The organism is Mesorhizobium sp. B3-1-8, from assembly GCF_006439495.1.
Taxonomy (GTDB): Bacteria; Pseudomonadota; Alphaproteobacteria; order Rhizobiales; family Rhizobiaceae; genus Mesorhizobium.
The window spans coordinates 111,778-166,594 of the sequence record NZ_VFTK01000005.1 but is presented as its reverse complement, the minus strand read 5'-3'; the positions used below and the strand labels follow the sequence as shown (position 1 = coordinate 166,594).

At 64.4% G+C, this 54,817-nt stretch carries 57 protein-coding genes (1 of these 57 cut by a window edge); 26 read left to right on the top strand and 31 right to left on the bottom strand.

What is annotated here, in order from left to right:
* Positions 1-1,184, bottom strand: the 5' portion of a protein-coding gene (uvrC, locus tag FJ424_RS06820; protein ID WP_140651849.1) for an excinuclease ABC subunit UvrC. 901 nt of this gene lie to the left of the window's left edge; 1,184 of the gene's 2,085 nt are visible here — the first part of the coding sequence; the start codon lies at positions 1,182-1,184; its stop codon lies beyond the left edge, outside the window.
* Positions 1,181-1,945, bottom strand: a complete 765-nt coding sequence (locus tag FJ424_RS06815; protein WP_140651848.1) for an SDR family oxidoreductase — start codon at positions 1,943-1,945, stop codon at positions 1,181-1,183. The genes uvrC and FJ424_RS06815 overlap by 4 nt, the downstream gene beginning before the upstream one ends.
* Before the next feature lie 413 nt (positions 1,946-2,358).
* Here FJ424_RS06815 and FJ424_RS06810 point away from each other — a divergent pair, with 413 nt between their 5' ends.
* Complete coding sequence (locus FJ424_RS06810) at positions 2,359-3,006, top strand: outer membrane protein (RefSeq protein ID WP_140644522.1); 648 nt, start codon at positions 2,359-2,361, stop codon at positions 3,004-3,006.
* A 93-nt stretch (positions 3,007-3,099) separates the two neighbouring features.
* Here FJ424_RS06810 and FJ424_RS06805 read toward each other — a convergent pair whose 3' ends face one another.
* From FJ424_RS06805 to FJ424_RS06785, 4 genes are all read right to left on the bottom strand, one after another.
* Entirely contained in the window at positions 3,100-3,468 is a 369-nt protein-coding gene (locus FJ424_RS06805; protein ID WP_140651847.1) for a TfoX/Sxy family protein, read from the bottom strand.
* Between the two features lie 130 nt (positions 3,469-3,598).
* The gene (locus tag FJ424_RS06800; RefSeq protein WP_140651846.1) at positions 3,599-4,195 is read right to left on the bottom strand and encodes a glutathione S-transferase; all 597 of its coding nucleotides are present in this window, start codon (positions 4,193-4,195) and stop codon (positions 3,599-3,601) included.
* Between the two features lie 270 nt (positions 4,196-4,465).
* Positions 4,466-4,828, bottom strand: a complete 363-nt coding sequence (locus FJ424_RS33475) for a hypothetical protein (protein WP_181181592.1) — start codon at positions 4,826-4,828, stop codon at positions 4,466-4,468.
* Positions 4,829-5,239: 411 nt separating this feature from the next.
* Complete coding sequence (locus tag FJ424_RS06785; RefSeq protein WP_140651845.1) at positions 5,240-5,770, bottom strand: DinB family protein; 531 nt, start codon at positions 5,768-5,770, stop codon at positions 5,240-5,242.
* Positions 5,771-5,872: 102 nt separating this feature from the next.
* On the opposite strand from FJ424_RS06785, the gene FJ424_RS06780 reads away from it, so the two are divergent.
* The 3 genes from FJ424_RS06780 to FJ424_RS06770 all read left to right on the top strand — a co-directional run bounded on the left by FJ424_RS06780 (position 5,873) and on the right by FJ424_RS06770 (position 8,260).
* The gene (locus tag FJ424_RS06780) at positions 5,873-6,463 is read left to right on the top strand and encodes a TetR/AcrR family transcriptional regulator (protein ID WP_140651947.1); all 591 of its coding nucleotides are present in this window, start codon (positions 5,873-5,875) and stop codon (positions 6,461-6,463) included.
* A gap of 145 nt (positions 6,464-6,608) precedes the next feature.
* Positions 6,609-7,013 (top strand): YciI family protein, encoded by a 405-nt coding sequence (locus tag FJ424_RS06775; RefSeq protein WP_140651844.1) that lies wholly within the window; start codon positions 6,609-6,611, stop codon positions 7,011-7,013.
* Positions 7,010-8,260 (top strand): RNA polymerase sigma factor, encoded by a 1,251-nt coding sequence (locus FJ424_RS06770; protein WP_140651843.1) that lies wholly within the window; start codon positions 7,010-7,012, stop codon positions 8,258-8,260. Before FJ424_RS06775 ends, FJ424_RS06770 begins: the two co-directional genes overlap by 4 nt.
* A 59-nt stretch (positions 8,261-8,319) precedes the next feature.
* Here FJ424_RS06770 and FJ424_RS06765 read toward each other — a convergent pair whose 3' ends face one another.
* The 3 genes from FJ424_RS06765 to FJ424_RS06755 form a co-directional block, all read right to left on the bottom strand.
* Positions 8,320-8,772 carry a hypothetical protein gene (locus tag FJ424_RS06765; RefSeq protein ID WP_140651842.1) on the bottom strand — a complete coding sequence of 151 codons (453 nt, stop codon included), beginning with the start codon at positions 8,770-8,772 and terminating at the stop codon, positions 8,320-8,322.
* A gap of 165 nt (positions 8,773-8,937) precedes the next feature.
* Positions 8,938-9,300: a DoxX family protein gene (locus FJ424_RS06760; RefSeq protein ID WP_140651841.1), complete on the bottom strand. Its 363-nt coding sequence runs from the start codon at positions 9,298-9,300 to the stop codon at positions 8,938-8,940.
* Between the two features lie 34 nt (positions 9,301-9,334).
* On the bottom strand, positions 9,335-9,757 hold the full coding sequence (locus FJ424_RS06755) for a VOC family protein (RefSeq protein ID WP_140651840.1): 423 nt from the start codon (positions 9,755-9,757) through the stop codon (positions 9,335-9,337).
* A gap of 182 nt (positions 9,758-9,939) precedes the next feature.
* On the opposite strand from FJ424_RS06755, the gene FJ424_RS06750 reads away from it, so the two are divergent.
* Positions 9,940-10,695, top strand: a complete 756-nt coding sequence (locus FJ424_RS06750) for a helix-turn-helix domain-containing protein (protein ID WP_140651839.1) — start codon at positions 9,940-9,942, stop codon at positions 10,693-10,695.
* Here the strand turns inward: FJ424_RS06750 and FJ424_RS06745 are convergent.
* From FJ424_RS06745 to FJ424_RS06735, 3 genes are read right to left on the bottom strand one after another with little or no spacing between them, the layout of a single operon-like run.
* Positions 10,679-11,557 (bottom strand): 23S rRNA (adenine(2030)-N(6))-methyltransferase RlmJ, encoded by an 879-nt coding sequence (locus FJ424_RS06745; protein WP_140651838.1) that lies wholly within the window; start codon positions 11,555-11,557, stop codon positions 10,679-10,681. The genes FJ424_RS06750 and FJ424_RS06745 overlap by 17 nt on opposite strands.
* A 58-nt stretch (positions 11,558-11,615) precedes the next feature.
* Entirely contained in the window at positions 11,616-12,245 is a 630-nt protein-coding gene (locus FJ424_RS06740; RefSeq protein WP_140651837.1) for a hypothetical protein, read from the bottom strand.
* Between the two features lie 32 nt (positions 12,246-12,277).
* The gene (locus FJ424_RS06735) at positions 12,278-12,898 is read right to left on the bottom strand and encodes a TetR/AcrR family transcriptional regulator (RefSeq protein ID WP_246677164.1); all 621 of its coding nucleotides are present in this window, start codon (positions 12,896-12,898) and stop codon (positions 12,278-12,280) included.
* A gap of 135 nt (positions 12,899-13,033) precedes the next feature.
* On the opposite strand from FJ424_RS06735, the gene FJ424_RS06730 reads away from it, so the two are divergent.
* From FJ424_RS06730 to FJ424_RS06715, 4 genes are all read left to right on the top strand, one after another.
* Positions 13,034-13,507, top strand: a complete 474-nt coding sequence (locus tag FJ424_RS06730; RefSeq protein ID WP_140651835.1) for a carboxymuconolactone decarboxylase family protein — start codon at positions 13,034-13,036, stop codon at positions 13,505-13,507.
* A 254-nt stretch (positions 13,508-13,761) separates the two neighbouring features.
* On the top strand, positions 13,762-14,679 hold the full coding sequence (locus FJ424_RS06725; protein WP_140651834.1) for a lysylphosphatidylglycerol synthase domain-containing protein: 918 nt from the start codon (positions 13,762-13,764) through the stop codon (positions 14,677-14,679).
* Between the two features lie 5 nt (positions 14,680-14,684).
* The gene (locus tag FJ424_RS06720) at positions 14,685-15,764 is read left to right on the top strand and encodes a glycosyltransferase family 2 protein (RefSeq protein WP_140651833.1); all 1,080 of its coding nucleotides are present in this window, start codon (positions 14,685-14,687) and stop codon (positions 15,762-15,764) included.
* Between the two features lie 88 nt (positions 15,765-15,852).
* The gene (locus tag FJ424_RS06715; RefSeq protein ID WP_140651832.1) at positions 15,853-17,010 is read left to right on the top strand and encodes an ATP-grasp domain-containing protein; all 1,158 of its coding nucleotides are present in this window, start codon (positions 15,853-15,855) and stop codon (positions 17,008-17,010) included.
* A gap of 220 nt (positions 17,011-17,230) precedes the next feature.
* On the opposite strand, the gene FJ424_RS06705 is transcribed toward FJ424_RS06715, so the two are convergent.
* The 6 genes from FJ424_RS06705 to FJ424_RS06680 are packed head-to-tail and all read right to left on the bottom strand — an operon-like array spanning position 17,231 to position 23,415.
* Positions 17,231-18,226, bottom strand: a complete 996-nt coding sequence (locus FJ424_RS06705; protein WP_140651831.1) for a Rieske 2Fe-2S domain-containing protein — start codon at positions 18,224-18,226, stop codon at positions 17,231-17,233.
* A complete protein-coding gene (locus FJ424_RS06700; RefSeq protein WP_246677163.1) occupies positions 18,223-19,368 on the bottom strand; it encodes a GNAT family N-acetyltransferase in 1,146 nt (381 codons plus the stop codon). The genes FJ424_RS06705 and FJ424_RS06700 overlap by 4 nt, the downstream gene beginning before the upstream one ends.
* Entirely contained in the window at positions 19,365-20,621 is a 1,257-nt protein-coding gene (locus FJ424_RS06695; protein WP_140651829.1) for a F390 synthetase-related protein, read from the bottom strand. The genes FJ424_RS06700 and FJ424_RS06695 overlap by 4 nt, the downstream gene beginning before the upstream one ends.
* Positions 20,618-21,442 carry an MBL fold metallo-hydrolase gene (locus tag FJ424_RS06690; RefSeq protein ID WP_140651828.1) on the bottom strand — a complete coding sequence of 275 codons (825 nt, stop codon included), beginning with the start codon at positions 21,440-21,442 and terminating at the stop codon, positions 20,618-20,620. Before FJ424_RS06690 ends, FJ424_RS06695 begins: the two co-directional genes overlap by 4 nt.
* A complete protein-coding gene (locus FJ424_RS06685; RefSeq protein WP_140651827.1) occupies positions 21,439-22,422 on the bottom strand; it encodes an NAD(P)-dependent oxidoreductase in 984 nt (327 codons plus the stop codon). Before FJ424_RS06685 ends, FJ424_RS06690 begins: the two co-directional genes overlap by 4 nt.
* 3 nt (positions 22,423-22,425) lie before the next feature.
* Positions 22,426-23,415, bottom strand: a complete 990-nt coding sequence (locus FJ424_RS06680) for a 3-oxoacyl-[acyl-carrier-protein] synthase III C-terminal domain-containing protein (protein WP_140651825.1) — start codon at positions 23,413-23,415, stop codon at positions 22,426-22,428.
* Between the two features lie 138 nt (positions 23,416-23,553).
* Here FJ424_RS06680 and FJ424_RS06675 point away from each other — a divergent pair, with 138 nt between their 5' ends.
* Positions 23,554-24,120 (top strand): T6SS immunity protein Tdi1 domain-containing protein, encoded by a 567-nt coding sequence (locus FJ424_RS06675; protein WP_140651823.1) that lies wholly within the window; start codon positions 23,554-23,556, stop codon positions 24,118-24,120.
* A gap of 6 nt (positions 24,121-24,126) precedes the next feature.
* Here FJ424_RS06675 and FJ424_RS06670 read toward each other — a convergent pair whose 3' ends face one another.
* A complete protein-coding gene (locus FJ424_RS06670) occupies positions 24,127-24,576 on the bottom strand; it encodes a DNA polymerase III subunit chi (RefSeq protein WP_140651822.1) in 450 nt (149 codons plus the stop codon).
* Between the two features lie 3 nt (positions 24,577-24,579).
* Positions 24,580-26,100 carry a leucyl aminopeptidase gene (locus FJ424_RS06665; protein ID WP_140651820.1) on the bottom strand — a complete coding sequence of 507 codons (1,521 nt, stop codon included), beginning with the start codon at positions 26,098-26,100 and terminating at the stop codon, positions 24,580-24,582.
* A 378-nt stretch (positions 26,101-26,478) separates the two neighbouring features.
* Here FJ424_RS06665 and lptF point away from each other — a divergent pair, with 378 nt between their 5' ends.
* The 8 genes from lptF to FJ424_RS06625 all read left to right on the top strand — a co-directional run bounded on the left by lptF (position 26,479) and on the right by FJ424_RS06625 (position 34,973).
* Entirely contained in the window at positions 26,479-27,675 is a 1,197-nt protein-coding gene (gene lptF, locus FJ424_RS06660; protein WP_140651818.1) for an LPS export ABC transporter permease LptF, read from the top strand.
* A gap of 2 nt (positions 27,676-27,677) precedes the next feature.
* Entirely contained in the window at positions 27,678-28,760 is a 1,083-nt protein-coding gene (gene lptG / locus FJ424_RS06655) for an LPS export ABC transporter permease LptG (protein WP_140644493.1), read from the top strand.
* Complete coding sequence (locus FJ424_RS06650; RefSeq protein ID WP_181181980.1) at positions 28,760-31,171, top strand: LPS-assembly protein LptD; 2,412 nt, start codon at positions 28,760-28,762, stop codon at positions 31,169-31,171. The genes lptG and FJ424_RS06650 overlap by 1 nt, the downstream gene beginning before the upstream one ends.
* Before the next feature lie 214 nt (positions 31,172-31,385).
* Entirely contained in the window at positions 31,386-32,309 is a 924-nt protein-coding gene (locus FJ424_RS06645; RefSeq protein WP_140651816.1) for a peptidylprolyl isomerase, read from the top strand.
* A 36-nt stretch (positions 32,310-32,345) separates the two neighbouring features.
* Positions 32,346-33,377: a 4-hydroxythreonine-4-phosphate dehydrogenase PdxA gene (gene pdxA / locus FJ424_RS06640; protein WP_140651814.1), complete on the top strand. Its 1,032-nt coding sequence runs from the start codon at positions 32,346-32,348 to the stop codon at positions 33,375-33,377.
* Positions 33,378-33,384: 7 nt separating this feature from the next.
* Positions 33,385-34,230 (top strand): 16S rRNA (adenine(1518)-N(6)/adenine(1519)-N(6))-dimethyltransferase RsmA, encoded by an 846-nt coding sequence (gene rsmA, locus FJ424_RS06635; RefSeq protein WP_140651813.1) that lies wholly within the window; start codon positions 33,385-33,387, stop codon positions 34,228-34,230.
* Positions 34,231-34,374: 144 nt separating this feature from the next.
* Positions 34,375-34,683 (top strand): type II toxin-antitoxin system RelB/DinJ family antitoxin, encoded by a 309-nt coding sequence (locus tag FJ424_RS06630; RefSeq protein WP_140651811.1) that lies wholly within the window; start codon positions 34,375-34,377, stop codon positions 34,681-34,683.
* Positions 34,680-34,973 carry a type II toxin-antitoxin system RelE/ParE family toxin gene (locus tag FJ424_RS06625; RefSeq protein ID WP_140651809.1) on the top strand — a complete coding sequence of 98 codons (294 nt, stop codon included), beginning with the start codon at positions 34,680-34,682 and terminating at the stop codon, positions 34,971-34,973. Before FJ424_RS06630 ends, FJ424_RS06625 begins: the two co-directional genes overlap by 4 nt.
* Positions 34,974-35,001: 28 nt before the next feature.
* Here the strand turns inward: FJ424_RS06625 and gmk are convergent, their stop codons facing one another.
* The 8 genes from gmk to fabD form a co-directional block, all read right to left on the bottom strand.
* A complete protein-coding gene (gene gmk, locus FJ424_RS06620) occupies positions 35,002-35,676 on the bottom strand; it encodes a guanylate kinase (RefSeq protein ID WP_140651807.1) in 675 nt (224 codons plus the stop codon).
* Positions 35,677-35,681: 5 nt separating this feature from the next.
* Positions 35,682-36,572 (bottom strand): YicC/YloC family endoribonuclease, encoded by an 891-nt coding sequence (locus FJ424_RS06615; RefSeq protein WP_140651805.1) that lies wholly within the window; start codon positions 36,570-36,572, stop codon positions 35,682-35,684.
* A gap of 247 nt (positions 36,573-36,819) precedes the next feature.
* Positions 36,820-38,094: an endolytic transglycosylase MltG gene (gene mltG, locus FJ424_RS06610; RefSeq protein WP_140651803.1), complete on the bottom strand. Its 1,275-nt coding sequence runs from the start codon at positions 38,092-38,094 to the stop codon at positions 36,820-36,822.
* Positions 38,095-38,262: 168 nt separating this feature from the next.
* Entirely contained in the window at positions 38,263-39,525 is a 1,263-nt protein-coding gene (gene fabF / locus FJ424_RS06605; RefSeq protein WP_140651801.1) for a beta-ketoacyl-ACP synthase II, read from the bottom strand.
* 34 nt (positions 39,526-39,559) lie between these two features.
* Positions 39,560-39,796 (bottom strand): acyl carrier protein, encoded by a 237-nt coding sequence (locus FJ424_RS06600; protein WP_006203723.1) that lies wholly within the window; start codon positions 39,794-39,796, stop codon positions 39,560-39,562.
* Positions 39,797-39,994: 198 nt separating this feature from the next.
* Positions 39,995-40,732 carry a 3-oxoacyl-[acyl-carrier-protein] reductase gene (gene fabG, locus FJ424_RS06595; RefSeq protein WP_140540844.1) on the bottom strand — a complete coding sequence of 246 codons (738 nt, stop codon included), beginning with the start codon at positions 40,730-40,732 and terminating at the stop codon, positions 39,995-39,997.
* A gap of 10 nt (positions 40,733-40,742) precedes the next feature.
* Positions 40,743-40,931 carry a hypothetical protein gene (locus FJ424_RS06590; protein ID WP_140644484.1) on the bottom strand — a complete coding sequence of 63 codons (189 nt, stop codon included), beginning with the start codon at positions 40,929-40,931 and terminating at the stop codon, positions 40,743-40,745.
* Between the two features lie 30 nt (positions 40,932-40,961).
* Positions 40,962-41,903, bottom strand: a complete 942-nt coding sequence (gene fabD, locus FJ424_RS06585; protein ID WP_140651799.1) for an ACP S-malonyltransferase — start codon at positions 41,901-41,903, stop codon at positions 40,962-40,964.
* A gap of 277 nt (positions 41,904-42,180) precedes the next feature.
* Between fabD and FJ424_RS06580 the strand changes: the two genes are divergently transcribed.
* Positions 42,181-44,109, top strand: a complete 1,929-nt coding sequence (locus FJ424_RS06580; RefSeq protein ID WP_140651797.1) for an LTA synthase family protein — start codon at positions 42,181-42,183, stop codon at positions 44,107-44,109.
* A 101-nt stretch (positions 44,110-44,210) separates the two neighbouring features.
* On the opposite strand, the gene FJ424_RS06575 is transcribed toward FJ424_RS06580, so the two are convergent.
* Entirely contained in the window at positions 44,211-45,383 is a 1,173-nt protein-coding gene (locus tag FJ424_RS06575; protein WP_140651796.1) for an NAD(P)/FAD-dependent oxidoreductase, read from the bottom strand.
* A complete protein-coding gene (locus FJ424_RS06570) occupies positions 45,380-46,084 on the bottom strand; it encodes a class I SAM-dependent methyltransferase (RefSeq protein WP_140651794.1) in 705 nt (234 codons plus the stop codon). The genes FJ424_RS06575 and FJ424_RS06570 overlap by 4 nt, the downstream gene beginning before the upstream one ends.
* Positions 46,085-46,427: 343 nt before the next feature.
* Here FJ424_RS06570 and FJ424_RS06565 point away from each other — a divergent pair, with 343 nt between their 5' ends.
* From FJ424_RS06565 to FJ424_RS06545, 5 genes are read left to right on the top strand one after another with little or no spacing between them, the layout of a single operon-like run.
* Positions 46,428-47,444 (top strand): type III polyketide synthase, encoded by a 1,017-nt coding sequence (locus FJ424_RS06565; protein ID WP_246677162.1) that lies wholly within the window; start codon positions 46,428-46,430, stop codon positions 47,442-47,444.
* On the top strand, positions 47,444-48,661 hold the full coding sequence (locus tag FJ424_RS06560) for a sulfotransferase (protein WP_140651791.1): 1,218 nt from the start codon (positions 47,444-47,446) through the stop codon (positions 48,659-48,661). The genes FJ424_RS06565 and FJ424_RS06560 overlap by 1 nt, the downstream gene beginning before the upstream one ends.
* Positions 48,662-48,667: 6 nt before the next feature.
* Positions 48,668-49,285, top strand: a complete 618-nt coding sequence (locus FJ424_RS06555) for an ABC transporter substrate-binding protein (protein ID WP_140651789.1) — start codon at positions 48,668-48,670, stop codon at positions 49,283-49,285.
* A gap of 16 nt (positions 49,286-49,301) precedes the next feature.
* Positions 49,302-50,015, top strand: a complete 714-nt coding sequence (locus FJ424_RS06550) for an ABC transporter ATP-binding protein (RefSeq protein WP_140651787.1) — start codon at positions 49,302-49,304, stop codon at positions 50,013-50,015.
* 3 nt (positions 50,016-50,018) lie between these two features.
* Positions 50,019-51,140, top strand: coding sequence for an ABC transporter permease (locus FJ424_RS06545; RefSeq protein ID WP_140651785.1), 1,122 nt, complete (start codon positions 50,019-50,021; stop codon positions 51,138-51,140).
* A gap of 153 nt (positions 51,141-51,293) precedes the next feature.
* Here the strand turns inward: FJ424_RS06545 and FJ424_RS06540 are convergent, their stop codons facing one another.
* On the bottom strand, positions 51,294-52,922 hold the full coding sequence (locus FJ424_RS06540; RefSeq protein ID WP_140651783.1) for a pilus assembly protein: 1,629 nt from the start codon (positions 52,920-52,922) through the stop codon (positions 51,294-51,296).
* Positions 52,923-53,948: 1,026 nt separating this feature from the next.
* On the opposite strand from FJ424_RS06540, the gene rpsF reads away from it, so the two are divergent.
* Positions 53,949-54,446: a 30S ribosomal protein S6 gene (gene rpsF, locus FJ424_RS06535; protein WP_140644474.1), complete on the top strand. Its 498-nt coding sequence runs from the start codon at positions 53,949-53,951 to the stop codon at positions 54,444-54,446.
* Positions 54,446-54,694 (top strand): 30S ribosomal protein S18, encoded by a 249-nt coding sequence (gene rpsR, locus FJ424_RS06530; protein ID WP_006203718.1) that lies wholly within the window; start codon positions 54,446-54,448, stop codon positions 54,692-54,694. The genes rpsF and rpsR overlap by 1 nt, the downstream gene beginning before the upstream one ends.
* Positions 54,695-54,817: the final 123 nt, after the last annotated feature.

Here is a 54,817-nt window from a genome sequence, read left to right as displayed (position 1 = left end):
ACATGGGTGGAGAGCGCCTCGGCGAGCAGTTCCTGTTCCTGCGCGGTCTGCGACAGAAGCAGCGCGCGCGCCGGCAGTTTGTCGTCATAGAACTGCGCCAGGAACGAGCCCAGCACCTCCGCCGGCTCCAGCGCCGGATCGGCCTTGGGGAAATAGGCGCGGTTGCCCCAGTTCTGGCCGGTGCGGAAAAAGAACACCTGGATGCAGGTCTGGCCGCCTTCCTGGTGGATGGCGAAGACGTCGGCCTCTTCCACCGTCTGCGGGTTGATGCCCTGATGCGCCTGCACATGCGAGAGCGCCGCAAGACGGTCGCGGTAGATGGCGGCGCGCTCGAAATCGAGCTCCTCCGAGGCCTGCTGCATGGCGGCCGAGATTTCGGTCTTCACCTTCTGGCTGCGGCCGGAAAGGAAATCCTTCGCTTCTTCGACCAGCTCGGCATAGCCCTGATGCGAGATCTCGCCGGTGCAGGGACCGGCGCAGCGCTTGATCTGGTAGAGCAGGCAGGGCCGCGTGCGGTTCTCGTAGAAGGAGTTGGTGCAGCTTCGAAGCAGGAAGGCGCGCTGCAGCGAATTGATGGTGCGCCCGACCGCGCCGGCCGAGGCGAAAGGGCCGAAATAGTCGCCCTTGCGCGAGCGCGCGCCGCGATGCTTGTAGATGCCGGGCGAGACATGGTCGCCGGTCAAGAGGATGTAAGGAAACGACTTGTCGTCCCGCATCAGCACGTTGAAGCGGGGCCTAAGCCGCTTGATGAGGTTGGCCTCCAGCAGCAGCGCCTCGATCTCGGTGCGGGTGACGACGAACTCCATCGTCGCCGTCTCGCGCACCATGCGGCCGATGCGGGCGGTGTGGAACCGCCCCTGAGCATAGTTGGTGACGCGCTTCTTCAGGCTGCGCGCCTTGCCAACATAGAGCACGTCGCCGGCGGCGTTCATCATGCGGTAGACCCCGGGCTGGTTGGGCAGCCGCTTGACGAAGGTCTGGATCACCTCGGCGCCGACCATGCCGTCGGCGTCGCCGGCATGAGGCGTCCAGTCTATGGCCGTGAAGGCGACGTCAGGCCCGGTCGGGATCGACTCCGGCTCGACGATCTCCTCCGCCGCCTCGTCCTCGATGTCGAGATCGACATCGGGCGGCAGGTCGTCGGCGGCGCCGTTTCTTTTATGTCTTTGGGCTGCGGGACTCATTCCACCATGCCTGTCACATCGGGCGTCTGCCACGCAAGATGCTGGCCGCCGTCGAGCGCGATCATCTGGCCCGTCACCGAGCGCGCCTGCCAGAGATAGCGGATCGTGGCGCCGAATTCGGGCAATTGCGGGCCGCGCTTCAGGATCAGGCCATCGACCTGCTTGCCGAAATCATCGTCGTCCTGTCGCTTGTTCTTCAGTGTCGGGCCCGGGCCTATGGCGTTGACGCGGATGCGCGGTCCGAGCGCCTGCGCCAGCATCTCGGTCTGCGTCCACAGCGCCGATTTCGACAGCGCATAGGAGAAATAGCGTGGCGTCGGCCGCCAGACGCGCTGGTCGATGATGTTGACGATCAGCCCCTCTTCGCCTTCAGGCAGGGCGCGGGCAAAGGTCCGCGCCAGAAGCGCCGGCGCCTTCACATGGATGGCGAAGTGGCGATCCCAGGCCTGCCAGTCGAAATCCTCGACACGATCGTCGACGAACAGGGAAGCGTTGTTGACCAGCAGCGTGACAGGTCCGAGCGCCGCTTGCGCGCGACCGACAAGGCCGGCCACGGCTTCCATGTCAGTGAGGTCGGCGGCTACCATGGCGGCGCGGCCGCCTTCGCCCGCGATCTTCTCCGCCAGCGCCTCGGCCTCGTCGCTTGACCGGTTGGCGTGGATGGCGACAGCAAAGCCATTGGCGGCAAGGTCCTCGACGATCGCCTTGCCGATCCGTCTTGCTCCACCCGTCACCAGCGCGACAGCCGTGGCTTGTCTCATCTTGTCAATCCTCAATCGGCTTCACGATTCCGGGAAGCCGGCACAATATGACGGGCCAAGCGTTAAATGCCATTTCCACCTGGGGCAAGAATGTGGCGAAGCCGCCCGGACGCGCGTCCGCCCCGCCGGATTCGGGGCACCGTTCCCGGCAATATATGTCGCCGGAGCCCTTGAACCAAGCGGTGTGCAGCGCAACATATTTAGCCTGCTGACATTCGCTGTTGCGAAGATGCAACGTCAACTTTCGGCCTCATTCGCGCCGGGATATGACCCAAGTTCAGGTTCGCTTCAGCCGCATTTCAGCACGACATTTGGAACCGTTGAGCGCCAAGCCCGTTTATCCCCCCGGACGGGCCGGGGCGTTTCATGAACAAACAAGCCTAAGTGTCTTGTGGCTTAAGGAGAGTATAACAATGAAGACCAATCTCAAATTCGCGCCGCTCGCTGCTGCGCTCGGGCTGTTCGCCCTTGGTGGTACCGCCTTCGCGGCCGACGTCGTTTCCGAGGAGCCGCCGGCTCCCGCCCCGGTTGCCGAGCTTCCGGTTGCTTCATGGGCCGGCCCTTATGCCGGTATCAATCTCGGCTACGGCTTCGGCGGCCATGTGAAGGCCCCGGGCGTCGACGCCAAGACCAAGGGCTTCATCGGCGGCGTTTTCGGCGGCTACAACTGGCAGCAGGATAACTTCGTCTACGGTGCTGAAGCCGACCTCGGCTACAACGGCACCAAGGGTTCGGACAACGGCCTTTCGGCCAAGACCGGCATCGAAGGTTCGCTGCGCGCTCGCCTCGGCTATGCCGTGACCCCGGAAATCCTGCTCTACGGCACGGGTGGTCTCGCTGCCAAGAACCAGAAGATCGACGACAGCGTCACCGGCGTGAACGACAGCAAGGCCATGCTCGGCTGGACCGCCGGCGCCGGTACCGACATCAAGATCACGGACAACGTGTTCGGCCGCGTCGAGTATCGCTACACCGACTACGGCAGCAAGAACTTCGGCGACACGGGCAAGGTCAAGTCTTCGGACAACCGCGTCACGTTCGGCGTCGGTATGAAGTTCTAAGTCGTAAAAGCCACGACACGGAAAAGCCGGGCCTTGCGCCCGGTTTTTTTGTGTCCGCGGAAGACGGAAGGGCTGCGAGCTCCCCAGTCGTCCTCATTTCGACCGCTTCGGCGGTTTCGCCTTCGCCGGCAGCGTCTCGACGAAAGCCAATGCGCGGCCGAGCCAACCGGCAAGATCGGCGTCGGTTGCCGTCCCTTCGGACGCGACACGGATATAGCCTTCCATCGAGCGTCCACCCATCTCCATCGTGCTTGCATGAGGAAGTGCCGCGGCAGCCGCATGCGCGCCCTTGCCGACGCGTACCAGAAGCCCGCGCTTCGAGGTGCCGATCAGCATGTTGCCGTTGATCATGAAACAGGTGCCGCCGAACATCTTCTGCTCGGTGAAGGCGCGTCGACCGAGGGCGGCGCGCAGGCGTGCGACCATCGGGTCCGGCGCGGCGCTGGTTGAGGGCTTTGCCATCTTCACCACTCCGACTTGGGTGATGCCAGGCAAGCATGGAAGGGAATGGGGTTCAAGTGGGGGCGGCGTTATGGAGAAGTGCAGCGGCGAAGCTGCTGATCTCCCCCGCAAAGGGGGAGATTGGCAGTTCTCACCCCGGCACGCTTGCCTTCAGCTCCGGGAACTTCTCGTCAAACCTCGCGGCCCAACGCACGAGCCGGCTGTGGCCTTTCTCCCATTGGCCGGAAAAGCGCAACGCGAGATAGCCGAGGGCGGCGCGCAGCGCCATGTGGCCGGCGGTGATCTTCTTCGGCAGCTTCGGCGGATTGGCGTTGATGAAGTCGAGCGCGGTGGCGATCTTGGTCCACTGGCGGTCGAGCCAGGGCTGGTAGACCATCGCCTCCGGCCGCGTGCGGCGCTCGTAGACCATTGACAGGGCGCAGTCGCAGATGCCGTCGGCCAGCGCCTCGAGAACTTCCGCCTCGAGCCGCTTGTCCGGATTGCGCGGGAAGAGTGCGTTCTTCGACAACCGGTTGAGATGCTGGGTGATGGCGCGGCTGTCATGGATGGAGCGGCCGTCCTCCAGCACCAGCGCCGGGATCTTGCCGAGCGGATTGGCCGAGATCAGATCGGCGGGCTTGTCCTCCGTCTTGACCGGCACGAGGTCGATCGCGATGCCGGCATAGGCGGCCGCCATGCGGACCTTCGAACTGTAGGGCGACGTGGAAGCGTAGAGCAGTTTCGGCATGATCGGATTCCCAGTTGTTTACGGCACTGTTGACCGATCGGGATCCGAAGGGCAACGGCCAGCCGGGCAATCCGGATTGGCCAATGCATCTTGCCGGCGCAGGCACCCCAAAGAAAAAGCTCCCGGACGTTTTGCCTGGCGGCAAAATTTCCGAGAGCTTTAGGAGGAGCGCCCGCTCCGACTCCGCTCGCTCTGACACCGAATTGGCGAGAGGGGTGCCAAGGTGGCACCCGCCCTCACCTGTTGCGGTTCGCGAGCGAAGCTACGCGATTACTTCTTGGCGGCCGGCTTCTTCGCCGGAGCTGCCTTCTTGACAGCGGCCGGTGCCTTGGCGGCGGCGGCCTTCATCGGAGCCTTGGCGGCGGGCTTGGCCGCGGCCTTGGCTGCCGGCTTCTTGGCGGCAGGCTTGGCCGCCGGCTTGGCCGCGGCCTTGGCGGCGGGCTTGGCCGCTGCCTTCGCCACCGGCTTCTTGGCGGCGGGCTTAGCCACAGCCTTCGCCGCTGCCTTGGCCGGAGCCTTGGCGGCGGGCTTGGCCGCTGCCTTCTTCACTGCTGCAGGTTTCGCGGCAGCCTTAGCTGCCGGCTTCTTTGCCGGCGCTTTCGCCGCCGGCGCCTTGGTTGTCGTCTTTGCCATGCGATGCCCCTTGCGTTTTGCCGATGGTCGTGAGTGACCCGGCGTGTCTATGCATATCTGACTCGCGACTGTCTAGCCAGCGAAGCAACACAATGATTTTCAGTTATTGAATTTTGGTTACACGAAACGCTCGAAGATGCATCTCATTGAAAAATTGTGAGCGAATCTGTCACTTTCGAAGTGACGGCCCGGCCCACAGATTTTCGTGCGGCTTCTATCGCCCGATCCTCCACCGACCGGCGGCATAACCTTGCATCACAATGTGAGCAGAGTGCTCATAATGGACAAGAGGCCGTCGGAGGTCGACTTCATCTTGTCCAGCAGAAACATCTACAGATGAACCGGCCATGCGCGACGGCCAAAGCTTGAGCGCTTTAAAGTGAGCTTAAGGCTCATATTCAGGCGCCACAATCAAGCGCCCGCCGGTTGGCGTCCGTGCTGCAGGCGGCGCGCCGGCTCGACCCGGTGCAGATGGACGGCGTAGGTGTCCCAGGGCGGCGAGTGCGCGATCCTGGCTAGCATGCGGCCGATCTCGCCGCGATGGTAGCTGCCGTGCAAGACGATATGGGTCAGCATCTCCTGCCTCGTCATGCAGCCCCTGTCGCCGTCGGTGAAGGTGAAGGCGACCGGGTCGGCAAGCTCTTGCTCCGCAACGGTTTCAAGATAGTCGAGATACCAGCCGTCGATCTCGGCCAAGGCGACGCGCAACGCGCGCGGTTCGGGCGTGTCCGGCGTATTGTCGCTCGCATAGCCATGGGCGACGCCCCTCAGATGCGCGGCAAAAATCCGCGACACGACATGGATATGGTTCATCAGGTGGATCGCGGCGCGCCGCTCCTCGGGGTCGCGGGACGGATCCATCCCCGCAAGCTTTCCCGCGAGCTCATCATTCGCCCAGGCCTGATAGACAAGCAGGCTCTTCAGCAAGGTCTTGGGGCTCATGTTCCGGCCCATTTGCGTTGGTGAAATGAATGTGAGTATCCTGTTTATATTCTCGGGAGACGGGCCAGCATGTCTACTCGCATTGCAAAGCCGGCCGCGCGCATGCGCAAGCAGCCGCGCCAGGCGCGTTCGATCGCCACCGTCGAGGCGATCATCGAAGCCGGTGCTCGCGTTCTTAGCGAGCTCGGCTGGGCGGGCTTTTCCACCAACAAGGTGGCAGAGGCCGCAGGCGTCAGCATCGGCTCGCTCTATCAATATTTCCCCGACAAGCTCGCTCTGGTCGAAGCGATCCGGCGCCGTCACTTCGATCATGTGCTGTCGGTGATTCGCGAAGCGGCGGCCGACGAGAAGCCGCTGAGGCAATTCGCGCGCGAGCTGGTGCGCGGCATGATCGGCGCGCACTCGATCCATCCGACGTTGCACCAGGTGCTGCTCGACGAGGCGCCCGGCGACCGCGGCTCGCGTGCCGCGCATGCCTCGTTCCAGACGCGCTATCTCGAACATTACGCGGCGGCCGTCGCGCAGTACCGCAAGCGCCGCAAGGATACCGAGACGATGGCGCGCGTGCTCTCGTCAGCGATCGAAGGCGTGATCCACAACGCGGCGCGCCGCAACATGCTCGACGCGCCGGAATTGCAGAAGCAGCTCGTCGAGCTGATCGAGGCTTACGTATCGGGCGGCAGGGCAACCTGAGGCAGCGACGGCTGAGAGGCTGGCGCCGGCCGCGTGCCCGCGCCTCCTCGGTTACCGGCATCGCAATTAAATTCATATCGCCTGTCGATTCCGACGATCGCCGTTCGTCGTATCATCGCAACCTGCAAACCGAAGGAACACAAAGATGCGTTTCATGATGCTGATGATCCCCGGCGGCTACGCGACCGCGGCTCCCGACGTCAGGCCCGAAGCCGAGGCCGTGGCGACGATGATGAAATACAATGAAGAGCTGAAGCGGGCCGGCGTGCTGCTTGCGCTCGATGGGCTGCATCCGCCGTCCTCGGGCGCGCGGGTTTCCTTCAAGGGCGGCAAGCCAGCCGTCACCGACGGCCCGTTCGCCGAGGTCAAGGAAGTGCTCGGCGGCTATTGGATGATCGACGTGCGCTCGCCCGAGGAAGCCATCGAATGGGCACGCCGCTGCCCCGCGGGGGAAAACGACGTCATCGAGGTCCGGCGCGTTTTCGAGATGAACGATTTTCCCGAGGACGTCCAGAAGGTCGTCGACGGGTTCGACGAGCTCAAGGATTGACCGCGACTGCAACGATCGAAGCGGTCTGGCGGATCGAGCAGCCGAAACTCGCCGCCAGGCTCACCCGCACCCTGCGCGATGTCGGGCTGGCCGAGGAGGTGGTGCAGGATGCCTTTGTCGAGGCGCTGGAGCGCTGGCCCGGCGACGGCATTCCGCACAACCCGGCCGCCTGGCTGACCAGGGTCGCCATGAACCGCGCGCTCGACCGGCTGCGCCGCACCGTGCTGATCGACGGCAAGCATCGGCAGCTGGCCGTCGATCTCGCCGAGCTGGAGTGCGCCATGCCCGACATCGAGGCGGCGCTCGACGAGGATATCGACGACGATCTGTTGCGACTGATCTTCACCTCTTGCCATCCGGTGCTGCCGGCAGAGCAGCGCGCGGCGCTTGCGCTGCGGATGCTGGGCGGACTGTCGACGCCGGAGATCGCGCGCGCCTTCCTGGTGCCCGAGGCCACCGTCGCCCAGCGGATCGTGCGCGCCAAGCGGACCTTGCGCGACGCCGTCATCGCCTTCGAGACGCCGCGCGGGCAAGAGCGGCGCGAGCGCCTGACTGCTGTGCTGGAGGTGATCTACCTGATCTTCAACGAAGGCTATGTCACGTCCTCCGGACCGGACTGGCTGCGAGCCGATCTCGGCAACGAGGCACTGCGCCTCGGCCGCCTGCTGGCGACGCTGATGCCGGAGCAACCGGAGGCGATCGGACTGCTGTCGCTGATGGAACTCGGCGCCTCGCGCTTCGGCGCCCGCACAGACGGAGCCGGCAATCCGATCCTGCTGCTCGACCAGAACCGCGGCCGCTGGGACTGGTCGCTGATCCGGCGCGGCCTCGACCGATTGAAACGCGCGATGGCGCTCACGCCGACGCCCGGTCCCTATCAGCTGCAGGCGATGATCGCCGCCTGCCATGCCCGCGCGGTGAGCGCGGCCGACACCGACTGGATCGCCATTGCCGCCTATTACCAGGCGCTCGCGCTGGCGGCGCCCTCGCCCATCGTCGAGGTCAATCGGGCGGTCGCCGCCAGCATGGCGTTCGGACCGGCGCAAGGGCTGGCCATCGCCGATGCGCTGCGGGACGAACTGCGGCTGAAAGAGTCGTACCTCTTGCCCACGGTGCGCGGCGACCTTCTGGCGAGGCTCGGACGGATGGAGGAGGCCCGCGCCGAATTCCGCCGCGCCGCCGAGCTAACAGCAAATGAGCGGGAGCGCGCGCTGCTGCTGGCGCGGGCTGGTGATGGAGACGGTTGAGAGAAAAAGGATAGGCCGGCGGGACAGCGCCCCTCCGGCCTGCCTATCAGCCGGAAAATTTACCTAAGCACGCGGCAGCGGCCGTTATAAACCAGCCAGCGGTCGAAGCCCGAGACGCAGAATTCGACATTGTCGCCGATCGAGGCAAAGCCCTGGCCTTCCTCGATCAGGTAGAAGATCGAGCGGTCGCGGCCGTCCGACAGGTTGACGGTGGCGCGGCAATAGTGGCGGCCGATCGGCCATTCGTCGCTCGCCCGCTCGTAGCGATGCTGGCGGATGTTGCGGAAATCTGTGATCGCGACGTCCGGCAGATGCGGCACGTGATGCACTTGGTAGGAGAAGCGGTCGGTGATCTTGCTCAGCACCCAGCTTTCGCCGCAGACGCTGCCATCGTCGCCGCTGTAGACGGAAAGGTCTGCGGCCTGCGCCGCCTGGGTGAAGCCCAGCGGAGCGACAAAGGGAGTGGACAGCGCAACCAGCGCGGCAAGGGCGGAATGGGCGAAGCGAGTCATGACAGCCTCTCAAGGTCGGTTCCGCGCACTGTGCGGATTCGCTTGGCGGCGGTCAAGCGGTCGCGAAAACAATGGTTTCCACAAAACTTCGTTCCAGACTTCACCAGCTAATTGGGTTGCATGGAGATTCAGGTCATACCGGCATCGCCTGAACCTCCATACAGCCTAAAACGTGCCGGCAAGCAGCAGCCCGCCGATGACCGCGATGTTGATCAGGAACGCATTGCGCAGCACCTCGCGCTCCGGCTCCTCGCTGGCCCAGAAACGCAGCAGCATCGCGTTCGTCGCCAGCGTGAAGATGACCAGCGCGCCGGCGGCGAAGGGCCGGGCCATGCCAACGGCAAGCAGGAAACCCGCAACGATCTCGACCGCCGAACCGGCGGCCAGCATCAAGGCCGGAGCCGGAAATTTCTGCGCGGCCATATAGCCGCGCATCGCCCCGAATTTCAGGAAATGTTCGATGCCGGCGAAGACGAACACGCCACCGATGAGGAGAGCGCCAAGCGCTTGAACGGTTTGACCAGGCATGGCGGCCTCCTCTCGATGATCTGCTTCGCTCCGCTCAGTCCTCGGGGAGGAAGGCCGGGTTGTAGACGACCTCCCACAGGTGATCGTCGGGATCCTGGAAATAACCGGCATAGCCGCCCCAGAAGGTTTCTTGCGCCGGCTTGACCACGCGCGCCCCGGCCTTGACGGCCTCGGCCATCACGGCGTCGACCTCGGCCTCGCTGCCGACATTGTGGCCGATGGTGAGCTCGGTCGGGCTGCGGCCGCTCTGCGGCACCGTGGCATCCCAGGCGATGTTGGCGCGTTCGTAGATGGCGAATTTCAGGCCGCCGGCGAGCTCGAAGAAGGCGACGGCGCCATGCTCGAATTCCCGGCCGATGATGCCTTCGGTCGGCAGGCCGAGGCCGTCGCGATAGAATTTGAGCGACGCTTCCAGATCGTCGACGCCGAGCGTCAATACGGTGATGCGAGCTTTCATTTCTCTCACTCCTTTCTATATTCGAAACCAACATCCGAAATCGGATGTGGTCGGCAAACGCGCCGATGGGCGCCATCAGGCTGCGTCTGTTCTGCCATGGATGGAGTGGCCGGCCTTGAAGATTTCGGCCAAAATTGACCGTCGCACCGATCCGGCATCCGATGGTTGAGATCGGAGAAGAAATGGAACCGGTCCTGGCGCAGACAACCGGCTTCTTCCGGGAACGGCCCGCTGGCAAAGGCCTGACCGATGCCTTCTGTGCGATCTGGGTCCACCGCATGGACGAGCGCGCCGCTCCGCCCATCGTCATCACGCCTGACGCGACGATCGACCTGCAATGGATCGACGGCCGCTTCCGCGTTGCCGGGCCGGACAGGGAGCCACAGATCGAGATGCCTGCCGCCGGCGCGGTGATTGTCGGCTTCCGCTTCCGGCCGGGCGCGGCCGCCGGCTGGCTCGGCGTGCCGGCCAGCGAAATCGTCGGCGGGCGGCTGGACCTCCAGGAGTTATGGGGCACGCGTGCCCGCGAACTGTCGGATCGCATCAAGGCTGCGACCGATCTGCCGGCCATGCTGCGGCAGTTGGAAGAGACGGTCGGCATGCACACCGAGGGCCGCGATGCGCTGGACCCGCGGATGGGCCGGGCCTTTGGTGTCCTCGACGAGGGCCTGTCGCCGGAGACGCCGCTGGTTCCCTTCCTGCAACGCCATTTGCATATGAGCGAACGGACGCTGCGACGCCGCTTCGAGGACGCCTTCGGCTATGGCCCGAAGACGCTCGACCGCATCCTGCGCTTCCACCGGTTCCGGCGCCTGCAACGGCAGCAGGGCGAAGCCTCGACCGCGCTGCTCGCTATCGAGGCCGGCTATGCCGACCAGGCGCATCTGATCCGCGAAAGCCGGCGGCTGACCGGTGTGACGCCTACGGCGCTGGCTTAGGCGCGCGGTCGCCCTGCTCGCCCGCCAGCCAATCAAGCGTCCATCGCGACGGCTGCCGGAGAGCAAGCGCCTTGTGAAGGGCGGGCAACAGCACCTTCAATTCGCCTTCCAGCGTGTAGGGCGGATTGACCACCACCATCCCGCTGCCGTCGAGGCTGGGCTCGTCTGAGGCAGGCCGGATATCGAAGGCAATGTCGAGCAGTTTTGGAATGCCGGTCTCCCTCAGCGCCGCGCGGAAAGCGGTCACCGCCCTGCGATCCTTGATCGGGTACCAGAGCGCGTAGATGCCGCCCGGCCAGCGCCGATGCGCCTTCAGCAGGCCATCGACGAGCCTGGAGAACTCGCCCTCCTCCTCGAAGGGCGGATCGATGAGGACGAGGCCGCGCTTCTCCTTCGGCGGCAGTTGCGCGCCCAGCGCCAGCCAGCCGTCGAGCTCGATCACCCTCGCCTGGAAATCGCCGACGAGGACGGATTTCAGCCGTGCGGCATCCTCGGGGTGAAGTTCGACCGCCGTCAACCGGTCCTGGTTGCGCAGGAGATGTCGCACGATCAGCGGCGAGCCGGGATAATGCTTGAGGCCGGCGTCGGGATTTTGCGCGCGCACCGCCTCCAGATAGGGCTGAAGCAGCGCCGCCGCCCGCGGCTCGAGCGTCGCCTCGGCCAGCCGGCCGATGCCGCCCTGCCATTCGCCGGTCTTGCCTGCCTCCACCGAGGCAAGGTTGTAGCGGCCAATGCCGGCATGGGTGTCGATGACGCGAAACGCCTTATCCTTCTGCTTGAGGTATTCGACGAGGCGCGCGAGCACGGCATGCTTGACGACATCGGCGAAATTGCCGGCGTGGTAGGCGTGGCGATAATTCATGCGCGCCTACCTCTAGAGAGCATGATGTCGACCGAAAACCGCTTCACACTTTTCGGCATCATGCTCGTGGCGAACCGTTGCGGCCCCAGCGTGGCGGTGGCGGCTGCGAATTGGGATTCTGCGGATCGCCTCCGCCGCGGCGCCCGAAGACCAGCGACAGCGCCAGTCCGGCAAGGCCGACGCCCATCAGCGTATAGCCGGCCGGCTGCGCGCGTTCGTCGATCGAGCCGGTGCCGGCGCGCAGGATGAGATCGACCGCGCGCATGTCGATGCCGTCGGCATCGCCGGGGCCGACGGTGAACACATAAGGACCGGGCGTGACCCTATCGATGACGCCGCCCTCGTCGCGAAAGATCTTGTCGGGCAGTTGCGGGCTCGCCTGGCGGGGATTGTCGGTGTGGTTGAAGGAGAGCGCCGACGCCAGCACCGTGCGGCCGCCGTTCGCCGCGGTCAGCATCAGCACCGTGCGCTGCTGGCCAGCGACCCGTTCGGCCCGCGCTGTCAAGTCGACCAGCACCCGCACCGGCGCGTCGCTTGCGGCGAGTTGCACGGTGACCGGCCGGAAGCGGCCGCCCTCATAGACGCGGTAAGTACCGATCGCATGGCCGGAAAAATTGCTCATCGCCCAGGGATAGAAGATGCCGATGGCGGCACCGGCGATGAGGAGAAGGACACAGAGGAAGCGCATTCAGAGCCTTGGTTTTCTGGGCGAGATCGCCGCTATTTTTTGGCGGGTTCGTTTCGGGCAGCTTCGCGGACCCGCTCCATCTCGTCCAGAAACATTTCCAGGCCAAGCTCGAAAGTCTTGTCGAAGCCGCTGGCGCCGAAATAGGCGCCGGCCTTAATAACGCTCGGATAGTCGCGCGCCAGTTCCTCGTCGCTGACGGTGGTGACCGCCGAAGGCCCCTTGGCGTAGCCGGCCGTCTCGTCGAGGATCGCCCCCATCAGATAATAGCCGGCGGCGCGGAACAGGCGGGCGCTGAGCTCGGGGCCGAAACCGCCATCCTCGAACAGGCCGATGATGGCGTTGAGCTTGGCGAGGCAGGGCGGCGAGTTCATGCGATAGACGACGATGAAGGGCGCGAAGGCCGGGTGCTCGGTGGCGACGCGGCGGAATTCCTGCATGCCGACACGCGCCCGCTCGCGCCACGGCAGGCTGTCGTCAGGGATGACAAGCCTGCTCATCTGCCGGTCGACCAGCGACTCGTAGAGATGCGCCTGCGAGGGGAAGTGGTGGTAGATGCTCATCGCCTCGCAGCCGAGCCTGGCGGCGAGCTTGCGCATCGAAAAGCCGGAAAGCCCTTCCCGCTCGATCACCTCGAAGGCGGCGTCCTCGATCATCTCGCGGGAGAGCTTTCCCCGGGGTCGCTTTTTTTTGCTCTGTGCATCCATGGCGGCGCTTGACAACTTACACTGTAAGGTTCATCTTCCACACACCTTACAACGTAAGGCTAACAAAAACCAGAGGAGAAGATCATGTCAGTCATTCGCATCGTCTCAACCGTGCATTCCTGCCTTCGTTCCGCCTCGCTCATCGCCGCCGCGAGCGTGTTTGTCACTGCTCTGGCTTCCGCGCCCGCCCGGGCTGATGACTACGACGCCGCCCTCAAGGACATCCAGTCGACGATGGGCGGCGTGCCGAGCTTCGTGAAACAGTTCCCGAAAGCCGGTCTGCCCGGGGCGTGGGCCGAGGTCAAGGCCATCGAGCTCAGCGACAAAACGGCGCTGACGCCGAAGGAGAAGTCGCTGATCTCGCTGGCGGTCGCCGCGCAGATCCCGTGCAGCTACTGTATCTGGTCGGACACCGAGAACGCCAAGCACGCCGGCGCCACCGACGAGGAGATCCAGGAGGCCGTCGCGATGGCCGCGCTGACACGCCACTGGAGCACGATCTTCAACGGCATGCAGGTCGATTTCGACCAGTTCAAGAAAGAGATGGCCGGGCAGTAAGACTTATCCCGGCATAGCTTATCCGGCAAAGCGGGCGGGCGCGAACCCCGCCCGCCTTTCGCCGCCTCGGTCGACGCTCCAACCAAGCTTGTGGATTCGCCGCCGCCGCTGCTCTATAGGAACAGCGCCTTGAAAAACGCTGGCACGGATCCGATATCGGACCGCCGCCGGCCGGGCCGACATCCGAGAGTTGCCGCTTTGCAGGCCCTCGGATAGCGCTTCCGCCCCGGCCGGGCGGCCCATTGGAGACCTGATTGAAGCGAGCGATATCGATAATCGTCACTCTGGCGCTGCTGGCATGGCTTGCCAGCGACCAGCGCTGGAAGATGGTGGGCGATGCTTTCGCCTCCATCACGCCCGGCGCTTTCGTGGCGGTGGCGGCGGCGCTGTTCGTCACCTATGTGCTCAGGGCGCTGCGTGTCTGCGACGAGTTTCGCGACGATGTGAACGGCCGCTTCGGCGCCGTGCTTCGCGTCATCCTGATCCACAATGCGATGATCAACGTCGTGCCGTTCCGCGGCGGCGAGACGGCCTTCCCGATCCTCTTGCGCCAGGTGTTCGGCGTCTCGATCGTGCGCGCCAGCGCTTCGCTGCTTTGGTTTCGGCTGCAGGACGCTTTCGTCGTCGGTGTGCTGGCCTGTCTGGTCTGGCCGGGCCTGCATCCGGCGCTCAGGGCCGCCGGCATCGCGGCGCTGATCGCCGCCGCATGGTATCTGCCGCGCTGGGCGCGCGCGCCGCATAACTGGACCACTGGCGGCAGGATTGTCTCGAAGCTCGGCAAATTGCGCGATATCTTCACCGAAGCGACGGGACGCTCACGCTATGGCTGGTGGTGGACGATCGCCAACTGGGCGCTGAAGCTCGGCGTGCAGGGATGGCTGCTCGCAATGCTGCTCAACATCTCGTTCCAGACCGCCTTTCCGGGCGCCGTCGGCGCGGAAGCCGCGGCCATCCTGCCGGTGCAGGGCGTCGCCGGTTTCGGCACCTATGAGGCGGGCGCCGCAGCCGCATTGCTCTATTCCGGCATTGCCATGAAGGATGGCCTGCAGGCGGCGCTGGCGCTGCATCTCTTCATCCTCTGCTCGGCGGTCGCAACCGGTGCGATCGCCTGGCTGTTCCCCTCGAAATCGACGCTGCCGGAAACCCCGACGGCAGGACCGGCAAGGAAATGACCGCCATGAACGTGCTTCCCATTCCCGCATCGGGACTGCCCGAGGGCGCCGTCATGCCCGAGCACAAGCTCTCCATCGTCATCCCGATGTATAACGAGGCTGACAATGTCGAGCCGCTGCTCGTCCGCATCCATCAGGCGATGGAGAATTACAGCCAGCCCTGGGAAGTGGTGCTGGTCGACGACGGCAGCACCGACGCCACACCCGCCGAGATCCGCCGGCTGGCGGCTCAATACGGGCCGCATGTGCATGGCGTGGAACTGGTGCGCAACTACAAGCAGACCGCGGCCATGCAGGCCGGCCTCGACGCCGCGCGCGGCGACGTCATCGCGACACTCGACGGCGACCTGCAGAACGACCCGTTCGACATTCCACGCATGGTCTACCGCCTGCTGACCGAGGATCTCGACCTCGTCGCCGGCTGGCGCAAGGATCGCAAGGAAGGTTTCTGGATGCGCCGCTTGCCCTCGCGCATCGCCAACAGGCTGATCGCGCGCGTCACCGGCGTGCAGCTCAAGGACTATGGCTGCAGCCTGAAAGTGTTTCGTGGCAGCGTCATCCGCAGCGTGCGGCTCTATGGCGAGATGCACCGCTTCATCCCGGCGTGGCTGGCGACGGTGACGACGCCGCGCCGCATCGCCCAGGAAGTGGTGACGCATCACGCACGCATCCACGGCCAGTCGAAATATGGCATCTCGCGCACCTTCCGCGTGGTGCTCGATCTCGTCTTCATGTTCTTCTTCCTGCGCTACCGCACGCGACCCGGACATTTCTTCGGCGGCATCGGCATCGTGCTCGGCGTGCTCGGCTCGCTGATTCTTGCCTATCTCTTTGCGATCAAGGTTTTCTTGGGACAGGATATCGGCACCAGGCCGATGCTGATCACCGGCTTCTTCCTGGTGATCGCCGGGCTGCAGGCGGTGACGTCGGGCGTGCTCGCCGAGATGCTGTCGCGCGTCTATCTCGAGGCCAATGGCGCGCTCGCCTATGTGGCGCGGCCGCAGCCCGCGCATGGCGAGGGCGACGGCTGGCACTGGCCGAGCAAGCCGGCGGCTATGGAAAAGCCGAAGGCGCGCCGGAAGTGATCAGGCAGACTGGCCGGCACCAGCTGCATTGCCAATCGCCCTGATTTCGCGCATCGGTCCTCGCGACGGGAACGACCGCGAATGACCGATGCCGAGGGCTGACAGATCCATCCTGATTACAGGGGCACGCGCGCCAGTGGCGCTGCATCTGGCGCGCCTTCTCCATGGCGCCGGGAAAAGGGTGATCCTGGCCGACACGCCGGCGAGGCCCATCGCGGCGGCGAGCAAGGCCTGCGCGCGCTATTGCCGGCTGCCGCCGCCGCGCTTCGAACCGCGAGCCTATGCCGAGGCGGTGGAGACGCTGATACGGACTGAAGGCGTCGAGATGGTCGTCCCGACCTGCGAGGAGGTCTTTCACCTCGCGCTCGCCTGGCGCGACAAGATTGTGCCGGCGCGATTGTTTGCCCCCGATATCGGGTTGCTGGCGCAGGTTCACAACAAGCACAGCTTCATCCGGTTGGCTGAACAGCTTGGCCTGGCGGTGCCGGAGACCACGCTTCTCAATTCCCGCGACGATCTGGAGACGGTACGTGGCCGCTCGCGCGACCTGGTGTTCAAGCCGGTCTGGTCGCGCTTCGCCAGCCACATTCTGCTGCGTCCGACACCGGATTTCCTCGATGCGATCGTGCCCTCGCCCGCCATGCCCTGGGTGGCGCAGCGTTTTGTCGAGGGCAAGGAGATCAGCGCCTATGCGGTGGCGCGAGAAGGCAGGCTCAAGGCGCTGGCGCTCTACCGCTCGCTCTACCGCGCCGACAAAGGCGCCGGCATCTTCTTCGAGCGGGTCGAGGACGATGCGGCGCGCGATCTGGTCGAGCGCATCGTCGCCGGCACCGCATGGACCGGGCAGATCTCCTTCGACCTGATGCGCGAGGCGGATGGCCGCGTGCTGCCGCTCGAATGCAACCCACGCGCCGTGAGCGGCCTGCATTTCTTCCGCGATCCGGCGCGCTTTGTGGATGCCGTGCTCGGCGACGGTCAGGAAGTCGCGCCCGACGTCATCGCCCCGCAAACGGTGCGGCTCGCGATGTGGATTTACGGATTGCCGGCGGCGCTGCGTTCGGGAGGGTTTGGCGGATTCCGAAAGGCGATGCGCGAGGGCAAGGAATTGCTCAATTGGACGGAAGATTCAGCGCCCGCAAGAGCGCAATGGCCGGCGCTGGCGGAGATTGCTGGGGTGGCATTGCGCGAACGCATCAGCCTGCAGGCGGCATCGACGCGCGATATCGAGTGGAATGGGCCGGGCTAAGCATGCATATTGTAGAAGCTGGCGGGACAGCGCCCCCCTCTGTCCTGCCGGACATCTCCCCCACTTGGGGGGAGATCAGCAGCTCGGGCGCCTCGCTCCTTCTGCCACGCCGGCGATTGGCAAAGCCGGCGCGACATCCAATCTCCCCCCTCGTGGGGGAGATGGCCGGCAGGCCAGAGGGGGGCGAAGGAACGCGACCTGCCGCCTTATCGGCAAACAATCACAGCTCGATATAATGCACCCTTGCCTCACCTGCCGCCGCCGGCATCTTACCCTCCATGATCGCGGCGATGTCGCGGCGCAGGAAATCAAGCGGGCCGATCACCGGCAGGGCCTGCGGCGGCAGCCGAGCGTTGTCGCTGGCCGATTTCAGCACCCGGCGGTCCTGGTGCAGCGCGATGGTGAAGAGCGGCTTGAAGGCCAGCGCCTTCATCTCGCCGAGCAGGCCCTGGCGGCGGCCGATCAGCCAGCCGACACCCTCGACGGTGCGTTCGTCGGCCTGGCGGAGGTGAAAGGTGGTGGCCAGGACCAGCCCGTTCTTGCCCCAATATTCGAGCTCGGCGATGCCGGGATGGCGGAAGCGGCCGATCGTTTTCGCGCGCTCGCCTTCGAGCAACCGGCTGATGAGGCCCTGCTGGCGGTCCTCGCCAGTGTAGCTGGCCTCGACCCAGCCCCCGCCACCGGTCACCTCGACCCGCACCAGATGGCGCTTGGAGGTGAGGCCGCGCAGCAGGCCCTTATGGGTGAAATGAGTGTGCGTGGCGTCGAGGATGTTCTCGGCGGCGTCGATCACCGTCGACTGCGTCGATGAGCGCACCCGCCGCGCGATGATGTCCCTGCCCTGCATGCAGTGCAGGTAAGGCTCGCCCCGCGGCGTGCCGGACGAGATGAAGACGACGCCGTCGCGCTCGATCGCCGTGTAGCGGCGGACCCGGTAGTGCGGCATGGCGCCGACAAGGCCGGGGATCGCGGTGCAGCGGCCTTCGCCGTCATAACGCCAGCCGTGATAGGGGCATTCGATCTCACCGCCGACGATCTTGCCGGTCGACAGCTCGACCAGCCGGTGCGGACAGCGGTCGAACAACGCGGCGATGCCCTGCGCCGAGCGGAACAGCACCACCGGCGCGCCGTCGAACAGAATGCGCTTCGGCCGCTTGCCGATATCGGCGGACAGCGCCGCCGCCTGCCAATGATCCTCCCCACGCCGCTCGCTCACAATTCGAACCTCCTGAGCAGGGGAATGCCGACCAGCGCCAGCACGGTCTCCATGACGCGGATCGCCAGGCGCCGGCGAAGCGCAAGATGCCCGGCATAGACGGCGTTGTATTCGATCGCGGCGACCGCGCCGCGCCGGCGTTTGAAATCGGCGGCACCCGCGCTCATGTTGAAGAACAGGCCGCGCGCCGTGGCGTGGTCCTGCACCACTGCCATCATCATGCGATAAAGCCCGTCGGCCACCGGCAAGCCCGTGTCGTAGCCGACGATGGGCTGGGTCAGCGTACCGCCGTTTTCGAACAGGCCGGTGACGGCGACCAGCTCGCCGCCCGGCCTGCGCAGCCCCGCCAGGCGGATGATGCCGCGTCTGTGCATTTCAGCGATATAGCGAGCCGTGTAGTGCGGATTGAGCGGCGTGTATTTGTCGAGATAGAGCAGATTGTAAAGCTGCTCGGCGCGCGCATAATCGGCCTCGGTGAAATCGCCATTGCCGACCCGCTCGAACGGCGTCGCGCGCAGGCGGGCGCGATCGCGCTTCATGTCGCGCGTCATTGCGGGCGATGCGCTGCGGTCGGCGAAGATGTAGATCTGGCGCGCCGCCAGCATGCGGAACCCCTCGGCCTTCAAGGCGGCCATGGTCGCTGGATCGGCTATATCGTTTAACGAGCGGATGACGATGGCGTGATCGGGGAAACGCCCGGTCAGGTCCGCGCGCAGCGACGCGGTCGCCGGCCGGTCGAGCAACGGCACCGGATTGGTCGAATAAAGCCAGTTGTTGACCTGCGCCTGATGGTCGAGGCCGCTTGCCCTGACAAGCGGCGCGCACGCCCCAATCAGGGCGTTGAGCGCGCGTTGCAGCAGCGGGTGGGCGGCGAAGTTGCGCGTCTCGTCTATCGCATAGTCGATATAGGCGCAGGTCGGGCAGCAGATATAGCAGTTGGGCGCTTCATCGGCGTCGTTCAGCGTCAACGGAAAAATACGCCCGGCGGTTTCGAACGTCTCGACTTTCGTGTTCAGGTTGGCGATGAGATCGCGCACCGGCACCTCGTTGAAAAGCCTCACAAAAGCCTCGACCTTTGCCGGCTTGTTCTCGACCCGGTCGGCCTGCTGCGCAGGCCTTTCCGCCGTCGCCGCGCCGCTCACCGCGCCGGCTCCAGGCGGCATTCGACGCGGCGCAGCTTGCGGCCTGTTTCCAGCGGCAGCGGCGCGCGGATGAGCGTCACGGTGGCCGCCGCTTTTCGTGCGTCCAGCAACGCTTGCACTGCTTGAAGAGCTGCAGCCGCCGCTTCGTCCGGGAGCGTCGGCGGAAGCCTGAGCTCGATGCCGTCCGGCCCGGTCTGGACGAGGCGGAAATCATCGATGCGGCGGTCGGCCTTGAGCACGGCGTTGCGCAGCACATCCGGCGTGACCAGGATCGGGTCATCCTGCGACACGAGACGGAAAACATCGTCCATGCGGCCGACGATCTCGTCGACGCAGCGCAGCGGCGAGCCGCAGCCGCAGGCCTGTCCGGACAGGCGCAAAAGGTCATTCATCCGGTAGCGCGCCATGATTTGGGTTTGGCGGTGAAAGGCCGTCACCAGCGGCGTCACCAGGCCCTCGCCCGCCGGCTCGAATTCGAAGAAGACGGAGTCTTCCGCAAGATGCAGTCCGCCCTGCCGGCAGGTCACCGCGAACAGGCCTTCGGTCGCCATGTAGATCTGGTCGAGCGGCAGCCGGAAGAAATTTTCGATTACCGGACGGTCGACCGGGTCGAGCGCCTCGGCGGCGGAAAAAACGCGCTTCGGCCGGAGCCGGAAGTTTTCGGCCGCGAAATGGCGCAGGATTTTTGGCGGCGCGATGATGACTGTCGGATCGAACATTTGGAGTGCGCCGCGCCAGCTCTCCGGCCCTGCGGTCAGATCGAAGAAGGCGAGCTTGATCAGGCGCGATTTGCGGGCGCTGTCGTAAAGCCCGGTGTTCTGCGGCAGGACGACGGCGACGCGCATGCCGCGCCACAGAAGATCGGGCGCCGCCTTGGCCAGAATCGCGCCCAGCCAGCGGTATTTTTCGGCCTCGGAAATCACGAACAAGCCGCGATTGCCCGATGTTCCGGTGCTGGCGCCGACCGTGAGCGATCCGGCGCGGCCATCGCGCGCCAAGGCCGCCCAGGCTTGCGTGGCGGTGAGACCGTGGATGTTGAATTCGTCGAAGCGCGCCATCAGCAGCGCCTTGTCGGTGATCGGCAAGTCGGTGAGGTGCGCCGGCGCCTTGCCGTAAAAGGACGCGCGCGGCAGGTCGCGGTCAAGGAAGCGCCGCAAGGCGGCCGCCTGCCAGCGTTCGAAGCCGGGCCGGGTCTTGCGCGACACCCAGCGTGTCAGGGCGAAGCAGCCTGCCGCTTCCGCCAGCCCGCTCATGCGGCCTCCGGCGCGAGATCATAAGATGTCGGAGCGGGATCATGGCAGAGCATCACCTCGCCGCCGACGGCGAGGAAGCGGCGCAGCATGGCACTGGTCGGCTCGATCGCCGCGGCATCCTCGGCGATCAGCGTGGCAGGGAAACCCGGCGCGCGGTTTTCGGTCAAGGCTGTGAGCAGCCATTGCACATCGACGGCGTAGAGCAGCGGCCGGTCGAGGCCATTGAACAGCAGGCCGAACTGGCCATCGGCATGTCCAGGCAGATCGACCGCGATCACGCTGCCGTCGCCAAAGAGATCGGCGCCGCCGGGTACATCCTCGCGCGCCTTGACCCTCCGCTTCGCGGACAGGCCCTCCAGCCTCGCCTCGAAATCCAGCGGGAAGAGTTCGGCAAAGACGCCATGGCGCAGATTCTGCCTCGGGCTGCGCGCCTTGACCCGCGCCCAGGCGGCATCGCTGGCGATGAAGCGGGCGTTGCGGAACAGCGACAGGCCCGAGATGTGGTCGGCGTGGAAATGCGTGACGATGATTGTGCGGATGTCATCGGGCGACAGGCCGAAGAGCTTGAGCATCGGCAGGACCTGTTCGGCGGCGTTCAACTCGGGCCTCAGCAGCGTGCCATAGAGGCGCAGCATGCGGCCGCGCCCCTCGCCTGTCAGTGCTTCCGGCGTGTAACCGGTGTCGATGAGCACCGGCCCGGCAACCGGGTGAAAAATCAGCCCGTAGCGGACACGCAGCCTGACACCTTGCCAACTGCCGCCGCGCAGGATCAGCCGAGCGGCGGCGCTCACCCAGGCGCTGTTGGCGAAGACTAGCTTCATGGCCTGGCCTCGCTGGAAAAAGTGCAATCAAGCCCTTGCTCGAACGCAATTTTCGGCGTCCAGCCGAGCATCCGCTTCGCCTTGGAAAGATCGAGACTTTGCGCATAGGCGAAGAGACCGAGCCCATAGCGGGTGACCGGCGGTTCGGGCCGCCCGGGTAACCGAAGCGCCACCGCTTCCATCAGGCCGGCCGCCAGCATCGCCGGCATGAGCGGCGTCGGCCGCCAGCGCGCCTTGAGACCAGCGCGGCTGCAGGCCTCGTCGGCGATGCGGCGGACCGGCAGCACTTCGCCGCCAGAGATGTTGAAGATCTCGCACTCCGCTTCCCTGGGCGCGGCAAGCGCCGCCATCACCGCGTCGACGACATCGTCGATATGGGTGAGGTCGATGGCCGCCCGGCCATCGCGAAACAGTGGCAAAGGCCGGCTCCTCGCGGCCTTGATCAGGCGCGGCAGCAGCGCCCGATCGCCGGCGCCGTAAATGCCGCGCGGCCGCAGCACCACCGGATGGATGGCGGGCCGGCCGAGCACAACCTTTTCGGCCTCGCGCTTGGTGCGGGCATAGTGATTGACGGGCTCCGGCAAGGCCGCATCCTCGCTGAGCCCAAGCTGGTCGCGGAAGGCGAAGCAGACGGACGGGCTGGAGATGTGGACGAAGCGGCTGACGCCTTGCCGCTCGGCGAAGTCGAGCAGGTTCCGTGTCGCCGTGACGTTCGCCGCCTCGAAATCCGCGAGGCGTCCGAAGGGCGAAGAAAGCGCCGCGCAATGAATGATCCGCTCGACCCTGCCAAGCCTCGGATCGAGTGCGCCATCGAGCGGCTGCGCGAGATCGTGGCGGACGATACGATGGCCGGCGGCCTCCAGCGCGGCGCAGCGCGCTTCATCGCGGCCGAGTCCGAGCGCCAGCGTGCCGGACGCGGCAAGCCGCTCGAGCACATGAGCACCGAGGAAGCCGCTGGCGCCGGTGACGAGCACGGCCATCCCTCAGGTCTCCAGCGCCATGCCGCCGAAGGAGACACCGGCCGACGTGCCGAGGAAGAGCAGCTTCATGCCTGGCGCGACGCGCCCGTCGCGGCGCGCGATGTCGAGCGCGAAGGGCATGGAGGCCGCGATCTGGTTGCCGAAGCGGGCGGAGACGTCGACGAGCTTTTGCGGCGCAAAACCGGTCTGGCGCGCCATATGGGCAAGCGCGAAGGGGCTCGCCTGATGCGGCACGACGAGATCGACATCGTCATGCCGCCAGCCGGCGCGCCCGAGCAGAGCATCGACGAAGCCGTTGAAGTGGCGCGAGGTAAGCCGGAACAGTTCCTTGCCGTCCATGTGGAACAGGCTGTGCGCGGCAAACGCTTCCCGATCCTTGCGGAAATCGAAGCGCGTGCCGCCCGAACCAATGCCGCAGGCTTCCCAGCCCGATGGATAAGTGCGCATCAGGCTCGCCGCCACCTTTCCCTCGCTTGGCTTGGCCTTGCGCAGCACGGCCGCCGCCGCGCCGTCGCCGAAGAGCGCGGCGATCTCCGGCGCGTCCTGCCACGGCAAAGCGCGCGAGGCGACTTCGGACGAGAAGACCAGAGCCGTCTCGCACTGCCCTGCCTCGATCATGCGGCCCGCGGTCTCGAAGGCGGTGAGGAAGCCAAGGCATGTGCTGTTGACGTCGAAGGCGGCGGCCGAGCCGTCCGCCACCCCGAGGCACTGCATGACCAGCGGCGCGGTCGCCGGCAGCGGCTGGTAGGGCACGCCGCAGCCGCCGACGATCAGGTCCACGGCGCCGGCCTCTACGCCGGCATCCTCAAGCGCAAGGCGCGCGGCGGCACAGGCGAGATCGATCTGCGATTCGGCATTGCAGACATAGCGCTCGACGACACCGGTGACGGTTTCAAGCGCGCCCTCGCCAAGGCTCAGCTTCGCCTCCAGGGCGCGTGTGGTGAGGCGCTCAGCCGGTACCGCCCTGCCGGTTCCGACGATCCTGATCCGCATTCTCCCCCCGCCGCGTGAGCTTGGCCCTATCTAACGCAAAAAGCGGTTCGAGGCGACGACCATCATCGGCGTCTGCGCGACCATGTTTGATCGTCGATCATTCTGCTGTAAGTATGCGATGCTTCCAGGGGGTGAGGTATGGCTAATTCTTTTTCTCGCTTTATTTCTTTTGTCTTTGGGAATTCTGTTTCTAAGCCAAATGCAGACGCTGTCAGAAGCCCGTGGCCGAGCGGTCTCCAGCATCTGTTTATCGAGCCATCAAAGAAGGATATCTGGGAAGCGCTGGACGGCTGGAAGTGGATTGGGCTTGATGGCTTGGAGCCCGGCGCAGTCTCTGCGTTCGGCGACATTTTCTTCCGCGCTCGCGATGGTTCCGTCAAATTGCTGGACATGGTCGGAGGCCGATTGACCCAAGTCTCGGAAACGTGGCCGGAACTTACAACCCAGTTCAATGATCCTGATCGTCGCGACGAACTGTTGCTGGCTGGATTAGTGACGACGGCACGAAAGAAGGGATTGGTCTTGGGGGTCGACGAATGTTACGACTTCGAAAAGCCGCCCGTGCTCGGTGGCGAAATGTCCGTTAAGCAAATCAACAAGACTTTCTTCGTGGTCAAAGTGCACATAGCCGGCCAGATTCACCGGCAAGTAAAAGACCTTCCGCACGGTACGAAAATCAACAAGGTAACGATCGGCGATCGCTGACGGCTCTCACGCCTTGCGCTCCCAGCGACGGTCGGGCGTCTGCTGCCAGTAGGTCACGGCGTGGCCGGCTTCCTTCAGCGTCTTCCAATGCGTCCGCGCGCCTTCGAGCTGCGCGGCGTCATGGCCGTCGAAAAGGAAGACGGCGCGCTCGTAGCCCGATAGTTCGGGCGGGCTTGCGCCGTCGACCAGGAAGCGGACCTGCGCCGCGTTCTGGTTGCCCTCGCCCGTGGTGAGCAGGACCGGCTGTTCGGCCGGATAGGCCTCGCGGTCGGTGGCATGCGCCAGAAAGGAATCGTCGCGGAAAATCCACAGATGCTGGTCGAGCGCGTCGCGACGCTCCTCGGTGCCGGTCTGCACCACCGCGCGCCAGCCGCGCTCGACGCTGCGCTCGAGCAGGCCGGGCAGCGCCTCCTCGAGCGTCGATTCGGTCAAATGGTAGAACAGGATGTCGGCCATCCCCTACCCTTCGTAGTGATCGCGCACCAGCCTGTCGAGCAACCTCACGCCGAAGCCCGAGCCCCAGGACTGGTTGATCTCGCTCGACGGCGCGCCCATCGCGGTGCCGGCGATGTCGAGATGCGCCCAGGGCGTGTCCTTGACGAAGCGCTGCAGGAACTGCGCGGCGATGATGGCGCCGCCATAGCGGCCGCCGATATTCTTCATGTCGGCGTTCTTGGAATCGATCAGCTTGTCGTATTCGGGCCCGAGCGGCATGCGCCACAGCCGCTCTTGGCTGGCCTGGCCGGCGCCGAAAAGCCGGCCGGCAAGCTCGTCATTGTTTGAGAACAGGCCGGCATAATGCTGGCCGAGCGCCACCATGACAGCGCCGGTGAGCGTCGCCAGATTGATCATGAATTTCGGCTTGAAACGGTCGTTGGCGTACCAGAGCGCGTCGGCCAGGACGAGGCGGCCTTCCGCGTCGGTATTGAGCACTTCGATGGTCTGGCCAGACATCGATGTGACGATGTCGCCGGGGCGCTGGGCATGGCCGTCGACGGCGTTCTCGACCAGGCCGATGATGCCGACCACATTGGCCTTGGCCTTGCGCGCGGCGAGCGCGTGCATCAGGCCGGTGACGGCGGCCGCGCCGCCCATGTCGCCCTTCATGTCCTCCATGCCGGAGGCCGGCTTCATCGAATTGCCGCCGGTGTCGAAGGTGACGCCCTTGCCGATGAAGGCAAGCGGCGCATCCTTGGCCTTGCCGCCGTTCCAGCGCATCACCGCCAAGCGCGCGCCGCGCGGCGAGCCTTGCGCAACGCCGAGCAGAGAACCCATGCCGAGCTTCTTCATCTCTTTTTCAGCCAGGATCTCGACCTCGACGCCGAGCTGCTCCAGCGCCTTGACGCGTTCGGCGAATTCGACAGGCCCGAGCGCATTGGCCGGCTCGTTGACGAGATCGCGCGCAAGCAGCACGCCATCGGTCACGGCTTCCTCGCCCGCAAACGCCTTCTTCGCGGCCGCGGGGTCGGCGCACTGGATGGTTATCCTCGCGGGCTTCGCCGCCTCGGCCTTCTTGGCGCCCTTCGCGTCAGATTGCCCGTCTTCCTTGTCTTTCCTGGTCTTGTATTTATCGAAGGAATAACTGCGCAGCAGCATGCCGGCGGCTAGGTTGGCCGCCTGGCGGCCGTCGGGCTGCAGTTCGGGCAGATCGAGGATGACGGCCCCCTCGGCCGCCTTGCGCAGCGAAGCGGCAATGACCCCACCGAGCTTCAGCCAGGCATTGTCGTCGAGGCTCGAGACCTTGCCGGCGCCGATCGCCACCAGCCGGTCGACCGAAGTTCCTTCCGGCGCCAGCACCTCGGCCGAGCTTGCGAACTTGCCGGAAAAATCCGCGACCGGAAAGGCGCGTGCCAGCGCGCCGACCGGATCGCAGGCCTTCGCCGCCTCGCCGAGCCCACCGCCATCGGCCGCGAACACGAAGACGCTGCCCTTTTTCGGCGCGGCAAACTTGGCGAAAGAAATGGAAGGTCTCGACGTCATCAGGTCCTGCTTTCGGGGATGGCGGAAGGTGCCGGCAAAGGGTATTTCTTGGCGAGCAACGCGTTTGGCAAGCGTGCGCGACATTTGGTCGTTTTCAGCCATTTGGCAAGACTTTGGCCGAAATCGCTGTCTATATCAGCGCCACCATAGACAAAGGATTCGCCCCGGCACGACCTTAGCTTGCCGCCGTAACGTGCTGTTAACCATCGATGTTTTGCATTTCTTATCCATTGACGCGGAGACTCCGCCGCGCCGGGGCACGCGGCGTGGGGCGACGAACCGGAGCGAGCCGCCTATGACCCAGTTGTGCGGGCGTTGCCGGATCACTACCTTGTCGGCGGGCATGATGCCGTTCGGCAAAATCGAGAAAAAGCCTTCATGAAGGTCGTTGAACGCTACATCATGCGCCGCGCGCTGACGATGTTCCTCGCATCGCTGGTCTGGACGCTGGCGATCGTGTGGACGACGCAGGTGCTGGCCAAAATCGATCTCGTCACCGACAACGGCCAGTCGGCGCTGACCTTCTTCGAAGTCGCGGCGCTCATCATCCCCTCCATCATCCCGATCGTGGTGCCATTCGCCCTGGTGGTGGCGGTGGCGCAGACGCTGAGCGCGATGAACACCGATTCGGAGCTGGCCGTGCTCGGCGCCGCAGGCGCCTCGCGCTGGACGATCGCGCGGCCGATCCTGCTGCTCGCGGCTTTTGCCTGCGCGTTTTCCTTCATCGTCGACAACGCCGCCGACCCCTATGCCAGGCAGAAAAACCGCCAGTTGGTGGCGGCCTCGCGCGCCGACCTCGTGTCGCTGATCATCCAGGAAGGCACGTTCCGCAAGATCGACGAGGGCCTTTACCTGCAGGTCGGCGAACGGCTTCCCGGCAACCGGCTCGGCGGCATCTTCGTCGCCGATTCGCGCGAGGAAGGGGCCAGCCTCACCTATTACGCCAAGACCGGCAGCATCGTCGAAAAGGGCGACGAGAAGGTGCTGATGATGAATGACGGCGTCATCAACCGCAAGTCGGTGACCGGCGACCTCTCCGTCATCCGCTTCACCTCTTACGCCTTCGACATGTCGGCCTTCATGTCGGCGGCGAACGACATCACGCTTTTGCCCAAGGACCGGACGACGGCGTATCTGCTCAACCCGGATCCCAACGACAAGATGTTCCAGCGCGAACCCGGCAGCTACCGGGCGGAACTCAACCAGCGCTTCGCCGAATGGTCCTATTCGCTTGTGTTCGCGCTGATCGCGCTTGCGGTCGCGGGCGATGCGCGCTCGCATCGCGAGTCGCGCATCAATCCGCTGATCACGGCGATCGCAATCGCGCTTTTCGTGCGATGGCTGGGCTTCTTCGCCGCCGGCAAGGCCGACAAGGTCTGGTATTACGTCTACCTGCTCTACGGCATACCCATCATCGCCTCAGCGGTTTCGATCTGGTTCATCGTTTCCTCGCGCACCATGGAATTGCCGGTCAGTTGGGCCGACTGGCTGACGAACCTTGCCAAGCGCACTGGCGACAATTGGACGGCATTCAAGCTCTGGCTCGCCCGGCGCACTTCCGGCCAGGGAGCCTGACCATGGGCTGGACGCTGGGCCGCTATTTCTTCTTCCGCTACGTCTCGATCACCTTCTGGTTCTTCCTGGGCCTGCTGGCGCTGGTGTTCCTGATCGACTTTACCGAGCTTTCCGGCCGCACGACCGGGTTGCCCGGCTTCACCTACGGCATTGCCTTCGCCATTTCGGCGCTCAGGATGCCGATGATCATGCTGCAGACGGTGCCGTTCGTCGGGCTGTTCTCGGCAATGGCGACGCTGGTGTCGCTCAACCGCCGTTACGAGCTGGTGATTGCGCGCTCGGCCGGCGTCTCGGCCTGGCAGTTTCTGTTCCCCTGCTGCGTCGGCGCGCTGATGTTCGGCGTGCTGTCGGTCGCCATCATCAACCCGATCGCCGCGCATGGCTTTTCCTGGTCCGAGCAGATGGAGAACGACCTGCGGGCCGGCAAGTCGAATGCAGTCACCACCAATGTCACGCCGTGGCTTCGGCAAAAGACCGAATCGGGCGACACCATCATCGGCGCCCGCGCCATCCTCAACCAGGGGCTGGAGATGGCGGATGCGGTGTTTTTCGTCCTCGACCATGAGGGCAACATCACCGAGCGCAAGGATGCCGCCAAGGCCTTCCTGCGCGACGGCTATTGGGAATTGCAGGACGTCAAGGTCTTCAAGGGCGGCAATATCCAGACGCTGGCGTCCGACAAGGTGCCGACGAATCTGAAGCCGGAATTCGTGCAGGAGCGGCTGGCGCGTCCGGAAACCATCCCCTTCTACGAGCTGCCGCGCAAGATCGAGGTCGCCCGTTCCTTCGGACTCAAGGCAAACGCCTTCGCCATGCAATTTAATTCGCTTGTGGCATTGCCGTTCCTTCTCGTGGCCATGACGCTGATTGCTGCAACGGTTTCAATGAGATTTGCGCGAATGGGGCAGTCGGCAACGATGATTCTGGGTGGCGTCGTGGCCGGCTTTCTGCTTTATGTCGTTTCGGTACTGGTCAAGGCATTCGGTGTCGCCGGATTCGTGCCTACTGTGGTGGCTGCATGGGTTCCGGTTGTCGTGGCTATGTTCTTTGGGGTGACGTTTCTGCTATACAAGGAAGACGGCTAGTGAGGGAGGCGGTTTTGCGCAGCCATAGGCAGGCCGGTCTGGCACGCCTCTATGGGGCGACCGCCTTGGCGTGTCTGTTCGCCTGTGCGGTGCCGACGGTGCCCGCGCTGGCGCAGACGATCGCTGCCAAGTCCGTCCCTTCCGGCACGCAGATGCTGCTGGCCGCCGATACGCTTGTCTATGACAACGACAAGCATACGGTGACGGCCGTCGGCGGCGTGCAGATCGACTATGGCGGCAACAAGCTGGTCGCCCAGCGTGTGGTCTACAATCGCGACACCAAGCGCCTCGTCGCCAGCGGCGCCGTCGAGTTGATCAACAGCGACGGCACCAAGGTCAATTCCGACCATATCGACATCACCGACGATTTCGCCGACGGTTTTCTCAACGCGCTGCGTGTCGAGACGATCGACAAGGCTTATTTCGCCGCCGAGAGCGCCGAGCGCATGGGCGGCGTGCTCACCACCTTCCACAACGGCGTCTACACCGCCTGCGAACCTTGCGAGGACAAGCCGGACAAAGCGCCGACCTGGCGCGTCAAGGCGCGCAAGATCATCTGGAACGGCGAGAAGAAGACGGTCCGCTTCGAGAACTCGAATTTCGAGTTCTTCGGCTTCCCGCTCGCCTACCTGCCGGCCTTCGAGATCGCCGACCCGACGGTGAAGCGCAAGAGCGGCTTCCTGATCCCCGGTATCGTCTACAACAACCATCTCGGCGTCGGCGTCAAAGTCCCCTATTACTTCGCGCTGTCTCCGACCTATGACCTGACCGTCACCGGCAGCGGCTATACCAAGCAGGGTTTCCTCGGCGAGGCCGAGTGGCGCCAGCGCTTCAACAACGGCCAGTACACGCTGAAGATCGCCGGCATCAACCAGCAGGATCCCGATGCGTTTGTAGATTCGGCCGGCCATAATGTGAATTCCGGGCCTGCCAACGATCCGAACAAGTTCCGCGGCATGATGGGCACCAAGGGCCAGTTCGCCATCAACGAGCGCTGGAATTTCGGCTGGGACGTGCTGCTCCAGACCGACAAGGAATTCTCGCGCACCTACAACATCGACGGCTACAGCGACCTCGTCCACCAGTCGTCGATCTATCTGACGGGCTTGAGCGACCGCAATTATTTCGATGTCCGTGCCATGCGCTTCGAGGTGCAGGAAGACACGCTCTCCAGCGACCCGACAGCGCGCGCTGCCAAGCAACCCTGGGTGCTGCCGTCGCTCGACTACGCCTATATCCCCGACACCTCGGTGGCCGGCGGCCAGTTGTCGTTCAACGTCAACGCGCGCGTGATCAGCCGCAACCGGCTGGACGCCGTGCTCGCCGATGGCAGCGATCCGAATTCGATCAACAACGTGCGCGGCATCGAAGGCGAGTCGAGCCGGCTGACGGCGGAAGCTGAGTGGAAGCGCACCTTCACCACCGATAACGGCCTGCAACTGACGCCCTTGCTCGCGTTGCGCGGCGACGCCGGCTATGTCAACGCCAATTCGGCTTCGCTCGATGCCGTCAACCAGATGGCGACGAATCTCGGCCAGGACGTGGACATGCGCTCGTCGCTTGCCCGCTACATGGCCACGCTCGGGCTCGAGGCGCGCTGGCCGCTGTTGTTCTCGATGCCCAGTTCCAGCCACATCCTGGAACCGACCGCGCAGGTCTTCGTGCGTCCGAACGAGCAATATGTCGGCGGACTGGCGATCCCCAACGAAGACGCGCAGAGCTTCGTCTTCGACGCCACCACGCTGTTCGAGCGCGACAAATTCTCGGGCTACGACCGCATAGAAGGCGGCACGCGCGCCAATGTCGGCTTCCGCTATTCAGGCGCCTATGACAATGGCTGGGGCACGAACGCCATCTTCGGCCAGTCCTATCAGCTCGCGGGCGAAAACTCTTTTGCCGCGCCCGATCTCGTCAATGTCGGGGCCGAGTCCGGTCTGGACAAGCCGACCTCGGATTATGTCGGCCTTGTCGGCTTCAACAGCCCGAGCGGTTTCTCCGGCTCGCTGAGCGGGCGTTTCGACGAGCAGACCTTCGAGGTCAGGCGCGCCGAAGTGAAGGCCGCCTATTCCAGCCTGCCGATATCGCTCAGCGCCAAATATGCCTTCATCGAGGCGCAGCCGCTCTATGGCTTCACCACCGACCGCCATGAGCTCACGCTCGGCGCCTCGACCCATGTGGCGCAGAACTGGCGGCTGTTCGGCACCGGCACTTACGACATCCAGACAAATGTGCTGGTCAAGGACGGTGTCGGCTTCGCCTACAACGATTCCTGCTTCACTTACATCATGACGTATTCGCAGACGCGTGACACCGTCACCAAGGAAGTGTCGCAGAACATCGGTTTCAACCTGTCGTTCCGCACGCTCGGCGATTTCGGTTCGTCAACAAGCGCGGTCGATACCATCCAGTGACCAAGGGTGGGCGTACGGAGCCGTGCGTCGCTCGGCGCTGATGGTGGTTTGGTCTTGATTTGGCGCCTGATCCCCTGAGTATAGGCTCGATTCTAGGCGTCATGAGCCGGCGACATCGTTTCGCCGCATAAGACGGGCAATGGGGTCGACCGCATCGCGCAGGCGTTCGGAGGACGCGCGGCGCCGTCATGGTGGGGAAGATTGGGAAGGTAAGATGAGGAAATACCTGTTTTCAGCGGGATTCGCGCTTCTGGTGGCAGCGGCCTCGGTTTCGGTCACGGCTGTCGTGCAGCCTGCTTTCGCCGCTGAGATCAAGTATGTCGTCAACAACATAGCGATCACCACCGGCGATATCGCGCACCGCGCAGCCTTCTTCAAGCTGCAGCACAAGAAGGGCGATGCCGCGCAGGAGATGATCGACCAGACGCTGCGGCTGGCCGAAGCCAAGCGGCTCGGCATCCGCATCAGCGACCAGCAGGTCGACGCCGCCTACCAGCGCTTCGCTTCGGGCAACAAGATGCCGCTGGCGAAACTCGACGCGATTATGGCGCAATCGGGCGTCACCAAGGAACACTTCAAGGAATTCATCCGTGCCCAGATGGCCTGGAACCAGGCCCTCAGCGCGCGCTACCGCTCCGGCGAAGGCGGCTCGGTGACCGAGCAGGATGCCGTGCGGCGCATGCTGGACAAGGGCGGCGCCAAGCCGACCGCGACGGAATACATGCTGCAGCAGGTAATCTTCGTGGTGCCCGCGTCGGAGCGCGCCGCCACGCTCGCCAAACGCAAGCGCGAGGCCGACGCCATGCGCGCTCGCTTCAGCGGCTGCAACACCACGCGCGACTTCGCCAAGGGCCTGATCGACGTCACCGTGCGCGACCTCGGCCGCGTGCTGGCGCCACAATTGCCGTCCGACTGGGCCGAGCAGATCAAGGCGACCAAGGTCGGCGCCGCGACGCCGACCCGCGAGACCGAGCGCGGCGTCGAATTCATCGGCGTCTGCTCCTCGCGCGATGTTTCCGACGACAAGGCCGCGCAGATGGTGTTCCAGGCAGAAGGCAGCAACGACAAGGACGCCGACGAACTCAGCAAGAAATATGTCGCCGAGCTGCGCCAGAAGGCCAAGATCGTCGAACGCTAGAGCGACAAGCGTGCGATACCGCAGCCGGCCCACCGCATGAGCGCGCAGAAGACCGATGCGCCGCTGGCGCTCAGCGTCGGCGATCCCTCGGGCATCGGGCCCGAGATCGCCATCGCCGCCTGGCAGGCCGGCGACAGCGCCGGCGTGCCGCCCTTCTACCTGCTTGCCGACCCCGCTTTGATCGAAGCCCGCGCCCGCCTGGTCGGCGCAAATGTTGCGATTGCCGAGACGCTGCCACGACAGGCAGCGCATCATTTTTCCCGCGCGCTGCCCGTCGTGCCGCTTTATGCGCGCCATGTCGACAGCCCGGGAGAGCCGGACCCGGCCAATGCCGCAGGCACGATCGAAGCCATCGACCGCGCCGTCGCGGACTGCCTCGCCGGCCGCGCCGCGGCGATAGTCACCTGCCCGATCGCCAAGAAGCCGCTCTATGATGCCGGATTTGGCTTTCCGGGCCACACAGAGTATCTGGCGCATCTGGCCTCGCGCCACACCGGCAGGGACGTGACGCCGGTGATGATGCTGGCCGGACCGGACCTGCGCACCGTTCCGGTGACCATCCACATCGCCTTGGCCGACGTGCCGAAAATGCTCACGACGGAGCTGATCGTCGCAACCGCGCGCATCACCGCCGCCAATCTCAAGAGCCGCTTCGGCATCGCGCGGCCGAGGCTTGCGATCGCCGGGCTCAACCCGCATGCCGGCGAAGGCGGCGCCATGGGGCTGGAGGATGCAGCGATCGTCGCTCCCGCCGTCGAGATGTTGCAGGCGGAAGGCATCGACGCGATCGGACCGCTGCCGGCCGACACGATGTTTCATCCGCGCGCGCGCGCCGCCTATGACGCGGCGCTCTGCATGTATCACGACCAGGCGCTGATCCCGGCCAAGACTTTAGCCTTCGACGAGGCGGTCAACGTGACGCTCGGCCTGCCCTTCATCCGCACTTCGCCCGACCACGGCACCGCTTTCGACATCGCCGGCAAGGGCATCGCGCGCGCCGACAGCCTGATCGCCGCGTTGAGGCTGGCGCGTCGGCTGGCCGACAGCGGACGGCAGGCCGCCGCGTGAGGATGCATTGAGCGGACGCACCACAATCGACGGGTTGCCGCCGCTGCGCGAGGTGATCGAGCGGCATGGCCTGCAGGCCAAGAAGGCGCTCGGGCAGAATTTTCTGCTCGACCTCAACCTGACAGGCAGGATCGCGCGCGCCGCCGGAGATCTCGGCGAGGCGACGGTGATCGAGGTCGGTCCGGGCCCAGGCGGACTGACGCGGGCACTGCTCTTCAACGGCGCGCGGCGCGTGATCGCCATCGAGCGCGACGAGCGCTGCCTCGAAGCGCTGGCCGAGGTTTCCAACCATTATCCCGGCCGGCTCGAGGTCATTCCCGGCGATGCGCTGAAGAAGGATTTTGCCGCGCTCGCCGGCGCGGCGAACGGCGCGCCTGTGAAGATCGTCGCCAACCTTCCCTACAATATCGGCACGGAGCTTCTGATCCGCTGGCTGACGGTGGCCGACTGGCCGCCCTTCTACCAATCGATGACGCTGATGTTCCAGCGCGAGGTGGCGGAGCGCATCACCGCGGCCCCGGGCAGCGACGCCTATGGCCGGCTCGGCGTGCTTGCCGGCTGGCGCACCGAGGCGAGGATCGCCTTCGACGTGCCGCCGCAGGCGTTCACGCCGCCGCCGAAGGTCACCTCATCGGTGGTGCATCTGGTGCCTCGCCCATCTCCCCTGCCCGTGGACGCCAGAAAGTTGGGCCGCGTCACGGAGGCCGCCTTCGGCCAGCGCCGCAAGATGCTCAGGCAAAGCGTGAAGAGCCTGGGTGGCGAGGCGCTGCTGACCCGCGCCGGCATCGACTCGACGCGTCGGGCGGAAACGCTGAGCGTCGAGGAGTTCGTCAGGTTGACGAACGCGGTGTAGTTCTCTTCGCCCCGTTTACGGGGAGAAGATGCCGGCAGGCAGATGAGGGGCGGCGCGAACCTGCAAAAGTATGGCGCTCCTAAGGGAAAGTTGCGCTGGCAACCGTCATTCAAACGCATTACATTCATGGCAAAGGAGATGGCCATGCCAACGAACGCACTTGTCCAGACGCGTATCGACGCCGATATCCGGGATCGGGCTTCCGCGGTGCTCGAAAGCATGGGACTCACGGTTTCGGATGCGGTGCGGATACTTCTTACCCGAACCGCCAACGAGGGCGCGTTGCCCATCGATCTGCTCGCAAACAGTGAGGCTTACGATGTGTGGTTTCGCGCCAAGGTGCGCGAGGCTCTGGACGACACCCGAGCCGACATTCCTGACGAACAAGTCGAGTCGCACTTTGCCGAAAGACGCGCTGCAGCACGTCGCAAGGTCAATGAGCCTAGATCTTGAAGATCGTATGGTCGGCATTCGCACTTTCGGATCGCGATGGGATATTCACGCATATCGAGGCTGACAACCCTGCCGCCGCGGCCGCGATCGATGAGCGGATTGTCGCTGCGATAGGCCGTCTCCGTGACTTTCCCGAGAGCGGCCGTACCGGCAGGCTTTCAGGAACACGAGAGCTTGTCATCGTCGGCACGCCATATGTCGCGGCCTATCAGATAGCTGAGAGCAGGATTCGAATCCTGCGTGTGCTTCATGGAGCACAGCGCTGGCCGGACGATCTTGCAGACAGCTGACGCTATTTATCCGGCTTGTCCGGCCAGCCTACGTCGTCTTCTCGTCCAGCAACCCCGAAATGAAATCGAACAGGCCGGGGCGCCTGTCGCGCCGAAGCCGCTCCGCCGTCACGATGGCGCGGACCTCGGCGAAGGCGCGGTCGAGATCGTCGTTGACGATGACGAAGTCGTATTCCTTCCAATGCTCGATCTCGAGGCGGGCGTTCTTCAGCCTGGTCTCGATGACGGATTCCTGGTCCTCGGCGCGACGCTTTAGGCGCGCCTTCAATTCCTTCATCGACGGCGGCAGGATGAAGATCGAAACGATATCGGCTCGCATCTTCTCCTTGAGTTGCTGGGCGCCCTGCCAGTCGATGTCGAAGAGCATGTCGCGGCCTTCGGCCAGCGCGATTTCCGCGGGCTCACGCGGCGTCGCATAGCAATTGCCGTGCACCTCGGCCCATTCGAGCAACGCGTCGGAGTCGCGCAACCGCTCGAACTCGCGCATGGTGCGGAAGTGATAGTGGACACCCTCGATTTCCGAGCCGCGGCGCGGCCTTGTCGTGACAGAGACCGAAAGCTCGAGACTTCCATCGCTTTCCAGAAGATTGCGCGCGATCGTCGACTTGCCGGCGCCCGACGGCGACGACAGCACCAGCATCAATCCACGACGGCGGATGCGGGACCCCAGATCCCTGGCGGCCGTCGGTTCCTTGGCAACCATCCCCGTCACTCCAGATTCTGGACCTGCTCGCGAAACTGGTCGACCACCGCTTTGAGCTCCAGCCCGATCGCGGTGACCGCGGCGGCGTTGGACTTCGAGCACAACGTATTCGATTCGCGGTTGAATTCCTGCGCGAGAAAATCGAGCTTGCGGCCAACGGCGCCACCGCTTTTGAGCAGCGCCCGCGCCGAAGCGACATGTGTCTTCAGCCGGTCGATCTCCTCGCGGATATCGGCCTTGGTGGCGAGGAAGGCCGCTTCCTGGTGCAGCCGGACGGCATCGAGATTGGCCGAGGCATCCATCAACAGACGCATCTGCTCGGCGATGCGCGCGCGGATCGCCGCGGGTTCGCGCGAGGGGTCGGCCTCCGCCTTCAGCGTCAGCGTCTCGATGGTGTCGACATGGCCGGAAAGAAGCGCGCCAAGTGCCGCGCCCTCACCGAGGCGCGCCTGTTCAAGGCCGGCGAGCACCGCCTCGAGCGCCGACAGGATCGTGGCATCGAGGGTAGCCCGCTCCTCCTCGGTCTCCACGGCCTCTGGGATGTCGAGCACCCCGCGCAGGGAAAGCAGGCCATCCGCGGTGGCGGGCTCGGTGCCGAACTGATCCTGCAAACGCTTGGCCAGCCCCGCCAGATCCTTGAGGAACGCCTCGTTGACCACCGGCTGGACTTGCCTGGCGGCGGCGCGGCCGACGGTCAACGTCGCCTGGAAGTTGCCGCGCGCAAAGCCCTTCTGAATCGTCTGCCGGACCGCCGTCTCCAGCCGGTCGAAACCCTGCGGCAACCTCAGCCTCACCTCGGCGCTCTTGCCGTTCACCGATTTCACCTCCCAGGCGATCGAGGTGCCATCACTTTCGGCGGCGGACCGCGCAAAACCGGTCATGCTTTGCAGGCTCATTGCCCTGTCGTCCCCCTGTCGCAGCCAAGGCATGCTTGGCCCAGCGCTGCGCGCCCCAAACATCGCCGGACGAAAGGCCGGCGCCCCCTCAAAACATGAATACGGCCTCGCGTCAAAGGACGCGTACTTCCGTTTGATGCATGTCGTTTTCCCAAAACCGCTGCGCACTTTTGGGCGACATGCAGTGCGTTTGATGCAAGTCGTTTTCCCAAAACCGCTGCGCACTTTTGGGCGACATGCATTGCGCCTATTGCGCGCCGCCGCCGCCGGCGTCGCCGTTCTCGCCGCTGCCGCCATTGGCACCGGCATCGCCGCTGTCGCCGTTGCCATCGGGAGCGGCCGGCGCCGTCGTCTGGCCGGAAGCCTTGGCGGCGGCGTCCGCCTGCTTCTTCTGCAGCGCCCGGTAGCGGGCAACGTTCTGGTTATGCTCTTCCAGCGTCGCCGCGAAGACATGGCCGCCATTGCCGTCGGCGACGAAATAGAGGTCGTCGGTCTTCGACGGATTGGCGACCGCTTCGAGCGCCGCGCGACCCGGATTGGCGATCGGCGTCGGCGGCAGGCCCTTGATCATGTAGGTGTTGTAGGGCGTCTGCTTGTCGAGGTCCGACTGGTAGATCGGCCGGTCCGCCGGCTTTCCCTTGCCGCCGAAGAGGCCGTAGATGATGGTCGGGTCGGACTGCAGCCGCATGCCCTTGGCCAGGCGGTTGAGGAACACCGCGGCGACGCGCGAGCGCTCGTCGCTCCTGCCCGTCTCCTTTTCGACGATCGAGGCGAGCGTGACGAAGTCGTCGATGTTGGCGATCGGCAGGTCGGGCGCGCGGTGCGACCAGACGTCGTCGACCAGCTTCTTCTGGTCGGCGATCAGCTTATCGACCATCTGCTGCCTTGTGGCGCCGCGGGTAAAGCGCAGCGTGTCGGTGGCGATGCTGCCCTCCGGCGGCAAGGCCGGCGGCATATCGCCGGTCAGCGCCTCCTGATCGGCGACCCGCTGCAGCGCCTGCTCGACCGTCAGCCCCTCGGGAATGGTGAGCGAGTACATGACCGACTTGCCGCTCTTGAAGAGCTCCATGATGTCGCGCATCGAGGCGCGCGGCTTGATGGCGTACTCGCCAGCCTTCAGCGCCGATTCATTGCCCGTGGCGCGCACGCCCAGCCGGAAGACGCGGGCATCGCTGATCAGGTTGCGGCGTTCCAACTGGTCGGCGATCTCCTGCACGCCGGTGCTCGGCTTGATCAGGAAGGTGTCGCCATTGGCGGATGGGCCGGGCTCGACGAAAGCCTGCATGCCGAAATAGAGCGCGACACCCGAGGCGAGCACGACCAGGATGACCATGGAGAGGAAGAAATTGAGGAAGACGACGACTTGGCTGCGCGAGGCGCGCGAGCGCTTCGACGGCGGCGGCGTGCCGGCTTCCGGGCGCAACGCCTCGGCCGCGGTCTTCGGCGTGATCGGCCCCTTTGTGCCTTGCCGTCCGAATTCCCCGTCGCCGCCCGGATTTGTGCTGCCCGGATTTGTGCTCATGGCGCGCCCTACCGTCTGATCTTGCAACGAATCCCCCGGCAAAAAGCTAGGGGAGAATTTGGCAAAAATGACGGCAGGTGGCGGAACTGCCGGCTGGTTGTCTGTCTCTGAGCAATCCCGGGTAGAAAACCGCTGCGCACTTTTCCTAGGATTGCTCCGGCTGGCCCTTCAGCCATTGTAACGCTGGAACACGAGCGAGGCGTTGGTGCCGCCGAAGCCGAAGGAATTCGACAGCGCGACGTCGATCTGGCGCTGGCGTGGCTTGTTCGGCACAAGATCGATCGCCGTCTCGCGTTCCGGATTGTCGAGATTGATGGTCGCCGGCGCGATGTTGTCGCGGATGGCCAGGATCGAGAAGATCGCTTCCGCGGCACCCGCGGCGCCCAGCAGATGGCCGATCGACGACTTGGTCGACGACATCGAGATCTTCGAGGCGGCATTGCCGACCAGGCGCTCGACCGCGCCGAGCTCGATCGTGTCGGCCATGGTCGAGGTGCCGTGCGCGTTGATGTAGTCGATGTCGGCCGGCGAGAGCTTCGCCCGGTTAAGCGCCGCCGTCATGCAGCGGAAGGCGCCATCGCCGTCTTCGGCCGGCGCGGTGATGTGATGGGCGTCGCCGGTCAGGCCATAGCCGGTGACTTCCGCATAGATCTTGGCGCCGCGCGCCTTGGCATGCTCCAGCTCTTCCAAGACGACAACGCCGGCGCCCTCGCCCATGACGAAGCCGTCGCGGTCGCGATCATAGGGACGCGAAGCTGTTTCGGGGCTGTCATTGCGCTCGGTGGAGAGCGCCCGGCAGGCGGCGAAGCCGGCAATCGATAGCCGGGTGATCGGCGCCTCGGCACCGCCGGCCAGCATCACATCGGCGTCGCCCCACATGATCAGCCGGGCGGCGTCGCCAATGGCGTGCGCGCCGGTCGAGCAGGCGGTGACGACCGCATGGTTCGGGCCTTTCAGGCCGTGGCGGATGGAGACTTGGCCCGAGACCAAATTGATGATCTGTCCAGGGATGAAGAAGGGGCTGATGCGGCGCGGGCCGCGCTCCTTCAGGATCATCGCGTTTTCGGCGATGCCGTCGATACCGCCGATGCCGGAGCCGATCAGCACGCCGGTGGCGCACTGGTCCTCATGCGTCTGGGGCTTCCAGCCGGAATCGGCCAGCGCCTCGTCGGCGGCGGCGATGCCATAGAGGATGAACTCGCCGATCTTGCGCAGTTCCTTCGGCTCGAGCACGGCCTCCGGATTGAAGGTGCCGTTCGAGCCGTCGCCGCGCGGGATGATGTGGGCGATCTTGCAGGCAAGATCGTCCACCTCGAATTCGGTGACGCGGCGGCAAGCGCTGCGGCCGGAGAGCAATTCCCGCCAGCTGTGCTCGACGCCCATGCCAAACGGCGAAAGCAGGCCAAGGCCCGTGACGACGACACGCCTCATCGCAGGTCCTCCCCGATAATGCCTGCGAAAGAACTCAGGCCGAGGCCTTGTCGATATACTTCACGGCATCGCCGACGGTCAGGATGGTCTCGGCCGCATCGTCCGGAATCTCGACGCCGAACTCTTCTTCGAACGCCATGACGAGTTCGACCGTGTCGAGGCTGTCCGCGCCCAGGTCGTCGATGAAGCTCGCCTGCTCCGTCACCTTGTCGGCGTCGACGCCGAGATGCTCGATGACGATCTTCTTGACGCGCTCTGCGGTGTCACTCATTTGGGGCAATCCTCGTCTTAAGTTGTCTATCTTCGTTAGCGGGCGGAATGCCGCTAATCAAGCTGAAAGATGGTCTTGCGGGCAACGCACGCCACAGGACCGGTTTTTGCCCGAACCGCCGGGTTGCGGGCCGCATTACACGAAAAATGGCAGGCGTCCAAGCCGAAATGGCTGTTTTCACAGGCGCCCGCCCATGCCTCAGATCATCGCCATGCCGCCGTTGACGTGAATGGTCTGGCCGGTCACGTAGGCCGCCTCGTTGGAGGCGAGATAGGCGACGGCCGACGCCACTTCAACGCTGGTGCCCATGCGTCTTGTCGGGATCGCGGCCATGATCGTCTCTTTCTGCTTGTCGTTGAGCTTGTCGGTCATGGCCGATTCGATGAAGCCCGGGGCGACGCAGTTGACGGTGATGTTGCGGGTGGCGATTTCCTGCGCAAGCGACTTGGAAAAGCCGATCATGCCGGCCTTGGATGCGCAGTAATTGGTCTGCCCGGGATTGCCGGTGACGCCGACCACCGAAGTGATGTTGATGATGCGGCCATGGCGGCGGCGCATCATGGGATGGGTGAGTTCGCGGGTGAGCCGGAACACGGCGGTGAGGTTGACCTCGATCACAGAATCCCAGTCGGCGTCCGACATGCGCACGAACAGGCCGTCCTTGGTGATGCCGGCATTGTTGACCAGGATATCGACGCCCTCGAGGTCGGCTTCAGCCTTCTGTCCGAGCGCCTTGACAGCGTCGCGGTTGGTCAGGTCCGCTGGAAACAGTTTTACGCGGTCGCCCAATTCGCCCGCCAGGGCTTCCAGCTTCTCCACACGGGTGCCGTGCAGGCCGACGATAGCGCCCTGGCTGTGCAGCACCCTGGCGATCGCTTCGCCGATGCCCCCTGTTGCGCCGGTGACGAGCGCCTTGCGGCCGGTCAGTTCGAACATTTTCTCAACCTCATTTTTCCGAATGCGCCGCGGGCGATCCCGGTTCCGTATACGTCAAATCATCCAGGCCATGCCAGAAATCTTCGGTCGTCAGGACATCCTCGTCACCGCGCCGAATGCGTTCCACAACCTCAGCTGCAATGCGATAGTCCTCCTCCATGTGCTCGGTTTTGCTTCGACCAATCTTCGAAGGAGACATTCGACACCTCCGGTAACGTTCGAGCGATCCTTAGCCAAGCGCCGCCAGTGCCGCCTCGACTTCCGCCGCCGTGCCGATGGCGCCGGTGGCGAGGTCGCGGTTGATGCGGCGTGCCAGGCCCGACAGCACCTTGCCGGCGCCGACCTCGTAAAGCGTCGCGACGCCGTTGGCGCCGAACCATTCCACCGTCTCGCGCCAGCGCACGCGGCCGGTCACCTGCGCGACCAGGCGGCGAGCGATCTCATCAGGGTCGCTGGTCGGCGTCACCGTCACGTTGGAGACGACCGGAACCACCGGCACCTGCTTCGCCACACCCGCCAGCGCCTCGCGCATGATATCTGCCGCCGGCGCCATCAGCGCCGAGTGGAAGGGCGCGGACACCTGCAGCATCAGCGCCCGCTTGGCGCCCTTTTCGGTGCACAGCTTCGCCGCCAGTTCGACCGCCGCCCTGGCGCCCGAAATCACCAGCTGGCCGCCGCCATTGTCGTTGGCGACCTGGCAGACGGAGCCTTTGGCCGCTTCCGCGCATGCCGCTTCGACATCGGCCTGCTCGAGACCGATGATGGCGGCCATGGCGCCCTCGCCGGCTGGCACCGCCGCCTGCATGGCGTTGCCGCGGGTCCGAAGCAGCCGCGCCGCGTCGCCGACCGAAACGAAGCCAGCTGCGGCAAGCGCGGAATATTCGCCCAGCGAATGACCAGCCACATAGGCCACCTTGTCCTTCAGCGAGAGGCCGCGCGCTTCAAGCGCCCGCATCGCCGCCAGCGACACCGCCATCAGCGCCGGCTGGGCGTTGGCGGTCAGCGTCAGCGTCTCTTCCGGTCCTTCCCAGATGAGTTTCGACAGGTTTTCGCCGAGCGCGGCGTCCACTTCCTCGAAGACGCGGCGCGCTTCGGGGAATTGATCGGCGAGGTCCCTGCCCATGCCGACGGCCTGGCTGCCCTGTCCCGGAAAGGTGAATGCGACGGCCATTTTGGGTCTCTCCAGAGGCTGGTTTTTCCCTGCCTCTGGCGCAAGGCGCACAGCCAAGTCAAGCCCGCCGGCGCCTCTTCAGCCAGCATTTCAGCCGGAAAACCCAGCTGACTCCCTGTTCCGAAAGGCTTTTTGGCGATCACACCTGATGAAAACCGCTCACGTTTAGTTTGCTGGCTCTTCTTATTTCCGCCACAGGCGCTAGCTTTGCGTGACATTTCGATGACAGAAGCGTGACGGGCGTGGAAGGCGTGTCGCGTTGGCCGGGGGAAGTAGAGTGGCAAGGATCAGAAAAGGCGCGGCCAAGCCCGTGCCGCAGTTTTTGGAAGACGATCCGTCCACCGGCTACCTGCCGGGACGGGCCTGGCCGACTGTACGCTACGGCCTGACGACGCTTCTCGTCTCCGCCCTCCTCGTATTCGCGATCGAGTTGATCGTGCGCGGCGATTTCTTCGGCACGGTCGATTTCTTCCTGCAGCCGTTCAAGCCGGGCTGGACAACCATAATCGTCTTCGCCCTGGTGCTGGTCGGGCTGGACGCCATACTCGGGCGCAGTCACCAGAGCCTGATGATCGTGGCGCCGCTGACGCTGGCGCTGGCCTTTGTCGGCCACCAGAAATCGCACTATCTCGGCGATCCGCTCTATCCGACGGATTTCCTGTTCGCCCGCCAGATCGTGGCGCTGATGCCGCTTCTGGTGCGCGAGCGGCCGTGGACGGCCGTCATGCTGGCGGTCGGCATCGTCGGCGGGCTAACGCTGCTTGTCTACGGCTGGCGGACCTGGCGCAGGCGGGTGCCGATCCTCAGCCGCAAAGGCCGCCTGGCGCGGCTGGCGCTTGCCGTGCCGCTGCTCGCCTTCTTCGTCTCGATCATGGACTATGCCACCTTCTCGTGGACGCGCGACCGGCTGCAGATCATCCCGATCATGTGGGACCAGAAGGAAAACTACGCCTCCAACGGCTTTGCGCTGGCTTTCGCGATGAACGTGCCGATGGCGCATGTCTCGGCGCCGCCCGGCTACACCGAAAAGGCGATGGCCGCGATCCAGCGCCCCGGCGTCGCCGCTTCGGTGCCGGACGAGAAGCCGGATATCGTGGTGGTGATGAGCGAATCCTTCTGGGATCCGACGCAGTTGCCCGGCGTCACCATCAAGCCCGACCCGATCCCGACAGTGCGCGCCTTGCGCTCCGGCTCGATGTTCTCGCCTGAGTTCGGCGGCATGACCGCCAACATCGAGTTCGAGGCGCTGACCGGCTTTTCCAACGCCTTCCTGCCGGCTGGCTCGATCCCCTATCAGCAATATGTGCGCACCCCGACCCCGTCGCTGGCGACCTTCCTGAAGAGCGAAGGTTACTATGCGCGTGCCATCCATCCTGGCACCAACTGGTTTTGGAACCGCGGCGCGGTCTATGCTGATTTCGGCTTCAAGGACTTCAAGTCTGAAGAGACGCTGCCGCCGATGGAAAAGCGCGGCCCGCTTGCCTCCGACGCGGCAATGACCGACGAGATCATCCGCGAGGCCGATGCCAGCGACGACCCGGTGTTCTTTTTTGCGGTCAGCCTGCAGAACCATGGGCCTTACGAGCCTTACCGCTACAGCAACCCGACGCATTCGGTCGATGCGCCGATCAGCTCCTGGGCGCGAGAATCGCTGCTCTCCTATGCCGAAGGCTCGGCCGACGCCGACCATGGCCTTAAGCGCCTCATCGACTGGGCGAAGGCGCGCCAGCGGCCGACGATCATCGCCTTCTTCGGCGACCATCTGCCGCCGCTGGGACCGGTCTATGTCGAGACGGGCTATCTCAAGGACAATGTCGCGCCGCGCAGGGAACCTAACGCCGGCGCCGCGATCGAGCATCACGACACGCCGCTGGTGATCTGGTCGAACCGCTCCGGTCCGGTGCAGAACCTGGGCTCGGTAAGCCCGGCCTTCCTGCCCTACCATATCCTGACCACCGCAGGCATCACCCACCCCTATTACACCGGTTTCCTCGGCGCGCTGCGCGAACACTACCGGGTGGTCGACCGCAACCTGCTCCTGTCGCCCTCGGGCGAAGCCACCCCGGACTGGGCGAGGCAGAAGCAGATCGACCCGAAGATCAACGATTTCCGGCTCATCCAATACGACATGATGTTCGGTAAGCGCCGCTCGGCGCCCGACTTCTTCCCCGAAACGGTGGACAAGCTCGTCGCGCATACGAGCTGAGGCGAAGGCGGTCAAAGCTGATCACAGCCATCCCGGCCATTGGCGGGAAGCGATGCTCCAATTCCGGAGCCTCGGAAGGTTTCGTCGCCGCAATCTGGACGTCAAAAGCCTGGAACGGGCTGGGTCTTTCCACTCAGTCGCGCGCCAATCGTCAAAGCCGCCGGAAAACTCTTGATCACGGCGCGCATGGCCGTCGCGCCACCTGGCCCAAGCGCTATCCGGGCAATCAAGGCCGCGGCCCGCAGACGCGTCGAGAATTGCCGACGCCATTCGCGTTCGTAGCGATGACCGGCGGCGTCGCGGCCCTCGTGACCTTTGCCCGATGCGATCAGTTCTCGCGCAAGCAGCCAGCCCGATTGCAGCGCCATCGAAATCCCCTCGGCGATGACGGGATGCGACTCACCTGCGATGTTGCCGACGCGGAAGATGCCCTGATCGTAGCCAGCCCGGATACCGGGATGAATCGGTCCCGCAGCCAGCCAGGGGCCATCCAATTCGGCACCAGCCAGCACAGTTGCTACGCCTCGGCACGAGGCCAGGACATGGCGCGATACTGCATCCGCCGCCGCAAGATTTCCAAAGCGCTGGCGAAGCCCGGCTAGAACATCGCGGCGGATGCAACAGGAGATTGAAACCCGGCCATGGTCCGCCGTCACCATCCCACCATATCCGCCTGGGAATACGAGCAGCGGCATCAAGTCGGGCGCCAGCGCGGCGCCGGTAAAATGCGCCTTGAACCCGAAAAGGTCGGAAGGTTGGCTCGTTCTTTCAAGCTGGCTCGGTAGTTTCCCGCTTTCCCAGGATCCGTGCGCGGCAATGATGACAGGTGCGCTGAGGACCTTCTGTTGCCGGCCCGACTCCACAGTCACAAATTGCAAGTCATCGCGCCGACGAACAGCGACCGCCTTGCAAGGCTGGAGAATTTCGACGCCCGCACGTTCGGCGGCCTGTAGCAGGATGGTGTCCAAACGATCGCGGCCGAGCGCGCGGCCAAGACCCGTCATGGCGGTCGGCATTCGGGCCTGCGCAGAGACATCGCCCGAAAAGAACCCGACCCGACGTATTTCGGGCCCGGCTTCCGCGCGCCAGCTCTCGCCAACGCCCAACTGATCGAGCAAGGCAAGGCTGGTGCCTGACATAAACTCGCCGCAGACCTTTCGGCGAGGAAACAGCACCTTCTCCACCATTGCCACCGACCAACCCCGTTGGGCGAGCGCAATGGCGGTGGAGCTGCCGGCAGGGCCGGCGCCGATGACAATTGCGTCGTGCATCATTTCGTGTCGGGCATGCTGGCACCGACAAAACCTTGCGTGAACAGGCCTCTGCGGCCCTCCATCACAGGCGTTCCACCTGACAGTTGCCACAATTGTGAAAGTTCCGTGCCGCGAAAACCGGCGCGGACACTTTGCGCCGCATCGTTCAGCGTTACTGCGCAGGCGCCGATCAATCGCAGGAACCGTGTCGCCACAAGTGGCCCCTTGGCTCTCAATGGCTCCGTCGCGACGAGTATCGGGGCCATCGTCATGATCCGAGAAAATAGCTCCAGCAGGCGCATGTCATCGAAGTGATGGAGGACAAGGTTGGCGCAAACAAGGTCGAAGGGCCTGTCCTGTGTCCAATCGAACAGATCTGCAGTTACGGGTTGCGCCCGCCAACCCAATTCAGCGAAAGAGTTGCGCAAGTCCTCGCCTATCAGGCCGATCCTGTCGACCATGACGATCTCGACGTCGGGCCAATAGCGCGCCATCAGCCGCGCCACCGTCAGCATGAACTTTCCGTCGCCGGCGCCTATTTCGAGGATGCGCAGCGGTGGCTTTTGCACGTTCGCTCGCATCAGCGATGCCATGATCCTGGCCTGGAACATCAATGCATTGATGCGGACGAGGTCGCGACGGGATGCAATCGCACGGGGGTCATCGGCCGGGAGGCCGTCAAGGAGTTCTGGCTCTAGATGCCGGATGTTTATGTCGGTCATGCGCTGGATCGGAAATCTAGGGCCTCAGCGGGGCAATCCGGCAATAGAATTCGGTCGTACCTTCATGGCCGCGCGCACTGTTCATCGCGGAACTCGCATGTGAACTCAACCCGGATGACGAAGCGAAGGTCGGTCCCTTATGCAAGATCGGAGGCTGATATCACAGTTTGCTAATGAGAAATATCGGCGCCGCGCAATAAAATGCCCTATGCAGGCGTTTACCTTATGAACGCTTCCCCAATACGCAGACCTCTTATGAGACCCGATTGGGCTCATTCTCGGAGCTATCTTGTCCCCACAAGCGTATCTGAATGGCATTGCCACGTGTGTCCCCGAACACGACGTGCATCAATTCTTCCTCGGCTATGGAGCCTCGCTGCTTGAAAACGATCCACAAGGCCTTGCGCTCTTCGAGCGGATGGTCGCTCTGGCCGGGATCGAACATCGCTATTCCTGCTTTGCGCCTGCCGACGATCCGCACGGCGGGGCAATAGACCGCGACGGCACCTCGGTCAAAGGCTCGTTCGCCAGCACCGCAATCCGTATGCGGATGTACGAAGCCGCCGCGCCGGAGCTCGCGCAAAAGGCCGTCGACAAACTTCTGGCCAACGACGACCGCTCGCTGATCACGCATTTGATCGTGACAAGTTGCACCGGCTTTTCAGCGCCTGGCATCGACCTGGAGCTGGTGCAGCGATGCGGCCTGTCGACGTCGGTCGAGCGTACCATCGTCGGCTTCATGGGATGCCATGCCGCCATCAATGCCTTGAAGCTTTCACGCCACATCGTGCGCTCGGATCCGAGCGCACGCGTGCTGGTCGTCAACATCGAATTGTGCACGCTGCATTTCAAGGAAGCCACGAAGCTCGAGAAACTGATCTCGTTCTGCCTATGGGGCGACGGTTGCGCGGCCTCGCTGGTGACGGCCGAACCGCATGGCATCCTGCTCGAAAGCTTCCACGCCATCGTGGCGGCGGAGCGCAAGGAGCTGATGAGCTGGCACATCCGCGACGACGGGTTCGACATGGTGCTGTCCGGCCAGGTTCCCGGCGCCGTCCGGGAGACGCTGCGCAACGAGCATCCGGCCATCCTCGGCGGCAGGCCCGCCAAGGAGATCGATTTGTGGGCGGTGCATCCTGGCGGCCGCTCGGTGCTCGACGCAGTCGAGCGGGCGCTCAAACTGGAGCCGACCGCGCTAGCAGCATCGCGCGAAGTGCTTCGGCGATACGGCAACATGTCGTCAGCAACCGTGATGTTCGTGATGGCCGAAATGCTGAAGGAGCCGTCGGGCCTGCTCGGCTGCGGCATGGCGTTCGGGCCCGGATTGACGACAGAGACCATGATGTTCCGGACTGCCTGATGAAGTCGAACACTGTCCGGCACCGCGTCCGTGCTTTCGCAGCCCGCTGGCTGGTGCCCTACTTGCCGTATCCGCACTTCATGTGCGTGGCGCCGCTTGACGCCGTATTGCGGGTCTTATGGCGCGCGGAAGGCCAGTTCCCTCCCGCTTATTGGCCACGCCTGGTGCTCCTGCTCCTGCTTTCCGGCATCAACACGATCGCCTCCCTGCCGGAGCGCCTGATCCTTGCAGCATGGCTGCGGCTGCGGCCTCCCCGGATGGAGCGGGACAACGCGCCCGTGTTCGTCCTTGGTTACTTCCGATCCGGGACGACGTTTTTGCAGAACCTGCTGGCAGCAGACCCAAGTTTGAGATCGCCGAGCTGGCCGCAGGTTCTGGCGCCTCAGACATTCGTCCTTGGCTGGGCTTTCCTGCGCACCCTTTTCGTGCCCTTGCTGCCGTTGACGCGCCTCGACGCGGTCGTGCCGGTGGGCGCCAGGCTGCCGGCGGAGGACGACTTCGCATTGAACAATCTGGGTGGGATGTCGATCCTGGCTGGACGCGCCGTGCTTCCCCGCCGGCAAGCCTTCTTCAATCGATATCACGATCTCGACGCGCTTTCGGCGGACGAGCTGAGCCGCTGGCGCTCACATCAATTCGCATTCGTCCAGAAGCTCACTCTCGTCGCAGGCGGGCGGCGACTTCTGCTCAAGTCGCCGAGCCATACGGCCCGCGTCCGCACCCTGCTGGAACTGTTCCCGGGTGCCAAGTTTGTCCACATCTCCCGTTCGCCGGAAGCGGTGTTCCGGTCCAACCTTGTTCTGACGCGCGAGTTGCAGCGTGCATTCGCCCTGCAGTCGCCGCTGCCCGAGGACGAGCAGGAGGAGATCATCACGCGCGATTATCTCGCGACGGAGATGCACTATCTGGCAGATAGAGCCCGGATTCCAGCCGCCGACTTCGCAGAGGTGCGGCTACAGGATCTCATTGCCGACCCGATGGGCGAGATGAAACGGATCTACCGCGAACTGGACCTGCCATTTTCCCGCGGCTGCGAGGAGCGCATGCTGCAAGTCGCCGCGGCATTTGGCAAACAGCTGCGCAACCGCCATCCCGACCTGACGGAAGGGCAGAAAGCGCGCGTAGCCCGCCTCGAAGCGCTCGCTTCCAGCTTCGGGGATGCGCCTGCGCTGGCTCGCGAGACGCTCAATATTGACAGTCAACCGCGCATTGGGTGACATGGGATGATGACAGCAGGCCTATGGTCGCAGACAAGCTGGGCAGCTTTGGCGCGGCTGCTGGTTGTCCCTTTGTTGCTCGCCATCTGCGCCCCACCGCTTTCGGCATCTGCCGATGAGCAGAGCGATGCGGCCAAGCTGGTTGAGACCGTGCGCCAGGCGGCGATTGTGCTTGGGCACGGTGGACCCGCCAAGGCGCAGCTGCGTTCGATCTCCGCTGCCTTCGACGGAAAGGGGATCGCCCAAGCCGTGCTCGGGGCGCATTGGCGCAGCGCCAGTGCGGACGACCGCGCCGCCGTGGTCGATGCGCTGCTTTATGCCATCGCCCACAGGCTGGCCGACAAGCTCGAGCGGACGCAGGACAAGAGTTTCACCGTGCTCGGCACAAAGGCTCTGGCCAACGGCGACATCCTCGTGCGTAGCGAATTCCGCCGGCCGCTCCACGGCCCGACCTCCGTGGACTGGCGTGTGCGCCACTGCCGCGGACAATTGTGCATCGGCGATGTCTTTGTCGACGGCGGCTCGGTGACCGTGCAGCAGCGGGATCGCATTGGCCAGCTGCTCGCCGGCAATGGCGGCTCGATCCCCGCGCTTGTCGCCGATCTCAGGAAAGGCCGAGTATGACTCCTCGCCGGTGCTCATGTCCGCCCTCGTCGAATTGAGCAATGTCGGCCGCGACTTCGACGGCGGCCGCATTGTCGCCGTTGAGGATGTGTCGCTGGCGATCGGGACCGACGAGACCGTCGCAATTGTCGGCCGCAGTGGCAGCGGCAAGTCCACAATCCTGAACCTTATCTGCGGGCTCGACCGGCCGACCCGCGGCGAAGTCCGGTTCGAAGGACGGGCCATCAATGGAAGGGCTGCCTGGGCAGCCGTCCGGGCCAGCAGGATCGGTATCGTTTTCCAGAATTTCTCCCTGCTCCAGTCCTTGTCGGCGCGCGAGAACATCGAGGTGGCGCTGTTGGGAAACCTCGGCGGAGCGCGGCAGCGCAGCGTTCGCGCGCTGGAACTGCTGGCGCATTTCGGTCTTGCCGATCGCGCTACGCTACGGCCGGCCGAGCTTTCCGGCGGCGAACGCCAGCGGCTTGCAATTGCGCGGGCGCTTGGCAACCGTCCGAAGCTTCTCCTTGCGGACGAGCCGACAGGAAGCCTCGACGTGCAGACGGGCCAATCGGTCATGGGCATCATCGGCGATGCGCATCGCGAATTCGGGACCGCAGTGATCGTGGTGACCCATGACGAGGACGTGGCCGCATTGTGCGGCCGGCGCGTCGAGATCTCGGATGGACGCATCCGTTCGGACAGCCGAATGGCGGCGATGTCGGCGCCTGCGCCGGCTTCGCGGATCCGCTAAGCCATGACAGAGCTGACACTTCCCCTGCGCGGTCTTATTGCGCGTCCGCTTCGCACCCTGCTCACGGTGCTCGGCATCGCTTTGGCGGTCGCCGGGTTTGTCGCACTTACCGGCCTGACCGCCGGCGTCCAGCGATCGTTTGCGTCGGGAATCGATGAGAACGGCGCGGACCTGGTGGTAAGCCAGCGCAGCTCGTTCAACCTGGTGAGCAGCACCGTGCCCAAGTCGCTAGGCCCGGCGCTTTCCGCTGTGCCTGACGTCGAGGCCGTGTCGGGCGTTCTCCTCAACATCACCACCGCCGACGAGGACGCGAATATCGTGATGGCCGGCTGGCCGAGCGGCAGCTTCCTATGGAAAGGCGTGCCCCTCGTGGCGGGGCGAATCCCGGCGCCGGGGGACCAGTGGCCGGTGGTCCTTGGCCAATCCATTGCCAGCGCATTGGGCAAGCGGATCGGCGAAACCGTCGAGCTGCAGTTCCAGCCCTATCAGATCGTCGGCATCGCGTCATTCTCGTCCATGCTGAACCAGAACAGCGCCATCGTTCCGCTCGAAGGGCTGCAGCAACTCCTGTCGCGGGAGGATGTGTTCACTCTGTTCGAGGTGAGATTGAAGCGCCCGCTCGACAACAACGACATCGCTGTTGCCCGCACCCGGCTTATCGCAGCCGCACCGGGGTTCGAGGTGGGCGACACCGAGCAGTTTGCCAACAGCATTCGCGTCTTCGATCTGCTTCAGGCGATTGCCCGGACAATTTCGCTGGTTGTCATGACGATGGCCTCTGTCGCCGTTGCCAACACACTTCTGATGGCCGTGAACGAACGGACGTTCGAGATTGGGGTTCTCGCAGCACTGGGCTGGTCACCGGGGCGGATTCTTCGGCTCATTCTCATCGAAGGCGTTTTCATGAGCGCAGCCGGCGGCGTCATCGGCATTATTCTCGGCGCCCTTGCCATGGAATTGGCGGCGAAGACAAAGTTCGCGGCGGGCCTGATCGTCCCTTATTTTTCAGGCTGGTCGATCGCGCAGGCGCTGATCTTCGTCTTCATCGCCGGGCCGCTCGGCGCGCTCTACCCTGCCTGGCGCGCCACGCGCCTTCTCCCCGCTGAAGCGCTCCGCAGGATCTGACGCGACTTGCCTTGTCGGCCGGGAGGGCGTTCCGGTGCCGATGGCGCCGGCAAAAGCATTGACCTGTGCGGCGGAGGTCTGGCTCTGTTCGCCGGACGGGCGCACAGAAGCGATCGGTATACGAGCGTTCCCGTGCGGCGGCGCCAACCCTCGTCAGTTGGTGAGCTGCAGCCTGGAGAACTTGTTGGCGATGGTCTGGAAGACGTTGGGCAGCTTGGCCGGGTCCTCGACGGCGTAATAGTCGCTCGGGTCGGAAGCGCAGGCGCTGTAGAGCGAACGATTGGCCGCCGTGTCGGCCTGCAGCACCATGGTGTAGATCTGCACGCCCTGGTTCTTCAGCTGTGTGCAGACATCCTTGGTCCAGCCGTCGACATTGCGCGCCGCCGCCGTCTGGTTGCTCGAACCGAAACGGCCGCTGGCGAGGTAGCCATAGGAAGTGTAGTCCGATTTCTGCGGCGTGTTCGATGCGCCGTAGACGACGTTCTCGCCATCGGTCAGAAGCATCACCACCTTTGTGACGCCCGCCGTCTTATAGGGGGCGGCGGCGGTGTAGGGTGGCTGCGGCGACAGCACCCGCTGGCCCCAGCTCAAGCCCTCCGACACGTTGGTGCCGGAGCCGTTCCATTCGCTCATCTGGCTCGCTGCCTGGCGAAGCTTGTCGAAGTCGTCGGTCAGCGGAATGATCGGCGTCGGGCAGGCGCGGTTCGGGCCGATGGTGATCGGATTGCCGGCCTCGGTGATTTCCTTGCCGGTCGAGGCGACGTATTTGGCGATCGTCGTCAAATCCGCGTTGAGCAGCGCGTTGAGCACGCCCGTCAGCAGCCCGCTCAGATCTATGCCCAGTATGTTCTGGTTCAGCTTGGTCTTATCGATAGTGTCGTTGAGATAGGAATTGTTGTAGCCGGTCGACGAATTGCCATATGAGGCCGAGGGCTTCCTGGCGACGTCCGGGTCGTCCGGCGCGAAATAGGGCACGAACAACGTATCGGGCTTCGACGGGTCCGGCGGCGTATCGGAAATGTTCAAGGCGCCGGGCCGCGCCTCGACGCAGCCCTTCCAGCCCGTATTGTTCCAGCCGCCCGTCTGTCCGAGCTGCTTGAACAGCGCCATATGGTTCGGTCGCTTGCCGCCGATGACCGGAAAGTTGACGCCGTTGGTGGGCGACTTGCCGTCCATATCGATCCAGGACGGATCGAATTCGGGGCCGTTGACGTCGACGGCGGTGACGAAGGGCACCAGCGAGGCCCGCACGGACCGGGTCGGCGATTTGACCGCCTCGAGATAATCGAGCAGCGACTTGGTCGCCGTCCGGAGCGCGGCGATACGCGCGCCGGCCATCGAGCCGGTGTTGTCGAGCACCAGCACCACTTCGAGCTGATTGTTCGATTCGACCGCCGAAGCGTCGACGCTGATATGCTTTTCGGCGCCAAACAGGAACGCGAAGTTGAGATTGACGTCGGCCGAGGCCGTGGCCCTGGTCTTGACGAAGTTGACGCCCCTGTCGACGGTGAGCGTGGCCTTGGCGTTGGAGAGTTCACCGTGGCTGGCGACATTGGCCTGGAAATAGCTGTTGAAGGCATCATTGCGTGTCGTCTCGGCGTCGCCGAGATGCGAAGAGGCGAGGTTCGCGGCGTCCAGCGCGTTCTGCAGATTGCTTTTTGCCCGCATCAGGGTGGAGACATCGGTGGCAAACGCCACCGCGCCCAGCATGGCCGGCACGCCCACCGCCAGCATCAACGAGAAATTGCCGCGCCTTGAGCGCCAAAACTGCCTGAGAAGCATTCCCTACCCCTGGAATTGCTCGATTTTCCGCCGCCTTGCGGCCCGCGTGCCTCTCATGCGCCTTTCATGATAAACGGGTGGTTACAACCCGTTACAACCTTATGGGGGTGGTTAAAGTTCGATTACTGGAAAATCGATAAAATCGGGCAACGGCCGGCGTCTTCCGAAACTGCGGCACCTTCTCCAGCCATGCAGGGAACTCCCGACTTTGGCCAGTGCCTCAGTCTGAAATTCAACCCGTCGCTCGCGGTGCAAAGAAGCACGTCCATCTCATTCGATATCTGCCTACGCGAAATGTCGGGTAGAGATTTTCGCAGATATGATACTGGTCATCAGGCGCTGCCTGCACGCGGTTCCATGGAATGAACCACTCGCCTGTAGGCGGATCGTTCCGAGAGTAAGGCTCGGGTTGCTTGACGTAATAGCCCTGTCTGGCAGATCTGACATCGCTTGATGCGATAGGACGGCAATCATGATCGTCGCAGCATTTGAGATTAAGAACAGGATCAGTCTTGCCCGAATACCAGCTATGAGCGTTGGCGTCGCCCACCAAGATAAGACATATAAAGGCGATACGCCGTTGCAGCCGCCCCATGGATTTCAGACCCTCACATTTTGCCTATAGCATATTATGGATGGCTAATATTTGTACTGAGGTCGCATCGATAGGCGCATAGGTCCGATCGGCTGCCGTCACTCGGCAACTCGCTTTTGCAGGACCGCGCGTTCCCGGCTTCGGCAACGGCCCCCGCTTAAGGTTGAGGCACTACGTGGCCTTGCCTTCGCTGGAAATTGCTGTATAGACCCCCGCAATCTGCCGGTCCTTGCTGGGGGCTGAACGGAGGGCCGTGGCCTTCGAAGGTCGCGACACGAAGCCAGAAGGGCTTCCAGCCTCCCGTGTCTCCGCTCTCGACCGTCTCGTGATGCTCCTTTCTTCCCCGCTCTTTCGCGACCGGGTCAGACAAGTTGCAGAGGCTTAGCCGCGAGGGCCGGTGTGAGAGAAACGAAGAAAGGCACTAAAACATAATGGCTCTTTACGAACATGTGTTTCTTGCCCGGCAGGACCTGTCGCAGCAGCAGGTTGACGCGCTTGTCGAACAGTACAAGGGCGTCATCACGGCGAATGGCGGATCGGTCGGCCGGATCGAGAACTGGGGACTGAAGTCCCTCACCTACCGGGTCAAGAAGAACCGGAAGGCTTACTACACGCTGATGGACATCACCTGCCCGCCGGCCGCGCTCAACGAAATGGAGCGCCAGATGGGCCTGTCGGAAGACGTCCTTCGCTTCCTCACCATCAAGGTGGAAGCGCATGAGGAAGGCGTCTCGGCGATGATGCAGAAGCGCGAAGAGCGCTCCGAGCGCGGCGGCTTCGGCGACCGCGACCGTGGCGATCGCGGCCCGCGTTCCTTCGGCGACCGCGACCGCGGCGACCGTGGTCCGCGTTCGTTCGGAGACCGCGATGGCGGTGGCGATCGTGGTCCGCGCCGTCCGCGCGAAGGCTTTGAAGGAGCTGCAGAATAATGGTCGACATCAACCAGATCCCGACCCGGCGTCCGTTCCATCGCCGCCGCAAGACCTGCCCGTTCTCCGGCGCCAACGCTCCGAAGATCGACTACAAGGACGTGCGTCTCCTGCAGCGCTACATTTCCGAGCGCGGCAAGATCGTGCCCTCGCGCATCACCGCCGTCAGCCAGAAGAAGCAGCGCGAGCTCGCCAAGGCGATCAAGCGCGCCCGCTTCCTCGGCCTGCTGCCCTACGTGGTTCGCTGATATTTCGAGCGGGCGGTTAGCCGCCCGCTCTTTTCACCGGCGCGACGGGCGTGTCGGATTGAGCATCAAATCCCGAGTTGGGGCCAATTGCCTCTAACTGCCCAGACAGGCAGGACAGCGACA

What these genes read in the sequence shown, in the direction of transcription:
- FJ424_RS06815 (WP_140651848.1), bottom strand. Translation starts at nt 1,945, where the DNA reads ATGAGACAAGCCACGGCTGTCGCGCTGGTGACGGGTGGAGCAAGACGG.
- FJ424_RS06810 (WP_140644522.1), top strand. Translation starts at nt 2,359, where the DNA reads ATGAAGACCAATCTCAAATTCGCGCCGCTCGCTGCTGCGCTCGGGCTG.
- FJ424_RS06805 (WP_140651847.1), bottom strand. Translation starts at nt 3,468, where the DNA reads ATGGCAAAGCCCTCAACCAGCGCCGCGCCGGACCCGATGGTCGCACGC.
- FJ424_RS06800 (WP_140651846.1), bottom strand. Translation starts at nt 4,195, where the DNA reads ATGCCGAAACTGCTCTACGCTTCCACGTCGCCCTACAGTTCGAAGGTC.
- FJ424_RS33475 (WP_181181592.1), bottom strand. Translation starts at nt 4,828, where the DNA reads ATGGCAAAGACGACAACCAAGGCGCCGGCGGCGAAAGCGCCGGCAAAG.
- FJ424_RS06785 (WP_140651845.1), bottom strand. Translation starts at nt 5,770, where the DNA reads ATGAGCCCCAAGACCTTGCTGAAGAGCCTGCTTGTCTATCAGGCCTGG.
- FJ424_RS06780 (WP_140651947.1), top strand. Translation starts at nt 5,873, where the DNA reads ATGCGCAAGCAGCCGCGCCAGGCGCGTTCGATCGCCACCGTCGAGGCG.
- FJ424_RS06775 (WP_140651844.1), top strand. Translation starts at nt 6,609, where the DNA reads ATGCGTTTCATGATGCTGATGATCCCCGGCGGCTACGCGACCGCGGCT.
- FJ424_RS06765 (WP_140651842.1), bottom strand. Translation starts at nt 8,772, where the DNA reads ATGACTCGCTTCGCCCATTCCGCCCTTGCCGCGCTGGTTGCGCTGTCC.
- FJ424_RS06760 (WP_140651841.1), bottom strand. Translation starts at nt 9,300, where the DNA reads ATGCCTGGTCAAACCGTTCAAGCGCTTGGCGCTCTCCTCATCGGTGGC.
- FJ424_RS06755 (WP_140651840.1), bottom strand. Translation starts at nt 9,757, where the DNA reads ATGAAAGCTCGCATCACCGTATTGACGCTCGGCGTCGACGATCTGGAA.
- FJ424_RS06750 (WP_140651839.1), top strand. Translation starts at nt 9,940, where the DNA reads ATGGAACCGGTCCTGGCGCAGACAACCGGCTTCTTCCGGGAACGGCCC.
- FJ424_RS06745 (WP_140651838.1), bottom strand. Translation starts at nt 11,557, where the DNA reads ATGAATTATCGCCACGCCTACCACGCCGGCAATTTCGCCGATGTCGTC.
- FJ424_RS06740 (WP_140651837.1), bottom strand. Translation starts at nt 12,245, where the DNA reads ATGCGCTTCCTCTGTGTCCTTCTCCTCATCGCCGGTGCCGCCATCGGC.
- FJ424_RS06735 (WP_246677164.1), bottom strand. Translation starts at nt 12,898, where the DNA reads ATGATCGAGGACGCCGCCTTCGAGGTGATCGAGCGGGAAGGGCTTTCC.
- FJ424_RS06730 (WP_140651835.1), top strand. Translation starts at nt 13,034, where the DNA reads ATGTCAGTCATTCGCATCGTCTCAACCGTGCATTCCTGCCTTCGTTCC.
- FJ424_RS06720 (WP_140651833.1), top strand. Translation starts at nt 14,685, where the DNA reads ATGAACGTGCTTCCCATTCCCGCATCGGGACTGCCCGAGGGCGCCGTC.
- FJ424_RS06715 (WP_140651832.1), top strand. Translation starts at nt 15,853, where the DNA reads ATGCCGAGGGCTGACAGATCCATCCTGATTACAGGGGCACGCGCGCCA.
- FJ424_RS06695 (WP_140651829.1), bottom strand. Translation starts at nt 20,621, where the DNA reads ATGAGCGGGCTGGCGGAAGCGGCAGGCTGCTTCGCCCTGACACGCTGG.
- FJ424_RS06690 (WP_140651828.1), bottom strand. Translation starts at nt 21,442, where the DNA reads ATGAAGCTAGTCTTCGCCAACAGCGCCTGGGTGAGCGCCGCCGCTCGG.
- FJ424_RS06685 (WP_140651827.1), bottom strand. Translation starts at nt 22,422, where the DNA reads ATGGCCGTGCTCGTCACCGGCGCCAGCGGCTTCCTCGGTGCTCATGTG.
- FJ424_RS06680 (WP_140651825.1), bottom strand. Translation starts at nt 23,415, where the DNA reads ATGCGGATCAGGATCGTCGGAACCGGCAGGGCGGTACCGGCTGAGCGC.
- FJ424_RS06675 (WP_140651823.1), top strand. Translation starts at nt 23,554, where the DNA reads ATGGCTAATTCTTTTTCTCGCTTTATTTCTTTTGTCTTTGGGAATTCT.
- FJ424_RS06670 (WP_140651822.1), bottom strand. Translation starts at nt 24,576, where the DNA reads ATGGCCGACATCCTGTTCTACCATTTGACCGAATCGACGCTCGAGGAG.
- FJ424_RS06665 (WP_140651820.1), bottom strand. Translation starts at nt 26,100, where the DNA reads ATGACGTCGAGACCTTCCATTTCTTTCGCCAAGTTTGCCGCGCCGAAA.
- lptF (WP_140651818.1), top strand. Translation starts at nt 26,479, where the DNA reads ATGAAGGTCGTTGAACGCTACATCATGCGCCGCGCGCTGACGATGTTC.
- lptG (WP_140644493.1), top strand. Translation starts at nt 27,678, where the DNA reads ATGGGCTGGACGCTGGGCCGCTATTTCTTCTTCCGCTACGTCTCGATC.
- FJ424_RS06645 (WP_140651816.1), top strand. Translation starts at nt 31,386, where the DNA reads ATGAGGAAATACCTGTTTTCAGCGGGATTCGCGCTTCTGGTGGCAGCG.
- pdxA (WP_140651814.1), top strand. Translation starts at nt 32,346, where the DNA reads ATGAGCGCGCAGAAGACCGATGCGCCGCTGGCGCTCAGCGTCGGCGAT.
- FJ424_RS06630 (WP_140651811.1), top strand. Translation starts at nt 34,375, where the DNA reads ATGCCAACGAACGCACTTGTCCAGACGCGTATCGACGCCGATATCCGG.
- gmk (WP_140651807.1), bottom strand. Translation starts at nt 35,676, where the DNA reads ATGGTTGCCAAGGAACCGACGGCCGCCAGGGATCTGGGGTCCCGCATC.
- FJ424_RS06615 (WP_140651805.1), bottom strand. Translation starts at nt 36,572, where the DNA reads ATGAGCCTGCAAAGCATGACCGGTTTTGCGCGGTCCGCCGCCGAAAGT.
- mltG (WP_140651803.1), bottom strand. Translation starts at nt 38,094, where the DNA reads ATGAGCACAAATCCGGGCAGCACAAATCCGGGCGGCGACGGGGAATTC.
- fabF (WP_140651801.1), bottom strand. Translation starts at nt 39,525, where the DNA reads ATGAGGCGTGTCGTCGTCACGGGCCTTGGCCTGCTTTCGCCGTTTGGC.
- FJ424_RS06600 (WP_006203723.1), bottom strand. Translation starts at nt 39,796, where the DNA reads ATGAGTGACACCGCAGAGCGCGTCAAGAAGATCGTCATCGAGCATCTC.
- fabG (WP_140540844.1), bottom strand. Translation starts at nt 40,732, where the DNA reads ATGTTCGAACTGACCGGCCGCAAGGCGCTCGTCACCGGCGCAACAGGG.
- FJ424_RS06590 (WP_140644484.1), bottom strand. Translation starts at nt 40,931, where the DNA reads ATGTCTCCTTCGAAGATTGGTCGAAGCAAAACCGAGCACATGGAGGAG.
- fabD (WP_140651799.1), bottom strand. Translation starts at nt 41,903, where the DNA reads ATGGCCGTCGCATTCACCTTTCCGGGACAGGGCAGCCAGGCCGTCGGC.
- FJ424_RS06575 (WP_140651796.1), bottom strand. Translation starts at nt 45,383, where the DNA reads ATGATGCACGACGCAATTGTCATCGGCGCCGGCCCTGCCGGCAGCTCC.
- FJ424_RS06570 (WP_140651794.1), bottom strand. Translation starts at nt 46,084, where the DNA reads ATGACCGACATAAACATCCGGCATCTAGAGCCAGAACTCCTTGACGGC.
- FJ424_RS06560 (WP_140651791.1), top strand. Translation starts at nt 47,444, where the DNA reads ATGAAGTCGAACACTGTCCGGCACCGCGTCCGTGCTTTCGCAGCCCGC.
- FJ424_RS06555 (WP_140651789.1), top strand. Translation starts at nt 48,668, where the DNA reads ATGATGACAGCAGGCCTATGGTCGCAGACAAGCTGGGCAGCTTTGGCG.
- FJ424_RS06550 (WP_140651787.1), top strand. Translation starts at nt 49,302, where the DNA reads ATGTCCGCCCTCGTCGAATTGAGCAATGTCGGCCGCGACTTCGACGGC.
- FJ424_RS06545 (WP_140651785.1), top strand. Translation starts at nt 50,019, where the DNA reads ATGACAGAGCTGACACTTCCCCTGCGCGGTCTTATTGCGCGTCCGCTT.
- FJ424_RS06540 (WP_140651783.1), bottom strand. Translation starts at nt 52,922, where the DNA reads ATGCTTCTCAGGCAGTTTTGGCGCTCAAGGCGCGGCAATTTCTCGTTG.
- rpsF (WP_140644474.1), top strand. Translation starts at nt 53,949, where the DNA reads ATGGCTCTTTACGAACATGTGTTTCTTGCCCGGCAGGACCTGTCGCAG.
- rpsR (WP_006203718.1), top strand. Translation starts at nt 54,446, where the DNA reads ATGGTCGACATCAACCAGATCCCGACCCGGCGTCCGTTCCATCGCCGC.